General features: G+C 44.9%; 51 protein-coding genes and 1 pseudogene (2 of these 52 only partly in view). 26 read left to right on the top strand and 26 right to left on the bottom strand.

Annotated elements, in window-relative coordinates; genetic code table 11:
* On the bottom strand, positions 1-1,104 hold the beginning of the coding sequence (gene malT / locus LNL84_RS09080; protein WP_244356905.1) for an HTH-type transcriptional regulator MalT. The gene continues 1,605 nt to the left of window position 1, outside the view; only the first 1,104 of its 2,709 coding nucleotides appear in the window; it begins with the start codon at positions 1,102-1,104; its stop codon lies off the left edge, out of view.
* Between the two features lie 538 nt (positions 1,105-1,642).
* Between malT and LNL84_RS09075 the strand changes: the two genes are divergently transcribed.
* The 5 genes from LNL84_RS09075 (at position 1,643) to LNL84_RS09055 (ending at position 9,995) form a co-directional block, all read left to right on the top strand.
* The gene (locus LNL84_RS09075; protein WP_244356904.1) at positions 1,643-4,096 is read left to right on the top strand and encodes a glycogen/starch/alpha-glucan phosphorylase; all 2,454 of its coding nucleotides are present in this window, start codon (positions 1,643-1,645) and stop codon (positions 4,094-4,096) included.
* A gap of 216 nt (positions 4,097-4,312) precedes the next feature.
* A complete protein-coding gene (gene malQ, locus LNL84_RS09070; protein WP_244356903.1) occupies positions 4,313-6,493 on the top strand; it encodes a 4-alpha-glucanotransferase in 2,181 nt (726 codons plus the stop codon).
* A gap of 259 nt (positions 6,494-6,752) precedes the next feature.
* Positions 6,753-8,936 carry a 1,4-alpha-glucan branching protein GlgB gene (gene glgB, locus LNL84_RS09065; protein ID WP_244356902.1) on the top strand — a complete coding sequence of 728 codons (2,184 nt, stop codon included), beginning with the start codon at positions 6,753-6,755 and terminating at the stop codon, positions 8,934-8,936.
* Between the two features lie 142 nt (positions 8,937-9,078).
* The gene (locus LNL84_RS09060; RefSeq protein ID WP_244356901.1) at positions 9,079-9,465 is read left to right on the top strand and encodes an MAPEG family protein; all 387 of its coding nucleotides are present in this window, start codon (positions 9,079-9,081) and stop codon (positions 9,463-9,465) included.
* A gap of 11 nt (positions 9,466-9,476) precedes the next feature.
* Positions 9,477-9,995 carry a DNA mismatch repair protein gene (locus tag LNL84_RS09055; protein ID WP_244356900.1) on the top strand — a complete coding sequence of 173 codons (519 nt, stop codon included), beginning with the start codon at positions 9,477-9,479 and terminating at the stop codon, positions 9,993-9,995.
* Between the two features lie 67 nt (positions 9,996-10,062).
* Here the strand turns inward: LNL84_RS09055 and LNL84_RS09050 are convergent, their stop codons facing one another.
* From LNL84_RS09050 to LNL84_RS09035, 4 genes are all read right to left on the bottom strand, one after another.
* Complete coding sequence (locus tag LNL84_RS09050) at positions 10,063-10,788, bottom strand: nitroreductase family protein (protein ID WP_244356899.1); 726 nt, start codon at positions 10,786-10,788, stop codon at positions 10,063-10,065.
* Between the two features lie 240 nt (positions 10,789-11,028).
* Positions 11,029-11,409 carry a thiol-disulfide oxidoreductase DCC family protein gene (locus tag LNL84_RS09045; RefSeq protein WP_279610982.1) on the bottom strand — a complete coding sequence of 127 codons (381 nt, stop codon included), beginning with the start codon at positions 11,407-11,409 and terminating at the stop codon, positions 11,029-11,031.
* Between the two features lie 47 nt (positions 11,410-11,456).
* Positions 11,457-12,485: an acyltransferase gene (locus LNL84_RS09040; RefSeq protein WP_244356897.1), complete on the bottom strand. Its 1,029-nt coding sequence runs from the start codon at positions 12,483-12,485 to the stop codon at positions 11,457-11,459.
* A gap of 169 nt (positions 12,486-12,654) precedes the next feature.
* The gene (locus tag LNL84_RS09035) at positions 12,655-13,611 is read right to left on the bottom strand and encodes an AEC family transporter (RefSeq protein WP_244356896.1); all 957 of its coding nucleotides are present in this window, start codon (positions 13,609-13,611) and stop codon (positions 12,655-12,657) included.
* A gap of 141 nt (positions 13,612-13,752) precedes the next feature.
* Between LNL84_RS09035 and LNL84_RS09030 the strand changes: the two genes are divergently transcribed.
* Positions 13,753-14,346, top strand: coding sequence for a TetR/AcrR family transcriptional regulator (locus LNL84_RS09030; RefSeq protein WP_244356942.1), 594 nt, complete (start codon positions 13,753-13,755; stop codon positions 14,344-14,346).
* 87 nt (positions 14,347-14,433) lie between these two features.
* Positions 14,434-15,300 carry an alpha/beta fold hydrolase gene (locus tag LNL84_RS09025; protein ID WP_244356895.1) on the top strand — a complete coding sequence of 289 codons (867 nt, stop codon included), beginning with the start codon at positions 14,434-14,436 and terminating at the stop codon, positions 15,298-15,300.
* Positions 15,301-15,367: 67 nt separating this feature from the next.
* Here the strand turns inward: LNL84_RS09025 and ggt are convergent, their stop codons facing one another.
* Together ggt and LNL84_RS09015 are read right to left on the bottom strand one after the other, a co-directional pair.
* Entirely contained in the window at positions 15,368-17,128 is a 1,761-nt protein-coding gene (ggt, locus tag LNL84_RS09020; RefSeq protein WP_244356894.1) for a gamma-glutamyltransferase, read from the bottom strand.
* 112 nt (positions 17,129-17,240) lie between these two features.
* Positions 17,241-18,170: a LysR family transcriptional regulator gene (locus LNL84_RS09015; protein WP_244356893.1), complete on the bottom strand. Its 930-nt coding sequence runs from the start codon at positions 18,168-18,170 to the stop codon at positions 17,241-17,243.
* Positions 18,171-18,270: 100 nt separating this feature from the next.
* Between LNL84_RS09015 and LNL84_RS09010 the strand changes: the two genes are divergently transcribed.
* A complete protein-coding gene (locus LNL84_RS09010; RefSeq protein WP_244356892.1) occupies positions 18,271-18,954 on the top strand; it encodes a type 1 glutamine amidotransferase domain-containing protein in 684 nt (227 codons plus the stop codon).
* 282 nt (positions 18,955-19,236) lie between these two features.
* Entirely contained in the window at positions 19,237-20,625 is a 1,389-nt protein-coding gene (locus tag LNL84_RS09005; protein WP_244356891.1) for an SLC13 family permease, read from the top strand.
* A 49-nt stretch (positions 20,626-20,674) separates the two neighbouring features.
* Here the strand turns inward: LNL84_RS09005 and LNL84_RS09000 are convergent, their stop codons facing one another.
* Entirely contained in the window at positions 20,675-21,283 is a 609-nt protein-coding gene (locus tag LNL84_RS09000; RefSeq protein WP_244356890.1) for a GDSL-type esterase/lipase family protein, read from the bottom strand.
* A gap of 80 nt (positions 21,284-21,363) precedes the next feature.
* Positions 21,364-22,032, bottom strand: a complete 669-nt coding sequence (locus tag LNL84_RS08995) for a DUF2057 family protein (RefSeq protein WP_244356889.1) — start codon at positions 22,030-22,032, stop codon at positions 21,364-21,366.
* Between the two features lie 423 nt (positions 22,033-22,455).
* Here LNL84_RS08995 and LNL84_RS08990 point away from each other — a divergent pair, with 423 nt between their 5' ends.
* Together LNL84_RS08990 and LNL84_RS08985 are read left to right on the top strand one after the other, a co-directional pair.
* Positions 22,456-23,616, top strand: coding sequence for a BamA/TamA family outer membrane protein (locus tag LNL84_RS08990; protein WP_244356888.1), 1,161 nt, complete (start codon positions 22,456-22,458; stop codon positions 23,614-23,616).
* 142 nt (positions 23,617-23,758) lie between these two features.
* Positions 23,759-24,634: a LysR family transcriptional regulator gene (locus LNL84_RS08985; protein ID WP_244356887.1), complete on the top strand. Its 876-nt coding sequence runs from the start codon at positions 23,759-23,761 to the stop codon at positions 24,632-24,634.
* Positions 24,635-24,726: 92 nt separating this feature from the next.
* Here the strand turns inward: LNL84_RS08985 and ohr are convergent, their stop codons facing one another.
* Positions 24,727-25,149 carry an organic hydroperoxide reductase Ohr gene (gene ohr, locus LNL84_RS08980; protein ID WP_244356886.1) on the bottom strand — a complete coding sequence of 141 codons (423 nt, stop codon included), beginning with the start codon at positions 25,147-25,149 and terminating at the stop codon, positions 24,727-24,729.
* Between the two features lie 121 nt (positions 25,150-25,270).
* Here ohr and ohrR point away from each other — a divergent pair, with 121 nt between their 5' ends.
* The 3 genes from ohrR to LNL84_RS08965 are packed head-to-tail and all read left to right on the top strand — an operon-like array spanning position 25,271 to position 27,215.
* Positions 25,271-25,711 carry a transcriptional regulator OhrR gene (gene ohrR, locus LNL84_RS08975; RefSeq protein ID WP_244356885.1) on the top strand — a complete coding sequence of 147 codons (441 nt, stop codon included), beginning with the start codon at positions 25,271-25,273 and terminating at the stop codon, positions 25,709-25,711.
* Positions 25,712-25,719: 8 nt separating this feature from the next.
* Complete coding sequence (locus LNL84_RS08970; protein ID WP_244356884.1) at positions 25,720-26,634, top strand: LysR family transcriptional regulator; 915 nt, start codon at positions 25,720-25,722, stop codon at positions 26,632-26,634.
* A gap of 47 nt (positions 26,635-26,681) precedes the next feature.
* Positions 26,682-27,215, top strand: a complete 534-nt coding sequence (locus LNL84_RS08965; RefSeq protein WP_244356883.1) for a dihydrofolate reductase family protein — start codon at positions 26,682-26,684, stop codon at positions 27,213-27,215.
* A gap of 46 nt (positions 27,216-27,261) precedes the next feature.
* Here LNL84_RS08965 and LNL84_RS08960 read toward each other — a convergent pair whose 3' ends face one another.
* The gene (locus LNL84_RS08960) at positions 27,262-27,882 is read right to left on the bottom strand and encodes a DsbA family protein (protein ID WP_244356882.1); all 621 of its coding nucleotides are present in this window, start codon (positions 27,880-27,882) and stop codon (positions 27,262-27,264) included.
* 196 nt (positions 27,883-28,078) lie between these two features.
* On the opposite strand from LNL84_RS08960, the gene LNL84_RS08955 reads away from it, so the two are divergent.
* Together LNL84_RS08955 and LNL84_RS08950 are read left to right on the top strand one after the other, a co-directional pair.
* Complete coding sequence (locus tag LNL84_RS08955) at positions 28,079-29,203, top strand: M14 family metallopeptidase (RefSeq protein WP_244356881.1); 1,125 nt, start codon at positions 28,079-28,081, stop codon at positions 29,201-29,203.
* Between the two features lie 210 nt (positions 29,204-29,413).
* Positions 29,414-30,358 carry a universal stress protein gene (locus LNL84_RS08950; protein WP_244356880.1) on the top strand — a complete coding sequence of 315 codons (945 nt, stop codon included), beginning with the start codon at positions 29,414-29,416 and terminating at the stop codon, positions 30,356-30,358.
* A 264-nt stretch (positions 30,359-30,622) separates the two neighbouring features.
* Here the strand turns inward: LNL84_RS08950 and LNL84_RS08945 are convergent, their stop codons facing one another.
* Positions 30,623-31,384, bottom strand: a complete 762-nt coding sequence (locus LNL84_RS08945; protein WP_244356879.1) for a DeoR/GlpR family DNA-binding transcription regulator — start codon at positions 31,382-31,384, stop codon at positions 30,623-30,625.
* Positions 31,385-31,662: 278 nt separating this feature from the next.
* Here LNL84_RS08945 and ltnD point away from each other — a divergent pair, with 278 nt between their 5' ends.
* From ltnD to LNL84_RS08910, 7 genes are all read left to right on the top strand, one after another.
* On the top strand, positions 31,663-32,562 hold the full coding sequence (gene ltnD, locus LNL84_RS08940) for an L-threonate dehydrogenase (protein WP_244356878.1): 900 nt from the start codon (positions 31,663-31,665) through the stop codon (positions 32,560-32,562).
* Between the two features lie 2 nt (positions 32,563-32,564).
* On the top strand, positions 32,565-33,821 hold the full coding sequence (gene otnK / locus LNL84_RS08935; protein ID WP_244356877.1) for a 3-oxo-tetronate kinase: 1,257 nt from the start codon (positions 32,565-32,567) through the stop codon (positions 33,819-33,821).
* Positions 33,822-33,832: 11 nt separating this feature from the next.
* The gene (gene otnC / locus LNL84_RS08930) at positions 33,833-34,480 is read left to right on the top strand and encodes a 3-oxo-tetronate 4-phosphate decarboxylase (protein WP_244356876.1); all 648 of its coding nucleotides are present in this window, start codon (positions 33,833-33,835) and stop codon (positions 34,478-34,480) included.
* Positions 34,480-35,256: a 2-oxo-tetronate isomerase gene (otnI, locus tag LNL84_RS08925; RefSeq protein ID WP_244356875.1), complete on the top strand. Its 777-nt coding sequence runs from the start codon at positions 34,480-34,482 to the stop codon at positions 35,254-35,256. Before otnC ends, otnI begins: the two co-directional genes overlap by 1 nt.
* Before the next feature lie 150 nt (positions 35,257-35,406).
* The gene (locus LNL84_RS08920) at positions 35,407-36,861 is read left to right on the top strand and encodes a GntP family permease (protein WP_244356874.1); all 1,455 of its coding nucleotides are present in this window, start codon (positions 35,407-35,409) and stop codon (positions 36,859-36,861) included.
* A gap of 301 nt (positions 36,862-37,162) precedes the next feature.
* The gene (gene thpR / locus LNL84_RS08915; protein ID WP_244356873.1) at positions 37,163-37,684 is read left to right on the top strand and encodes an RNA 2',3'-cyclic phosphodiesterase; all 522 of its coding nucleotides are present in this window, start codon (positions 37,163-37,165) and stop codon (positions 37,682-37,684) included.
* A 113-nt stretch (positions 37,685-37,797) separates the two neighbouring features.
* The gene (locus LNL84_RS08910) at positions 37,798-38,154 is read left to right on the top strand and encodes a rhodanese-like domain-containing protein (RefSeq protein ID WP_244356872.1); all 357 of its coding nucleotides are present in this window, start codon (positions 37,798-37,800) and stop codon (positions 38,152-38,154) included.
* Positions 38,155-38,294: 140 nt separating this feature from the next.
* On the opposite strand, the gene LNL84_RS08905 is transcribed toward LNL84_RS08910, so the two are convergent.
* The 3 genes and pseudogenes from LNL84_RS08905 to LNL84_RS08895 all read right to left on the bottom strand — a co-directional run.
* On the bottom strand, positions 38,295-38,921 hold the full coding sequence (locus LNL84_RS08905) for a bifunctional 4-hydroxy-2-oxoglutarate aldolase/2-dehydro-3-deoxy-phosphogluconate aldolase (protein WP_244356871.1): 627 nt from the start codon (positions 38,919-38,921) through the stop codon (positions 38,295-38,297).
* Positions 38,922-38,928: 7 nt separating this feature from the next.
* Positions 38,929-39,891, bottom strand: a complete 963-nt coding sequence (locus tag LNL84_RS08900) for a sugar kinase (protein ID WP_244356870.1) — start codon at positions 39,889-39,891, stop codon at positions 38,929-38,931.
* A 111-nt stretch (positions 39,892-40,002) separates the two neighbouring features.
* A pseudogene (locus LNL84_RS08895) lies at positions 40,003-41,109 on the bottom strand (PTS sugar transporter subunit IIC); the annotation flags it as partial.
* A 123-nt stretch (positions 41,110-41,232) separates the two neighbouring features.
* On the opposite strand from LNL84_RS08895, the gene tnpC reads away from it, so the two are divergent.
* A complete protein-coding gene (gene tnpC / locus LNL84_RS08890) occupies positions 41,233-42,639 on the top strand; it encodes an IS66 family transposase (protein ID WP_244356869.1) in 1,407 nt (468 codons plus the stop codon).
* A 560-nt stretch (positions 42,640-43,199) separates the two neighbouring features.
* Here tnpC and LNL84_RS08885 read toward each other — a convergent pair.
* The 3 genes from LNL84_RS08885 to LNL84_RS08875 form a co-directional block, all read right to left on the bottom strand.
* Entirely contained in the window at positions 43,200-44,090 is an 891-nt protein-coding gene (locus tag LNL84_RS08885; RefSeq protein WP_244356868.1) for a YjjW family glycine radical enzyme activase, read from the bottom strand.
* A gap of 3 nt (positions 44,091-44,093) precedes the next feature.
* Positions 44,094-45,641 carry a YjjI family glycine radical enzyme gene (locus tag LNL84_RS08880; RefSeq protein WP_244356867.1) on the bottom strand — a complete coding sequence of 516 codons (1,548 nt, stop codon included), beginning with the start codon at positions 45,639-45,641 and terminating at the stop codon, positions 44,094-44,096.
* A gap of 163 nt (positions 45,642-45,804) precedes the next feature.
* Positions 45,805-46,632 (bottom strand): MaoC/PaaZ C-terminal domain-containing protein, encoded by an 828-nt coding sequence (locus LNL84_RS08875; RefSeq protein ID WP_244356866.1) that lies wholly within the window; start codon positions 46,630-46,632, stop codon positions 45,805-45,807.
* A gap of 199 nt (positions 46,633-46,831) precedes the next feature.
* On the opposite strand from LNL84_RS08875, the gene LNL84_RS08870 reads away from it, so the two are divergent.
* On the top strand, positions 46,832-47,059 hold the full coding sequence (locus tag LNL84_RS08870) for a hypothetical protein (protein WP_244356865.1): 228 nt from the start codon (positions 46,832-46,834) through the stop codon (positions 47,057-47,059).
* Between the two features lie 84 nt (positions 47,060-47,143).
* Here the strand turns inward: LNL84_RS08870 and LNL84_RS08865 are convergent, their stop codons facing one another.
* The gene (locus LNL84_RS08865) at positions 47,144-47,821 is read right to left on the bottom strand and encodes a hypothetical protein (protein WP_244356864.1); all 678 of its coding nucleotides are present in this window, start codon (positions 47,819-47,821) and stop codon (positions 47,144-47,146) included.
* A gap of 457 nt (positions 47,822-48,278) precedes the next feature.
* Between LNL84_RS08865 and LNL84_RS08860 the strand changes: the two genes are divergently transcribed.
* The gene (locus LNL84_RS08860; RefSeq protein WP_244356863.1) at positions 48,279-49,205 is read left to right on the top strand and encodes a LysR family transcriptional regulator; all 927 of its coding nucleotides are present in this window, start codon (positions 48,279-48,281) and stop codon (positions 49,203-49,205) included.
* 125 nt (positions 49,206-49,330) lie between these two features.
* Here LNL84_RS08860 and LNL84_RS08855 read toward each other — a convergent pair whose 3' ends face one another.
* The 7 genes from LNL84_RS08855 to napH all read right to left on the bottom strand — a co-directional run.
* Positions 49,331-51,112: a mechanosensitive ion channel family protein gene (locus tag LNL84_RS08855; protein ID WP_244356862.1), complete on the bottom strand. Its 1,782-nt coding sequence runs from the start codon at positions 51,110-51,112 to the stop codon at positions 49,331-49,333.
* 78 nt (positions 51,113-51,190) lie between these two features.
* Positions 51,191-52,234 (bottom strand): alpha/beta hydrolase, encoded by a 1,044-nt coding sequence (locus tag LNL84_RS08850; RefSeq protein WP_244356861.1) that lies wholly within the window; start codon positions 52,232-52,234, stop codon positions 51,191-51,193.
* 302 nt (positions 52,235-52,536) lie between these two features.
* The gene (locus LNL84_RS08845; protein ID WP_244356860.1) at positions 52,537-52,956 is read right to left on the bottom strand and encodes a DUF6515 family protein; all 420 of its coding nucleotides are present in this window, start codon (positions 52,954-52,956) and stop codon (positions 52,537-52,539) included.
* A 205-nt stretch (positions 52,957-53,161) separates the two neighbouring features.
* Positions 53,162-53,995, bottom strand: a complete 834-nt coding sequence (locus tag LNL84_RS08840) for a helix-turn-helix transcriptional regulator (protein ID WP_244356859.1) — start codon at positions 53,993-53,995, stop codon at positions 53,162-53,164.
* Positions 53,996-54,005: 10 nt separating this feature from the next.
* Positions 54,006-54,833, bottom strand: a complete 828-nt coding sequence (locus LNL84_RS08835; RefSeq protein ID WP_244356858.1) for an EAL domain-containing protein — start codon at positions 54,831-54,833, stop codon at positions 54,006-54,008.
* Between the two features lie 237 nt (positions 54,834-55,070).
* A complete protein-coding gene (locus LNL84_RS08830) occupies positions 55,071-56,465 on the bottom strand; it encodes a DUF3943 domain-containing protein (RefSeq protein WP_244356857.1) in 1,395 nt (464 codons plus the stop codon).
* 401 nt (positions 56,466-56,866) lie between these two features.
* A protein-coding gene (gene napH, locus LNL84_RS08825; protein ID WP_244356856.1) for a quinol dehydrogenase ferredoxin subunit NapH crosses the window boundary here: on the bottom strand, positions 56,867-57,671 show its 3' portion. 32 nt of this gene lie beyond the right edge of the window; only the last 805 of its 837 coding nucleotides appear in the window; its start codon lies off the right edge, out of view; the stop codon is at positions 56,867-56,869.

Below are 57,671 nucleotides of genomic sequence, written 5' to 3'. Positions count from 1 at the left end.
ATTGGCCAGTTGCGCATGTCGCAAAGCCTGATGAGGAACGCTTTGTTCAAGCCATGCTTCAGCGGCGGCGAGGTGTAGTTCGTGTTCTTGCTGTGGAATGCGTGCTTTACGCTCATGCGCCAGAAATTCCGCAAATAGGTTGTGGAATCTAAACCAGTGGTTTTCGCCTTCAAGGGGATAAATAAACAGACCGAAACGGTTGAGCGATTCAATCATACTGAGTGCATCGTCACGGTTTGTGAGGGCGCTGACCAATCTCTCATTGAAGTGATCGAGTACCGAGCACTGCATTAAAAACTGACGAGTCTCTTGATCGAGCAGATCAAACACTTCCTCGACTAAATAATCCCAAAGGTGTGCATGGTTAAATTGCGAGATAGTCTCTACCGATTGTGCCAGTGTGCGCTTTTGGTGTTGAGCCTGAAGAGCAAACAGCTGTAGGGCAGAGGGCCAGCCTTCAACATAACTGCGCAATGAGTCGGCAGTTTCGTCATCAATCCCATCGGTGACGCGTTGATTGAAAAATCGTGTGGTTTCTTCTGAATCAAAGGCAAGCAGTTCATTGCCAATTTCAATCATAAGATCGCGAACCCGGAGATTGGCTGTTCCAAGCGGTGGGTTTGCACGGCTTGTGACCACAAGGGTAAGGTTGTCGGGCATGTGTTTTAAGAAAAAACGCATGGCCTCATGGATTTCTTCGTCACTGATCAGGTGGTAGTCATCAAGAACGACAAAACACTCGTTGTGATAATTAGACATTTCGGTGAAAACTTCGCCGAAAAGGCTATGAATGGATGAGAATTGACGCCTTTCTGCTAGTTTTTGAGCGTTGGGGCAGGCGTTATGGGTCGCCTTGTTAATCGCTTGCAGTAGGTAGTTGATAAAGCGAAATGGCTCGTTGTCGCTGTCATCAATACTGTACCAGCCAACATTAGGTTTGTCGGATAGCCATTGAGCCGCCATCGTCGTCTTGCCGTAGCCGGCAGGAGAGCGAAAAAGCACCAACTTGTAAAAAGGGGCTTGTTGCAAAAGGTCTAAAACGCGTGGTCTGACGATAGCGTTATGCAATCGGCCTGGCCGGGTTAGCTTAGAAGGAATCCACATGGTCACTTCCCATCAGTGTGTAGTCATTATTGAGTGTTCTTAAAAAGTTGTAAGAACAATCATCGCAGAATGTGCGATGGTAAAAGATATTTGCCACTACATTTATTGATCTATCGCCAATATTCAAATTTTTAGCCCTGATGTAACAATCTACGCCTCGAAAGTGTGAGCAGCATCACGCCCAATGGTGCTTTTTGCTGCCTTTTTCTTTTGATTTGTACGAAAAAGTCGTGTGTTTACATTTTTTTTGCAAAGCGATTGTGATCTAAGTTGCAAACTTTTGCTTTGATGATGAGTTTTGTCACCCAAAGTTATTATTGACGAAGTAGAGTGGAGATGACTGGGCCGTGATCGTTGTCACCTGTTTTTCTTGGTGGCTTCTACTTAGTGAGATTGTGATCACTAACTGAGGGGGAAGTACGCCCCCTACGCCCTAGTAACTCATCCTCACAGCAGTTGGGATTAGGAGGATGTTTATCAGCGCGTCACCATGCACGATATGTGACAGATGGATAAAACTTATAGTGAGATTTCTGCAATGAAACCTACAAAACAAAAAGCATTTGATAAAGCTTCTTTCCAAGAAAGTGTCAAAAAGCACCTTTCTGCGACATACGCAACGACTGTCGAGACGGCTTCTGAACGTCAGTGGTATTTGGCTATGGGCCGAGCGTTAGCAGAGCTTACTACGTTCGATCTTCTTGCAACAGAAGCGGACGAGCGCATCAAAAAAGCGAAAAGCGTTAACTACTTATCTCTAGAATTCTTGATTGGCCGCTTAACAGGTAACAACCTGATTAGCATGGGCCTGTACGAGCAAATTACTGAGGCAATGGCAGAACTTGGCCACAACCTAACCGATCTTCTTGAAGAAGAGCGCGATCCATCACTAGGTAATGGTGGTCTAGGTCGTCTAGCAGCATGTTTCATGGATTCATGTGCCGCTCAAGAGTACCCAACCGTGGGTTACGGCCTGCATTACGAGTACGGCCTATTTAAGCAATCATTTAAAGATGGTCGTCAACAAGAAGCTCCAGATGCATGGCGCGGTGTTGAAGGCTATCCGTGGGAAGTGGCTCGTCCAGAGCTAGCACAAGAGATCGGTTTCTTCGGTCACGTTGAAGCTGTGAACGACAACGGCAAAGAAGTTCGTAAATGGGTTCCTGGCATGACGGTTAAAGCAATGCCTTGGGATTTACCGATCGTTGGTTATGAATCAGACACGGTTTACCCACTGCGTCTTTGGGAATGCCAAGCAATTGCACCATTCTCTCTAGAAAGCTTTAACAATGGTGACTACTTCGAAGCACAGCACGCGCTAATTGACGCGGGCAACATCACTAAAGTTCTTTACCCGAACGACAACCACGAGAAAGGCAAGACACTGCGTCTAATGCAGCAGTACTTCCACTCAGCAGCTTCTGTACGCGATATTCTACGTCGTCACGAAGCAGCAGGTTACTCGCTAGCGGATCTTCCTAAACAAGAAACGATTCAGCTTAACGATACGCACCCAACAATTGCTATTCCAGAACTTATGCGCATCCTTCTTGATGAGAAAGGTTTGAGCTGGGATGACGCGTGGGCGATTTCTTCTAAGACTTTCGCATACACAAACCACACGCTACTTCCAGAAGCATTAGAGACTTGGTCTGAGTCGCTGATTCAGCGTCTACTTCCACGTCACATGGAAATCATTTTTGAAATCAACCACCGCTTCCTACAAGAAGTTCGTGCAATGTGGCCTGGTGATGGTGAGAAGCAAGCGAAGCTTTCTATCATCCAAGAAGGTTTCCACCGCATGGTTCGCATGGCCAACCTGTCTGTGATCGGCTCTTACGCGGTGAACGGTGTAGCAGCGCTTCACTCTGAGCTAGTTAAGAAAGACTTGTTCCCAGAGTTCCACGCTATGTACCCAACGCGTCTACATAACGTGACAAACGGCATTACGCCACGTCGTTGGTTGAAGTTCTGTAACCCAGGTCTATCTTCACTGATCACAGAGAAGATTGGTGCCGAGTGGCCAGCGAAACTTGAGCAGCTAGAAGGCATCGCGAAGTACGCAACAGATGCTAAGTTCCAAGAAGCGTTTATGGCTGTGAAGAAAGAAAACAAACAGCGTCTGGCCGATTGGGTTTCTGCAAACATGGGCATCGAACTAGATACTAACGCTATCTTCGACGTCCAAATCAAGCGTCTGCACGAGTACAAGCGTCAGCACTTAGATCTGCTACACATCTTGTCAATGTACCACCGCATCATCAACGAACCTGGTTTCGACTGTGTTCCACGTGTTTGTTTCTTCGCAGCGAAAGCAGCACCGGGTTACCACCTAGCGAAAGAGATCATCTTCGCGGTGAACAAGATTGCTGACAAGATCAACAATGACCCACGCGTAGGCAACAAGCTTAAAGTGGTCTTCATCCCTGACTACCGTGTCAGCATGGCTGAGATCATCATCCCAGCAGCAGACGTTTCTCAACAAATCTCGCTAGCGGGTAAAGAAGCATCTGGTACTGGCAACATGAAGATGGCTCTAAACGGTGCGTTAACTATTGGTACCATGGATGGTGCGAACGTTGAAATCCGTGAAGAAGTGGGTGATGAGAATATCTATATCTTCGGTCTAGACGTTGAAGGCGTTAAGCGTGTTAAAGCTGCAGGCTACAACCCATACGATTACTACAACGCAGATCCACTATTGAAGGCATCTCTAGATCTACTTCTAAGTGATGAGTTCACACCAGGTCAACCAGGCCTTCTTCGTGCAACGTACGACAGCCTGCTTGACGGTGGCGACCCATATCTATGTCTAGCAGACTTCGCATCGTATGTGAAAGCGCATGAAGACATGGGCAAACAATACCAAGACCAAACAGGTTGGGCGAAGAAAGCGATTCTTAACACAGCATTGGTTGGTAAGTTCACATCAGACCGCTCTATTCGCGACTACGTGAACAACATTTGGAAACTCGAAGCAGTTTCGCGTTAATCACAATGACCAAGGTACTTGCTAATTACCTTGGTCAATTATTGCGTCATCCCTGCGCAAGCAGGGATCTTATTGCAGCGAAGGCAATAGGTTAATCAGATTCCTGTCTTCACAGGAATGGCGTGAATAGATCATCGAGTGATTGCATGAAACTCGATCACAAAAATGAACAATAACCCTACACGTTTTGAAGGAAAAAGTCCTTCGGAGAGAGCGATGACAGAACAAACAGCATTAAAGCAAGTTGCTGAAATGGCAAGAATAGCCGACAGCTACGTAAGTGCGTGGGGTAGCGAAGCGAAAGTTGAAGACGAAACGATTATTCGTCTGCTTGCGTCTTTGGGCTACGATACATCCAACGATACTGCTCTGCTAAAGTCAGCAGAAAAGAAACATAAATTAGACGTGCTAGATCCAGTTCTTGTTGTGCGAGACGGTGAAACAGTCGAAGTTGCTTTGAATTTGGGCGCAAGTGCGCGTGAAAGCGATTTCAGCTGGCGACTAGAAACAGAACAAGGAGAAACACTCGAAGGCTATCTTCAATCACAGGTCATTCGTGATGAACGCTCCGAGGGTGGCCCTTTAGTGTTTGCATTACCCAATGATTTGCCATGGGGTTATCACAAACTCATTCTTCAGAGAAAACGTCGCAAAGCGCCGTATGAAATGACGCTGATCCGCACGCCAAAAGCATGCTACAAACAGCGTCAAATTGAGAACGGTAAGAAAATGTGGGGGCCGAGTGTTCAGCTTTATACACTGCGCACTCAGCACAACTGGGGTATCGGTGATTTTGGTGATCTCAAGCAGTTAGTGAGTGATATCGCGGCGCGTGGTGGTGACTTTGTTGGCCTAAACCCGATCCACTCTTTGTTCCCGGCGAACCCCGAAGGGGCTAGCCCTTACAGCCCGTCTTCTCGTCGTTGGTTAAACGTTCTTTATATTGACGTCAGCTCAGTTCCAGAATTTGCCTTAAGCGCTGATGCTCAGCAGAAAGTGGGTAGTTCGGAGTTTCAGCTACGCCTACAAAAAGCACGTGATGCCCATTGGGTGAATTACACTGAAGTTGCTGATCTTAAAATGAGGGTTTTGCCACTGTTGTTTAACGAGTTTAAAAAGCGCCACCTTGATAGTGAAAGTGAGCGAGCTCGTTTATTCTTAGACTTTGTTGAGCAAGGCGGTGAAAGTCTATTGCATCAAGCGGCGTTTGATGCGATTCATGCCGAGCTGCACCAGCAAGATTCAAACGTTTGGGGATGGCCAGTATTCCCTGACGAGTATCGTTGTTTCGAAAACGCGGCTGTTCAAAAGTTCATTGTAGAGAAAAACGAGCAAGTTCAACTGTATATGTACTTACAGTGGCTCGCGGATACGCAAATCAATGAAGCGCAGGCATTGGCTGAAGAAAAAGGTATGTCCGTTGGGCTTTATCGCGATTTAGCGGTAGGCGTAGCCGATTCAGGCTCAGAAACCTGGGCTGATGATGGTAGCTTGGTTCTGGATGCGAGTATTGGTGCTCCACCTGATATTTTAGGGCCCTTAGGTCAGAACTGGGGGTTGCCACCACTTAACCCGCAAACCTTAAGAGCCAATTCTTATGATGCCTATATTAAGCTGTTAAGAGCGAACATGAAGCATTGTGGTTCGCTCCGTATTGACCACGTACTGGGTCTATTACGTTTGTGGTGGATCCCGAAAGGTGAAGACGCCACAAAAGGGGCGTACATCTACTACCCAGTAGAAGACATGCTTGCGATCTTGGCACTAGAATCTCATCGTCATCAATGTTCTGTCATTGGTGAAGACTTGGGTACCGTACCTGATGAAATCGTCGCTATTTTACGCGACGCTGGCGTGCATTCATACAAAGTGTTCTTCTTTGAAACGGCTGAAGACGGCGGATTTATTTCGCCAAAACACTATGCTGAGCAGTCGATGTCGGCATTGTGTACGCATGATATGCCAACGCTACGTGGCTTCTGGCACTGTGACGACTTAAAAATGGGTCAAGACATCGGTCTTTATCCAGATGCTGCCCAGTTAGAGCAGTTGTTTAACGATCGACTTGAATGTAAGCAAGGTATCTTAGATAGCGTAGCCTGGCATGGTTACTTGCCTGAAGGTGTTGGGCGAGACGCAAGTCAGGTTCCAATGGACTCTTTCTTGAGTGAAGCGCTGCAATTACACGTAGGTGCTGGTGCTTCGACGTTATTGAGTGTTCAACTTGAAGATTGGCTCGAAATGGATAAGCCCGTCAATATTCCGGGTACGGTTGATGAGTATCCGAACTGGCGTCGTAAACTGTCGATGAACCTTGATGAATTATTTGCACAAGAGAGCGTAAACCGGATCGCAACTCGATTGACAGAGGTTCGTGCTAAGGCAAGTGACAGCTAACAAAACGCTTTTTACACTGTAAAGACTATGGCAGCCACTTGGCTGTCATATTTTTTTGCTAAAGGTAATAACTTGATGTGCATAAACGCTATATTTCCATTGGATTGCATAAGAAAATTTCGGTTTGGTCACTCATTGATGCGATTCTTTTGAGTACAATGAATTGTCGCTAGCAAACCCGCTTTCATCGCGGGTTTTTTTATAAATGTCCCCGTGAAGATATTTTGGGGACGACTCGTTTGGTTAAGGGAGATGGACGTTGAATAAGAAAGGGCTTAAAAAACAACAATACACTTACGAACAACTCTCTAGTGCGTCATTTCCGGATCCGTTTTCGTTTCTTGGACCTTATGTGACGGAAGAGAACAAAGCACTAAGAATTTGGATGCCGGGAGCCGACAGCGTTGAGGTTGTTTTTGATAATGGAGAACGACAAGCGCTAACACGTGAAGGTGACTCAGGGTTCGTATTGATTTCTGAGAGTGATTTGAGATTTACCCACTATAAATTGGCGGTCAACTGGTCGGGTTCTGAACAAATTATAGATGACCCTTATCAATACCATGCACTTTACGCGGAATATGATGATCTGCATTCACCCAAAGAAATGTATCACCATATGGGCGCACAGTTCATTGAATTAGAACGTGATGGGCGACAAGTGAAAGGGACTCGCTTTCTTGTCTACGCCCCACATGCAACCGCAGTGAGTTTGATTGGTAGTTTTAATACGTGGGATGGACGTCGCAACCCGATGCAGCGCCTTGATTACGGTATTTGGGGGATTTTCATTCCCGAACTTCCAGAAGGTAGCCAATACAAATTTGAGCTCAAAGGGCCCAACGGTGAAGGTTTACCACACAAAGCGGACCCTTGGGGAGCATACGCAGAGCAATACCCGTCGTTTTCTTCGGTCACTTATAACCACGATCGCTATCAGTGGCAGGACAGTGAGTGGCAAAACCGCCCGGTTACAGAAAAGCGTAAAGAGGCGCTTTCTTTCTATGAATTACACGCCGGTTCATGGCGTCGTGATGCGGATGGCAACTTCTTAAATTATCGCCAGTTGGCCGAACAGCTTATTCCGTATCTTGTGGACCTAGGTTATAGCCACGTTGAGCTGATGCCGGTGTCTGAGCATCCATTCTATGGCTCATGGGGTTATCAACCTGTGGGATTATTTGCACCTACCAGTCGCTTTGGTACACCTGATGACTTTAAGTATTTTGTCGATGAATGCCACAAAGCAGGTCTTGGCGTTGTCCTTGACTGGGTGCCAGCGCACTTCCCATCTGATGATCACGGCTTAGCGAACTTTGATGGTACACCGTTGTTTCACGATCCCGATCCTCGTCGAGGTTGGCACCAAGACTGGAACTCGTACATTTACGATATGGGGCGTGAACATGTTCGTCGCTTCTTGGTATCGAACGCTTTGTATTGGTTTGAACAATTCCACATAGATGGTATTCGTGTCGATGCGGTTGCTTCTATGCTGTATCTCGATTATTCCCGTAGCCATGATCAGTGGATCCCAAATGTGGATGGTGGTCGCGAGAACTACGACGCGATAGCGACACTTAAGTGGATGAATGAAGAAGTCTACAAGTACTTCCCGAATGCAATGACGATTGCAGAAGAATCTACCGCGTTTCCTGGGGTGTCAGCACCAACGTTTGCTGGTGGTCTAGGTTTTGGCTTCAAATGGAATATGGGTTGGATGCATGACAGCTTGTCATACATCCAAGAAGATCCGGTCAATCGTAAATATCACCACGATACGCTCACCTTCCCATTGGTCTATGCCCACAGCGAAAACTACGTATTGTCTCTGTCTCATGATGAGGTGGTGTATGGCAAACGATCAATTCACAACAAAATGCCCGGTGATGAGTGGCAACAAACAGCAAACTTGCGCGCCTACATGGGATACATGTACGGCCAGCCGGGTAAGAAGCTCAACTTTATGGGGGCTGAATTTGGTCAAACTGGAGAGTGGAATCACGATGACCAATTGCAATGGTTCTTGCTTGAGTATTCCCGCCATAGTGGTGCATTTGCATTGACACGCGATCTCAATAAACTTTATAGAGATGAGAAGGCGCTTCATGAATGGGATTATGAGCCGCGTGGTTTTGAATGGCGTTTACAAGATGCTGCAGAACCAAGTGTATTGGCACATGAACGTATTAGTGAAAATGGTGAACGCATACTGGTGATTTCAAACTTTACACCGGTCCCTCATGAGTTTTTCCGTTTAGGAATGCCGCTTGCAGGGCAATACGAGTTATTGTTGAACACCGATGATAGCCAATATGACGGTAGTGGTTTCGAGGTTCATCAATGGGTTTCTACGCAGTCAGTGGAAAGCGAATCTCAACCTCAATCACTGGAGCTACGGTTACCACCATTGTCAACGGTGTTCTATAAATACAAAGGATAGCGTCTTAGCAAATAGCTAAATGAATTCATTAGTGAGACATAAGCCCAGCAACGCTGGGCTTTCTTTATGCGGTAGCCAAGAGCGTGAACTACACTGACTAACATCCCGATCATTAATGAAAGTAAATAGTTAAGGAAAATAAATGGTTACTGCACTCTACGCGTCTTTACTAACGCTCATTTTGATTTGGCTGTCTTACAATGTGATTAAACAGCGCAGAGCGGCTCAAATCTCTTATTCGGATGGGGGCGTAGAAGCATTGCAAATTGCTCGCAGCGCCCAAGGAAATGCAGTGGATTATATTCCTATCACTCTGATTTTAATGGCACTGACGGAACTCAACGGCACTCCCTTGTTCTGGGTCCACATTATGGGAATTCTCTTTGTACTTGGTCGGATATTTCACGCAAAAGCGATTCTTAATAGAACCATGAAAGGCCGCGTGATTGGTATGCAGTTTACCTTGTTTACCATGTTGGGGTTGGTGGCTTCTAACTTACTCTATCTGCCTTACGAGAATTTTTTTTGAAGTGCTTCACGATGAAAGTGCCTCCCGCTTGGGTCATGGTGAGTATCGGGCTACTGCTTAATATCATGGCGATCGTGATATCGGGCCAAGTGTTAGACAAAATGATGCAAGAAACCAGTGCGCTGCATGATGAAAAAGGCGGCAACTTGTACTCTATTCAGTTGGCCTGGAACCAGGTGGAAACCATAGAGCGAAAACGAGAGGCGATACTGACTCACCTTCAATTGAAGGCATTAACTTCTAATTCATCTTCAGATATTGACCAGGTGTGGGTAGCACAGCTCAAAACATGGGGGGTAGATGGGATCAGTCACGTTGATGTAATGAATGTCGACACGCTTATGGTAGCGATGGATAAAGCGCAGCAAGGCCAGCGAAACGTCATCGATGATTTGTACTTGAAAAACCTGACTATTACAGAGTCAATCACTCAGATCGATGAACAGATGGCTTTATACAAAAACATCGCCTTGTTCTTGCAAATCTTTGGGCTTGCCCTCATTCTGGCAAGAGATTTGTCACGGCGCTAGGCGATGTTTTTTTTTTGACTTCCCGGGTGAAGGTTGGCAAGTCAGGCCAAAGAATATACTTACTTTCTTAATGTGTGAATACGACATCGTCCATAGGGACGCGGTGCCTATCGCCGTATACGCCTTCTTCAGTACGTACGCCACAGCTAATGATCATGGTAATTTGCTCTGAGCCAGTCAAGCCCAGCAGTTTTTTTGCACGCTTAGAGTCAAAGCCTTCCATTGGGCAAGTATCATAGCCTTTGTCGCGCATCGCGAGCATAAAGGTCATCGAAGCTAGCGCAGCACTCTTGTGCAAGCACACGCGTACATCTTCTTTAGCCACTTCACGCACCATCGGCTTTTTACGGCCAATCCACGCACTAAGCAGCTTTCTACCCAAGCCAAACAGACCCAGCTTGTCGTTGTTGTAGACCATAGGGATCAGCTTTTCATAGTATTTTAGTGCACGCTTAGAAGTGGCGTCTTCTCTTCCTTGAAAGGCATCTCTTACTTTCTGTGCGTTCATTTCGGCTCTCTGTTTCCAGTTATCTGGAGTGACAACGACCACCAGTAACTCATTCGCTGTCTTCGCGGCATTTTGTCCCATACAGATGTCGGCAAGTTGGGCTTTTTTGTTGGCGTCAATCACGCGGTGGAATTGCCACATCTGCATATTGCTGCTATTTGGGCTAAGAGTTGCTAGTTGCAACGCGTGAGCAACAGCATCGTGGTCGAAATGAGCCTCGGCATCGTATTTACGAACCGAACGGCGAGTGTGTAATAGTTGCTCTAAAGAAGATGGAGAATTCATAAGGTCATCTGTTAGCGAATTTTGACGCTCGTTTTATCAGCATTTGTGCTTGTCGGCAAGTCACAAATCCAAATAGGAACCTTTGGAAGGCTTGAATATGTATGTAAGCTCTTATCGGTGTCCAAATTGCCTATTGCAAATATTGTCTTTGAAAAAGCGTCAAATTATCTATCAAAAAACGGCTCAGTTCTGTCTCGAGAGCAAAGCAATCGGTTTCGAACGTCGCTTAGAAAAGGCGTGTCATTTTCGGTGGCAATCTCTATTCATGCAGCGTGATGTCCCAGTCAGCCAAAATGAAATCCGATAGCGGTTTCGTGCAAATAACAGGTAGAACCAATCGGCGAACGGTTTGACAAGTGGCCAGCGAAGTGGGGCATACATCCAACCTTTTCCAACGAGCTGCCAGGCTCGATAAGTCACATCTAAGCCAAGTAGTAATTGTTTGTTTTCATCCAATGCATGTAAAACATTGTTAGCTGCGCTCTTGTCGATGTCCGGATAATCCACAAAGTCATTACTGTAAATGTCGATAATCTGAATAACGTTTCGGTGATCATGTCTTTTCAACGCTGCCATTTCTTGTTCACAATACAAATACGTTACAGTTGAAGCAGCATTCAAGGAGGATGTTCAACCCGTCCTTGAATGACGATGTGCGAGGAAGGCGGTTAACTGCGCTGTACGCTAAAAGACAGTGGCGTTTTTGCTAGCGCTCTTGCAAACAAGTACGAAAGTGTCAGGGAGCCAAAGAATGCCAGGCAGTCTTTGGCAAGGCCTTGCCATTCAAGAATACCAGCAACATTAAACATGACTATCATCAAAATAAGGTGAATGGCATAAATAGGAAGCACCCACTGAGCCAAGTGATGTACCCATGGCTTGTCACCCATCGTTGGGTTATTGAGTAGCCAGAAAAAGATCCCGGTCCCCCAAAGAGCGGTGCCAATCAGGAAATCGTTATTATGGAAGGTTTGCCCATACTCATGCAGCACTGCTGCTTCAACAAAATGCAGTACCATCCCGCCGAGAGCCAATAAGATGGCATGTTTACTGCTCACTTGGTAAGAGTGACGTTTGATCTCAAAACCTATCACCACCATTAACAGGCTAAAAAACGGCCCGTTTCGAGTGAAAAATGGAGGATTAAGTTCGGTCACGACCTGATAGCTACCAGCCAGCACGCCGTAAAGATAAAGTACGATAGCAACAGGGACCAACATTGTCATCGCTCGAGTCGCAATCAGTGCCGCTATCAGGTAAACAGCAATCACCAGAGAGGGAATAAACCATAAATGCACTAAGCCGCCTTCCAAAAAGCTATTAAGCGGCGTCGACAATAGAAAATCCCAGTAGCCTTGGCGTTCAGCAAGGTAGCCATGCTCGATAACAACGCCAAGGTTAAATGGCATCGCGAGTGAAACTATGCTCCACACAACCCATATTTTAATCAGTGGTACAGAATAGGACTTGGCTGTTTCCCAAGGGGATTTTATTAGTTTGGGTTGGATTAAGTACCCAGAAATTATAAAAAATATCGGAACAGCAAAGCGAGCTAATTGATTAGAAATAAAGTTCAACCAAGGTTCATCGCTAATTAGCGCATAATCCATGAAGGGTTTAACGTGGATGAAAACGATCGCCAAAAGTGCAATAACGCGGGCCAGTTCTAAACTGGCAATCTTACGGGGTAGGTTCATAAAACAAAAAAAAGAATAAGATAAAGTTGTACGTTACGTTATCACATCAAACACTTGAGTAAATGCTTTAAATCAATGCTAAGAAGGTTACTAATTACAGAGTCATGTCTATTTGAACCTGCTCCCAAAATGGTTCGATGAAACATTGTGCAAAATCGACATTAGAGACCTACATCAAACTTAAGTTAGTCAATACAAATATGCCCAAGGTGCAGCTAAAGACGGACAAAACCGTCGTGAGGGCGATAATATTGGCAGCGAGACGTGCGTTGCCTCCCATTGAACGCGCCATTACGTAGCTCGCAGCTGCGGTAGGTGCAGCGTTCATAAAAAAAAGAATGCCAAGTTCGATGCCTCTAAAGCCGAATAGGTAGGCTCCAAGTGTAATCAATATGGGGCCAATCATTAACTTATAACTGGTGGCAAACCATGAAGGGCCTTGTTCATGGCGCAATGCTCTCACGTCGAGCGATCCTCCTGTGCACAAAAGGGCGAGTGGCAGCGTCATGTTTGCAAAGTATTGTCCGGCATCGACGACCATATCGGGGATAGGAAGTGACAGCCAATAGACGGCGACTCCAAGTAAGATCGCAATGATCAGTGGATTTTTCGTCAGGGTTTTTACAATTACTTTCGTCGCCTGGCTTTTGGAGTCCTGACCTTTGGGAGATAAGGCAATCACAGCCTGAATATTATACAGAACAGTTGTTGCAGCCACGTATACTGCCGCTAATGCAACGCCTTCATCCCCGTAAGCGTTGGCCACATAGGCCAGTGCGATAATGGCGGTATTGGCTCGAAAGCCGCCTTGAATGATGACGCCTTTATCATTGGAGTGTTTAAAGAATAAGCGGGCACTCAGGGTGGTAAAGAAGAAAAAGAGGATATTGGCAATCAGCCCGTAGCCAACAAAAGCGCTTCCTGCGGCAAAGTTATGTTCAGATCCTACGATGCTAAGAAACAACATAGCGGGCAAAGTCACCTGAAATACAAGCTTGGATGCAACCTCAATGAAATTCTCGTTGATAAGACCCACTCTTTTCAAAATTACGCCAAGAGCCAACATCAGGAAAATAGGTCCTGTAATGGATGCTGAAAACAATAATTGGTCCATCATAGAAATCATATAGGGCTCTCAAGCGACTGATTAAGTGTCTGACGAATAAAGGGAGATTCTTTCACAGTTTGACTATTCAATAAATGACAATTGAATAATAGAACGATCGTGCTATTGTTAACTCTTAGTTGCGCAATGAATAGGCTGTTTGTGGGTAAGGGACGAATTACGAAAGAACACATCTTGGATCAGGCATTTGAGTTTGCCAGCCAGTTTGGTTTGGAAAGTCTGACGGTAGGAGAGCTGGCCAAGCTCTGTGGTATGTCAAAAAGTGGGCTTTTTGCTCACTTCAACTCTAAAATCAACTTACAAATTGCCGTTGTAGAGCAAGCTAACCGCGTGTTTTTACAACGCGTCATTGCCCCTGTACGCGTCGAGAACTCTCTAAGTTATCAGGAAAAAATCCACCACCTTCTGGATAACTGGATGACCTGGAATCACTCATTTCAAGGGAGCTGTATGTTTCTTGATGCCTGGAAAGATAGCCAGGACGATGAACTGCAGATTGCGCTAAAGCAAGCGGTGAAACAGTGGATTACTTACCTTACTATTCAAATACAAAAAGGAATAGAAATAGGGGAGTTTCACTGTGACCTAGACGCTAAGCAGGCGGCCTTTGAGCTGTACGGTCACTATTTGAGTGCGCATCTGTTTTACTCTTTGGTTGGTAAAGAAGAAAGCAGTGCAAGATTTTGGAAAAGCGTCGAGACCTTATTGTCTGGTTGGCACGTCAGTAACAAATAGCAACGCGACCTTATGGTTGGGTTCGATTTATTATAAAAAAGCACGCTCGTTCTAAAAGCGTGAAAAAGAGAAAGTGAGGATAACAGAATGAGTGACAAGATTTACTTCAATACATCGAAGAAGTTTAATTTTAAACGAAGCATGATTAACGTAACGACCCGCTTACACCATCGCATAGCCCCAAATCACGCTAAGCGAACCGCTCGAAATTTACTGCTGACGCCTGTGCGCTCTAAACCGAAGAATACTCAGCCAGACGGACTAACTATCGGCAGCATTGCGACGGCAGAAGGTGAGTTAAAAACCTATCGCCTGGGCACCGGACCGGTGTGGATCTTGACGCATGGCTGGTCCGGTACATCGAGTCAGTTCTTTCCTTTGATGGAGCATATCGCCAGTATGGGTTATACCGCATTGGCTTATGATCACCCGGCACACGGTGCCAGTGAGGGCAATCATGGCCATGTTCCGGCATTTGTGGCTGGGCTGGAGGGAATATTAGACAATGAAGATAATGTCGCAGGATTGATCGGACACAGTATGGGGACAGCCGCTGCGCTTGAGTGTCGTCATGCGAAATTAGAATCAGTACCTATGCTATTGATTGCCCCGGTATTAGATTATGTTGATAACCTATTTGGCAGCGTGGCTAAGTCGGGCTACTCAATGCGCTTATTCGAAGCGGTGGTTGGTGAAATAGAAGACACCTACAAGTACCCAATCCAGTCGATTGACCCGTATGGCAAACTGAAACAGCGCGCAGCTTCGACAATTATTGTTCATGATGAGAAAGACCGTTTCACCAAGCACAGTGTTTCGCTTAAAGCGTCAGATGAAATGCCAAGGGTTGAGCTTGTGACAACTCAAGGTCAAGGGCATGGTAGGGTTATGCATTGTGAACAGGCCAAACAGAGTTTTGATCGCTTAATATCGACCCATCAAAATCAAAAATAACACCAGAAAAGGCAATTGCGCAGATAAGTCATGCTACAGACTGATTTCTGCGCAAATAATGCACGCCTTAACGCCCAATGGCAACACCCTCTCGGCGTGGATCCGCAGCGCCTTCCAATCCCTCGTCTGTAATTCGAATCGCATGTAACCCTGAGTTAAGGTCGCGGATCTTGACCCGATAGCCCATGCTTTCAAATTGTGTGGCGTAGTTCGCAAGTGGGGTGTTGATCTCAATATCCATTTCACCGAATCGATTGATCATTTTCGGTTGGTTTATCGCCTTCTGAATATCCAAATTCCAATCAAGGTGGGCGACAAGACTTTGCGCAACGTAGCCAATGATGCGACTGCCGCCGGGTGAACCAATGGCGAGGTAGGGGTTATCGTTTTTCATGACAATAGTGGGTGACATGGATGAGCGTGGTCGTTTACCTGCTTCGATACGGTTTGCGACAGGCAGGCCATTTTTCGTCGCCACAAATGAAAAGTCGGTGAGCTCATTATTGAGTAAAAATCCACTCGCCATTAGGCGAGAACCAAAGACATTCTCGATTGAAGAGGTCATAGAAACTACGTTGCCATTAGCATCCACAATATTGAAATGCGACGTGGATGGCAATTCTAGAGTGCTCCCTACACTCGCCTGATTAACTAAGGTGTCGGGAGGGGTGCCAGGAGATACCTTTTTCAGGGCTTTATTAGGCTTGATGAGTTCGCTGCGTGATCGCACGTAGTTTTGGTCAAGTAGCCCGGTGACGGGGACTGGGTAGAAGTCACTATCAGCAGCATGCAATCCACGATCAGCGAATGCCAAACGAGATGCTTCTGCGAGAATTTGCCAGCTGGTTAGGTTGTCCGCATTGGATTTATCCAGTTCAAATGGGGCAATGGTCATCATGATTTGCCCGATGGCAATAGCGCCACTGCTCGGTGGCCCCATGCCACAGACCTGATATTGCTTATAGGGTGCACAAACAGGCTCTCTTTCAATGACCTGATATTGCATAAGATCTTGCTTGTTTAGTAGGCCAGGATTGTCTTGTGCATGAGTGACCGCGTTGACAATAGACTGAGCCACTTCACCGCGATAAAAGCCTGAGATGCCGTTTTTTGAAAGTAAGGCCAGGGTATTGGCATAGGCCGAATTTTTTAACACGATCCCCTGTGATTTGGGCTGCCCATCCGAGTGAAAGAAGTATTGTCTGGTATCGGGGTAGCGAGATAGAAATGCTTTGTCTTTTTCAATTAGAGTGGCCAATCGCGCGCTAATAGGAAAACCATTTTGGGCTGTAGTGATCACGGGTTCGATCAGCGATGACCAGTCTAACTTGCCATATTTTTGATGGGTATGCCAAAGCAGAGCTACAGTACCCGGCGTGGCGACTGAGCGGCCTCCGACCACCGCGTCATAGAATTCCATTGGTTTGCCTTGCTCATTCAGAAACAGGTTTCCGTGAGCTTGCAAAGGCGCAGTTTCACGACCATCAAATGTAGTAAGTCGCTGACTTTTCTCATCCCAATAGACCAGAAAAGAGCCACCACCAATACCGCTCGATTGGGGTTCGACCAATCCAAGCATGAGCTGTACAGCCACCATTGCATCAATGGCATTACCACCACGCGCTAAAACGTCGGCCCCCGTCTTGGCTGCAATTGGGTTGGCCGCAGTTACCATCCAATGTTTCGCAATGACCAATTTCTGATCCGTGATACCCGTTGATGACTCGGGTGCGAATGCGTCTGCAGCCTGTTCAGCGGCGTACGTTAAGGTGCTGAACAACCACGTTGTCATCAGCATCGTTAATATCGAGGGTATTTTGCCAAACATGGAATACCTAGCAAGAGTGGGTGAGTATTCTCACAGTGTCGTCAACGTCTGGGTATATCGCAAGAATCACCACGTAATGAAGTGCAAAAGGAGTGGATTGCAAACAGAGTCATTATAGTGGCGAACGCAGAGCTTCTTTCAGGTAGTCGAGTAACAAACGCAGTTTTTTTGCTGAAGAAGTACCCGGCGGAAATACACCATAAACATTGATATTGGGAGCGGTGTAGTCAGTGAGTACTTGTTCTAACTTACCTTGGGAAATTTTGGGCATTGCGTCGTATTCTGGAATACGTCCTAATCCTTGTCCACCTTCAACAAAAGCTGTTCTTGCGGCGGCATTATTGGTGGAAACCGCCCCTTTTGCTTGGATACTGAACGAACGGTTGCCTTGCTTAAGCTCGATGGTACTGCTACTCAGCTGATAGAGCACCCAATGATGAGATGAGAGGTCAGTAGGGTGTTGTGGTCGTCCATGCTTTCTCAAGTACTCCGGTGATGCGCACAAACAGGTTGCCATCGTTGCAAGATGGGTAGCTTGCATACCCGAGTCTTTCAAAGGCGCTCCACGGATGGCGAGATCAATTCCATCTTGAATAATATTGACGACCTCGTCGGTGAGTTTTACGTCGAGTTCAATATTAGGGTAGAGTCGCCTAAATTGATTTAATGCTGGAACAATCAGTTGCAGACCAACATTCACAGGGCAAGTGATTTTTAGTAAGCCTTGAGGCTCATTTTTGAAGTTTTCGATGGTATGTTGAGCCGCTATTGCTTGTTGAGAAATGACCTGACAGTTATCAAAATATACCTTACCGGCCTCAGTTAACGAAATCGAGCGCGTCGTTCGATTGAGTAGCTTCATCCCTAGTTGACTTTCGAGTTTTTTTACATGATAGCTGACAACTGCGCGAGTCAAATTCAGTTTTTTGGCAGCGGCCGTAAAGCTGCCTTGATTGGCCACTTCAGCAAACACCACCATGCTCTTAAGCTGTTCGAACGAAACATCCATCTCTGCTATCGAATCCCGTATCAATTGTTTCAATAATTGATACATAATAGCAAAAATATACTGCATTGTTCATTTTGATTTTCCTAACTAAGCTGGTAGTCAATCGATCGGAGATTAGATAAAGGAACAGCAGATGACTAAAAAGAAAATACTCGTGGTTTTAACGTCACATTCTGAGCTTGGCAATACAGGGCATAAGACAGGTTTTTGGGTAGAAGAGTTTGCCGCTCCCTACTACGTATTTTTGGATGCAGGAGCTGAAGTCACGTTGGCCTCTCCAGCAGGCGGACAGCCTCCAATTGATCCCAACAGTGAATTACCGGATTTTCAAACCGACGCAACTCGACGTTTTGATGCTGATGAGGCTGGTCAAAAGCAGTTGGCCACAACGCTAAAACTAAGTGATGTGTCAGTAAAAGACTATGATGCTGTGTTCTATCCGGGTGGGCACGGACCGCTTTGGGATTTGGTTGATGACAAAGATTCGATACAACTTATCGAAACCGCGTTACAGCAAGAAAAACCTGTTGGCGCAGTATGTCATGCGAGCGCAGCGTTACTAAATGCAAAAGATTTACAGGGAGAGCCAATTGTGAAAGGTCGCGCGGTGACGGGGTTTAGTAATTCGGAAGAGGAAGCTGTAGCGTTGACCGAGGTGGTTCCGTTCTTACTTGAAGACGAGCTTAAAAAACTTGGTGGTGAATACCAAAAAGTGGATGACTGGAATGTCCTCGCAATCCAAGATGGCCTATTGATTACTGGGCAAAACCCTGCCAGTTCTGAATCCGTTGCGGAAAAGATTATGGCAAACTTGTAACACCGTATACAGGGCATCATTACCACTGTGCCATGGCTCATTATAAAAGTGATGGCTACGATATACCCATAATTTTGATGTGGTTAACAAAATGGTAATGCCTTGTTATGGGGTTAGTTGATTATGTGGGATCATGACGGTGATCCCACAAGGTTCAATTGCGAATATCTAGCCCTCAGCCTGACAACACTTTGGTTTGCTTTCTTTCGTAAGCCGCTTTCGTGAATTGGTTCCACTTGTGGTAACGGGAAAACTTCCCCTTTGCAAAAGGAAGCCATTACAATGAATCGAAACGATAGTGTCCCACTTCCATCCAATACGCGAGAATGGTTCTTTAACCGTAATAGCATCATTATTCTCGCCGACTTAGCCCTGTTTTGTGTCCTTTACTATACATTACCGTTTGAACCGAATGTGGTGTTAGGGATCAGCATTCTCGCTTTTATTGCCGTACTATGGTTAACCGAAGCATTACACGTTACCGTAACAGCCGTATTGGTGCCCATCGTCGCTGTGTTGACGGGGGTTTTTAGTACCCAAACCGCCCTCAACAACTTCGCAAATTCAATCATTTTCTTGTTTCTTGGCGGTTTTGCTCTTGCAGCAGCGATGCACCGTCAGGGACTCGATAAGGTGATTGCCGATAAAGTATTGGTTTTGGCTAAAGGCAAAATGAGTGTCGCTGTGTTTATGCTTTTTGGTGTGACGGCAGGACTATCCATGTGGATCAGCAACACCGCCACAACTGCAATGATGTTGCCTCTAGTGCTTGGCGTGCTGAGCAAGGTCAATGAAGAGAGCGGGCATAATACTTATGTGTTTGTGTTATTGGGCATTGCTTATTCGGCTAGTATCGGCGGTATCGCCACTATGGTGGGTAGCCCACCGAATGCCATTGCTGCCGCTGAAGTTGGCTTAACATTCACAGATTGGATGGCGTTTGGGGTGCCTGCCGCTATCCTTTTAATGCCGATTGCGTTGTCGTTACTGTATTTCGTCTTAAAGCCAAAATTGGATGGTGAATTTGAGATAAGCCACGAACCTGTAAATTGGGATAAAGGGAAAGTGGTGACATTGCTGATCTTTGCATTGACGGTTTTGTTTTGGGTCTTCAGTAAACCTATCAATGCTATGTTAGGTGGCTACGCCAAGTTCGACACGATTGTCGCTTTGTGCGCGATAGTTGCCGTAAACTTTGCTCGAGTTGTGCATTGGAAAGACATTGAGAAGACAGCCGATTGGGGGGTATTGCTACTGTTCGGAGGTGGTATTTGTTTGAGTAATATTCTCAAAGCAACGGGAACCAGCGTGTTTTTGGCGAACGAATTGAGTGCGCTGATTTCGCATCTAGGATTGTTTATCACCGTGTTGGTCATCGCAGCCTTTGTGGTCTTTTTAACTGAGTTTGCCAGTAATACTGCCAGTGCGGCTTTGCTTATTCCTGTATTTGCGAGTGTTGCCGAGGCTTTGGGTATGTCACCAGTGATCTTATCTGTGCTCATTGCAGTGGCTGCGTCGTGCGCGTTTATGTTACCAGTTGCGACACCACCCAATGCGATTGTGTTTGCTTCAGGACATATAGAACAGAAAGAAATGATGAAGATTGGTATTTTGGTGAATATGGCCTGTATTGGAGCCTTAACACTGATAGCCTTTACATTCTGGGCTTAGTACATTTTGACATGATAAAGACAGCCAGCTTATGCTGGCTGTTTTTAATTTAGATGATTGGGAATTCACTAATGACTTTATCTGCGATTAAGCTCGCACCAAGCTGAGAAAGATGGATGCCATCAGGTTGGTAAAGGGGTGAATAGCCATTTTGCGCAGCATATTGCTCAAATAAGGCATAGGCATCAATGATTTTTAGAGCGGTTGGCCCGTGTCCGTACATCAGCTTGATCTTTGGTGCGTGCTGCTCACTGAGTTTTTTTACCGAGTTGCGAAGCGTTTCTACTGCTTGTTGGTTGTGACCAAACATCGCTAATGAGCCCACCGGGTCAATGGCGCTAGTAATGACCAAAACGGGTTTGATTCCTGCAAATTGAGCCTGAGCGATCATGGCGTTAAGGTTTGAAGCAACAACACTGATATCAGTATTCCAATGGAGATCATTGAGACCACCGAAGATCACGACGGCGTCAGGTTTTACAACGAGTACCTGTTGTTGAAAACGGGATAACATACCAGAGGTGGTGTCACCAGGTATACCGCAGTTAACTACTGATGTGTCTGCCAATGAGTGGGTGAGAGTATCGCTCCAGTTTACCCCACTTTCTAACCCATAACCGTAGGTTAGGCTATCACCAAGCAAGACGACTTTTTTCATTAGTTGTTCCTTGTAATTAAAAAAGCCGCATCAACAGCGGCTTCTCAAGACAAAACTGCTCTGGCGAGCAAGTGCGAAAATTATTGTTTGTTTACATACTCTTTAAAGCGAGCTTTGGTGTCAGCATCGGCCTTATTATACCAAAACATCAGCATCTCTTCTGCGGTGCTGTCGGTGGATGCGTTTGCTGCGCCACTAAAATCATTGGTGCTAGCTGGAAGGGTCACGGGTGTTGCTGCAACCACGCCAGCGGCAGCAATTGCAGCGACACCGCCTTTGCGGTTGTAGTCTTCTGCTTCTCGGCTGTAGTCGCGACCAATCTGCATACCTTCTTTTATAAGTTTGTCTTGCTGTGTGGCAATTTCTTGTCCATTTTCATCTTTCAATGTCCAGGTAAAGCTGTCGATGTTTTTCTTAGCCTGGCGCTCGTTCAGGTATTTAGGGACTTCTAATGTGAGATTGACGTCTTTAGCATCAAACCTAGCGATGATAGTTTTGCTTGGCACACTAACGCGTTCATCTCGGCTAACATCGAAATAAGGTTCAAAACGAAAGACTATTTGGTTTGTCCCGTCAGGCAAAATTGTTGTTTTTCCAGATGAAAAAAAACCGCCTGATTCAAACTCAGGTTCTTGAGCGTTGACGGACAAAATATCGACGGTATCAGGAGTCTTAATCGTGACTTGTGCCATCGAGATGCTACTCGTACTGGCTAATATCGCGAGTGAAATTATCTTTAGAGCTTTCATAATTTGTTTCCCTTATGGAATCAACCTCAAAACTTTATGCACCTTAGCCTGCCTATTTTATTGGCCAATTGCAACTGACAATACAGACTTTGCGTGGCTTTACTCCAACATTGATTGTTTGCTCATTATGTGATGTGGGATCGGTAATAATTGTCAGGGCAATACGCCTTTACTATCGGATTTGTATATACTAAATAGGAGTGGTTTATCGATAAGGCTGTTAAAGAAAATCGATGTTTTATTTGCCAATGAGAGTGTTAGCTGAGGTTTCTCTGTAATTACTTCGTCATGAGTCTATCTTCCTTTAAATGTCAGAGTTCTGTCAATCTATAGGTTTGTTTGATACTAAGTTATTCATTAGTGGGCTTGAGTCATCTATGATCAGCAACCATTTTCAACTCACTTTTATCGAGTATTAGATCAATGACAAGCATCGCTTTCTGGAGTCGCAGGACTGCATTCATTATCGCCTGTTGTCTCGGCACTCAAGCTGTTAATGCTGACAACCTAATAAATGAGCAGTCTGAAAAGCAGCATGGAATAGCGGCGCAACAAGATGAGCCAACAGAGCAAGAAGAAGCTCGCGACCCGATACCAGATAGCCAATTTGCAGCGTTTCCTGTACCGATTACAGACGATGCGTTAGGTATCGGTTTAGGTGTGAATGCTATGTACTTACATGATCGGGAGGAAGGTGCAAGCAACCCTTCGACGAGTATGTTCTATGGGCAATATACCGACTCTGGTAGTGGTATGGCGATTGTGGGTCATGAACATATCTTTGCTCATGATGCATGGCGAGCTGGATTTTACGCAGGTCACTTTAGTTTAAATTTGAAATACACCGGTCGAATTGGTATGCAACTACCTAAAGCTGCGCAGTATTCATCGTATTCTAATTTTGTCTATGCAGAAGCACGAAAACAGATCGTCCAAGACCTGTATCTTGGTGTGCAAGGATTGTGGAGCGGAGGGGATGCGAAGCTCAATGATAAAACTGATCCTGCAATTAAAAAGGCGTTTGAAGATCATATGAGTGGTAGTAACCATGCGGTAGGTCTACTCATGACTTACGACACTCGTGACAGTATGATGGGAGCCACTCAAGGCTTGAATGTAGATTTAAGCACCCTGCATTACTCAACAGATAACAAAACGGGTAAGAGTTTTGATCGATTTGATGCCGAGGTGAGTCAGTATTTTCCTATTGGTGACGACGTGTTGGCCTATCGTGTGATTGGTAAAGAAATGCTTGGTGAAACACCTGAATATGAGTTCGTAACGCCAAACTTGCGCGGAGCAGACTGGAATAAATACCGTGGTAGTGCTTTGTACCAGGCTGAAATTGAGTATCGTCACCGCTTTACGTCGTTGTGGAGTGGCGTTGCGTTTGCCGGAGCCGCGGTCATTAGTAACGACCAAAATCAACCGCACCACAGTGTTCAATCCGAGGTGATTCCGAGTGCGGGGATCGGTGTTCGGTACCTACTAAATGCAAAAGAAAGGTTCACAGTAGGTGTGGATGCTGCGGTATCAAAAATGGGCAATACGAGCTTTTATATTAGATTCGGTGAAGCTTTCTAAAATGTAACCAAAATGTGGTAGTGCATGTTCGAGATGGATGTGGCGTTATCTTAGGGTTGGTTTTGTGTATTAATCAGTGCAATTTTTGGGCTATTGGACTACGATAGTTACAGTTATTGATAAGTTATTCAAAGGGTTGGGTATGCTAAATATTGAGCAACTTGTGGCGTTTGTTGCTGCTGCTGAGCAAGGGTCTTTTTCTGCTGCCGCTAGACACTTAGGTAAGAGTCAAAGCTCTGTCAGTATCGGCGTAAATAACCTAGAAGTCGACTTGGGTGTCACTCTGTTTGATCGAAGCACCAAATATCCGAAGTTAACACCGCAAGGAGTAAGGATGTTGTCCCAGGCCAAGGTGCTTTTACGCCAGGCCGAGCGCATTCGTAATTACTCTCAATCAAGTGTCGATAATGTCGAAGATATACTCACGATCGGTATTGATCCTTTACTGCCTTTCTCCATCATTGAATCAGCCATCGAAAAAATGTCGCAACGCTTTCCTTTCACGCAACTTAATGTACTGCGCTTGAGTGCGGATAGTTTAACATCGGCTGTATCGAACAATGACGTTGATCTTGGCTTCAATATAGCCTCTGATGCAGTACCCGAAGGCTTAGATTTTGTTTCGGTCGGAAATGTTGAGTGGGTGTGTATTTGCAGCCCTGATTCCATGTTTGCAGATATGCCTCAAGTCAGCAACGAAACCTTAATCGGTGAGCGGCAGATCGCTTGCCGAAGTATGGTTGAAAATGCAGTACTGAGGGCTCAGGGTCTATTCTCACAAGAAGTTTGGCGTGCGGATGATCAGGAAGATGTGGTGAAATTGGTCGAGCAAGGCATCGGTTGGGCTGTTGTGCCTAAAGATCTGATGCTCGAGAAAAAATCCATGGGTACTTTAATTGATTTTCGACCCGAGTTCCAACGCCATGAGATGTTGATGTCAGCGGACGTTTTGTGGAAGTCGAATGCACAACTTGGCCCGGCGGCGAAGTACCTGTGTGAGATCTTGGGCGCTCTCTGATCTCAATGACATTTCGTTAAAAAGCCACAATTCTGTGGCTTTTTTTGTGAGATTTCTAAATAAGAGTCAGTGTCTTTACACAGAGATACGCCTTATATTGCTTGCCCGTTGGCTGTCACTGCGACGTCAACATTGCCTCTAATCGCGTTAGAGTAAGGGCAAACCTGATGCGCTACGCGTACCAATGCTAATGCCGCTTCGTCATCCATTTCCAGATTCACATCTAAGGCCACTTCCAATACAAAACCACCTTCTGCGTTCGGCTTAAGGGCAACCGTTGCTTTGGTTGGCGCTTGCTTGAGTCCTAACTTTTGTTGACTAGCAACATGCAAAATCGCATTTGAAAAACACGCTGAATAACCGGCCGCAAACAGTTGCTCTGGGTTTGTCGCTTCACCCGTACCACCAAGTGCTTTTGGATAAGAAAGTGCCACATCCAGTAAACCATCGTCTGTCGCCACATTTCCGTTTCGTCCGGCGCTTGCTGTTGCTGATGTTTTGTAAAGTACAGTCATGTTAGTGTCCTTGTTGTTGGTTATTTTTGATTGTTAGCAATTAGGTTGTGCGCTAACTATATTGCTATTTTTGTGTGTTTGCAAGTATATTGTGTGCAATTTAATTATTCTGAGTGTGATTATGATTGAGCCAAAGAGTGAACTTTTAGATCTCGACAAGCAAGTATGCTTTGCTTTGTACAGTGCGAGCAATGCACTAACTCGTGCGTATCGTCCGATACTTGATGAACTGGACTTAACCTACTTGCAGTACTTATCGATGATGGTGCTTTGGAAGAAGTCACCCATGAATGTGAAAGAGATTGGTCATGATCTTCGTATCGACTCAGGGACTCTCACGCCATTATTAAAGAGGTTAGAGCAGAAGGGATTAGTGATGCGTAAGCGCTGCGAACAAGATGAACGCGCACGATTGATCAGCTTAACTGAGCAAGGTTTAGCGTTAAAAGAAAAAGCGATGGGGGTTCCCAGTGCCATCGCCTGTAAAGCCAATATGACCATGGACGATGCGATGGAGCTCAAACGATTGTGCGAGCAACTCACGGCAACATTAACTAAGTAGTGACATAGATGGATTTATTGGGTCTTTCACGGATAAGCTTCAAACACCTAACAGTGCTGCACGTTATGCTGACTAGCCATAGTGTGACTAAGACGGCAGAAAGTCTGTGTGTGACGCCCTCTAGTGTGAGTAAAACACTGAATCAACTCAGAATCATTCTCGGTGATGAGCTGTTTTTTAGAGATGGCACTAAGCTTGTCCCAACACCGTACGCACTAACCATCGCCCCAACGTTGCATTCAATGTTAGCGAGCATGAATAGCGTGATGCACCAAGCGAGCTTTGATCCGTTGGAATACCAGGGCAGTTTTTCGTTGTCGATGCGAGAGAGTACTTTTGAGATTTTTGCAAAACCAATTGCTGCATTGATCAGCGATCTTGCCCCCCATGCGACACTCACGGTGCACTCCAAAGACCGACATGGCTTCGATTCTCTGCTAGGGGGGAGCATTGATTTTATTTTACTTCCTCACGATGCCAGTCAACCACCCACGAATAGTAAGGGATTAGTTTGGGAGTCTCTCTACCATGATGAAATGGTGTGTTTGATGTCGGCACACCATCCGTTAATCGATAATGAGCTAACCATCGAAAACTATCTCTCTTATCGTCATGTAGGGATCGCAGACACAGAGTTGAACCAGCCGTATTTTGAACAGAACCTGACACAAAACCATAGCGCCCGAGATGTCGCAATGTCGGTTGCAGACTTTGGATCCGCTGCACTAATGTGCCAACAGACGAACCTGTTATTTACCTGCTCAAAGCGTTGGGCTGATGTAGCGATACAAGCGAAGTCTTTGGTAAGCAAGCCGTTACCTTTTGATTATGGCCATGTAGCCTATAGTTTAGTTTGGAATAAACCAAGCATGAACGACCACTCTATTGCTTGGTTATGCGATTATCTGAAAGGGTTCAGCTAGGACGAACATTGCCAAGCTGGATGTTATAAGCAGAATTGGAGTAAGACATGAGCAACATTGTATTTATAGCGACAAGTTTAGATGGTTACATTGCTGATAAAAACGGTGGCTTAGATTGGCTACATGCAATCCCAAATCCCGAGGGAAATGATATGGGATTTTCTGAGCATTTCGCTCGAATTGACGCTTTGGTGATGGGCCGAAATACGCTCGATATGGTGTTAAGCTTTGATATTGAATGGCCGTACAGTAAGCCCGTTTTTGTGTTAAGCAATTCCATGAGCGAGGTGCCAACTGGCTATGAGGGCAAAGTCTTTTTGCTTAATGGCCCTCTAGATGAGGTTTTGGCGCATATTCATAAAAAAGGCTTTAACAAACTCTATATCGATGGTGGTGTTACCATTCAAAACTTCCTTAAGGAAGACTTGATTGATGAGATGATTATTACCACGATTCCGGTTCTACTTGGTGGTGGCGCCTCTCTCTTTGGGGAATTGGAAGCCCCCTTAGATTTTAAATGCGTTAAAAGCACACGCTTCTTAGACACGATTGTACAAAATCACTTTATTCGCAGCCGTTAGTGATATCAGTCTATGAGCGCGCGCCTTGGAGCCTAGGATGCGTCAACTAATTGGCTAGCGCTTTTATTTGTTGCAAGGTTGTCTGTGCCTGTTGGTAGTCGATTGGTAGCTCATGAATATCCGAGCCCTTTTGGACAAACAGAGAGGGAAAGCTGTTTCCACCAATTGAGCGCGCAAATTCTATTTCTGTGAGCAACGCCTGATGTGCACCTGCAGACAAAAAATCCTTTTTAAACACCTCGCCATTCATACCACAGCTTGCCGCTAAGTCGATAAGTACATCGTCATCACTCGGGTTTCTTGCATTGAGGTAGTAGGCATGTTGAATGGCCTCGAGTAATGCCAATTCTGCTTGCTGAGCACGAGCGGCTATCAGCGCGCGACAAGCTGGGTAGGTGGAGCGGCGTGGAGCGTTATTTTTCCAAAAGTCATGGTTAAATTGAGTGCCAAGGTAGTCTTCAATTTTATGCCAATATGAGGCAATTTGTTGCTGCATAGCCATAGGCATTTCTTCGTTCGAGTCTGGGGCTAACCCCCCTAAAACGTATACAACATCAACATTGTCAGGCAGCGCACTTACAATGTTTTCCCAAATTGGCTTATATCCCCAACACCACGAGCACATAGGGTCATAAACGTAATACAGTGTGGTTTTCTCTAGCGGCATAGTGGCCTTTCCTTGAGTGAGTTAATCATCACCTTAGCAAAGTTAACGATAAAGAAAAGCAGCAATGCTGATGAAAATTTCAACATAGAGAGGGCAACGCTGCTGCTTAATTCGACAGGTGGTCAGAGCAAGGTCGACTACACTATTAATTGTGCTAGTCTAGCTTCCATACTCAACATGTAAAGATAACGATAATATGAAAATTTTCAGCAATTTCGAAAGTGGCAATATCAATGTCGTCAAGGCCGATACGCCAAATGATATTCAGCTAACCATTCCTGCCGATAACCAAACCGAGATCTCACAGTGGTTCCATTTTCGACTGGAAGGCGTTGCCGGTCAGCAATATAGTTTTAGTTTACTTGAATTGGCCAAGTCGGCTTACCCTGAAGGCTGGCAAGATTATGATGTAGTGGCGTCATATGATCGTGAAGAGTGGTTCCGCATTCCTTCACAATTTAATGGTGACACATTGACGTTTGATGTGATCCCAGAGCATAGCTCAATGTTCTTTGCCTATTTTGCACCTTACTCCTACGATCGTCATCAGGATCTATTGCACAGTGCGCAAACGCATCATTGTTGTCAGTTAGAAACCCTAGGTACAACGCTCGACAATAACGACATCAGCTTACTTACTATTGGAGAGCCAGCAGAAGGTAAGAAAAACATATGGGTGATTGGCAGGCAACACCCGGGTGAAACCATGGCTGAGTGGTTTATTGAAGGGCTACTACAACGTTTGTTGGATGAAACTGATACGGTAGGGCGCGCGTTACTTGATAACGCGGTATTTAGAGTCGTACCCAATATGAATCCTGATGGTAGCATTCGCGGTCACCTGCGCACCAATGCTATTGGTGTCAATCTCAACCGTGAGTGGCAGAGCCCTTCGATGGTGAAAAGCCCTGAAGTTTTTTTGGTTCGTGAGCGAATGTTAGCGACGGGCGTGGATATGTTCCTTGATATTCATGGTGATGAGGCGATCCCGTATAACTTCGTTGCGGGTAGCGAAGGCGTTCCGTCGTATGATGAGCGTATGGCCACGCTCGAGTCTGCATTTAAACAAGCGTTGTTGACCATTACACCGGAATTTCAGGATGAGCATGGCTATGACAAAGACGAGCCGGGCAAAGCGAACTTGACCGTTGGCTCAAATTGGGTAGCAGAGCAGTTTAAGTGTTTGTCTTACACGGTAGAAATGCCTTTTAAAGATCACATCAGTCATGCTGACGAGCTGTATGGTTGGTCGCCAGATCGTAGCTTCACATTTGGCCAAGATGTGCTAGCAGCTGTGTATTCCACCCTGAATAAGCTTTAGTCATACTTCGTAAACGGCTCATTAAAGAGCCGTTTTTTTATGCCTCTATACCACCGCATGGCGAAGGAATTTGGTCTTTGAACCAACGTTTTGTTATTGAAAGGTTCGATGAGGTTAGTGAACAACAACATCAATGTGTATTCTCCAAAGTACGTTCTATAGTTAATATAATGACATGACAATAACTACTGTGTGACGATCGGAGGCATTATGCTGTTTACTCGGCTGTTAGTTCCTATTGCGCCTGAGCAACCCATTAATGACGCGTTGCATCAGGTATTTTCGTTCGCAAATACGTGTTCATCCCATGTGACCTTACTACTAGTCATAAAAGAGCTAGCTGAATACAAAGATATTTATCATCTGTCCGGGACTACACTGGATATTCTGGAGCACGCGACGAGGTTTTATCAAGATTCGCTGAAAAATCATGTGCAAGCGCTCGAAAAACGTTACCCCAATATCAAATTTAATACCAAAGTTCGCGTTGGTATTCCGTTCATAGAGATCATCAAAGAGTCGGATGAATTGAAGTCGTCGATGATTGTTATCGATTGTCACCGTGAAGATAAACAAGAGCCGTGTCAAAGAGGCTGCAACACGTTTGATTTGATGCGTAAATCACAGGTGCCAATTTGGTCCATTAGCACTCACTTCGATAGTCTAAGCCAGGTGGTCGCTGCTGTGGATGTCACCAATCACGATTATCAGGACTTCAATATCAAGCTGGTTGATCTTGCGGTTGGTTTTTGCTCTGCGGTAGGTGCTAGGCTTGTACTATGCCATGCTTGGCGTTTGGAGTCTGAAGGCTACCTCAGAAACCGGGGTGGTTACACAGACATCGATATCGCGTTACTGTCACAAAAAATGCGAGATGAGAGGATCGCTCGCTTGAACGCTTTATTGGCAAAGCATGACAATAGCTCTTTGACCATTCAAACTCAGGTGTTAGAAGGTGAAACACGTGACGTTCTTCCCCAGTTTATTAGTGATAGTCAGGCCAACTTAGTGATTCTAGGGTCAATGTCGCGAAGTGGCATTGCTGGATTTGTGATGGGAAACACAGCAGAGTCGATGATCAATAAACTGGAGTGTTCGGTGATCACTATAAAGCCGGATACTTTTGAGTCGCCGATTTTGATGAACAAAGTGTAATTTATAGCTCAATAAGCGGGAAAGTATCTGTTGTGTGCCAACCTCCTACCACTTTCTCATAGAGGTTTAGCAAGAAAAAACCTTTTTTGTCAGTGGTTTATCAAGTGCATGTGGGGGCTTTAAGATTGTCTTACCACTGGTTTGTAATGCTATCTTATCTACCTCGATGCTCAGCATCGCTGTGTTTATCTAGTCAAGAGGGTCAGTTATAGCCGGCGTCTATTTCGTCGGGTACCTTTAGGGAAGGGGCGACCCTCTATTGCGTTAAGCTCGGATTAAGACACTGAGCCCCTTGTCTTCAAGCTCCTTAACTACATTATCGGGTAAGTTAGAATCAGAAATGACGCCATCGACCTTTTCAATATCCAGTGCATGAAAACTGGCGATGCGGCCATATTTACTGGAGTCCGAAATAAGATAACTGGTTTGTGCAGCGTTTATGATCGCTTGTTTAACCATGACTTTATTTTCATTCGGTGTGGATAAACCTTTTAGGCTCCAGGACGACGTTGAGATGAAAGCAACATCAATATTGATGCCAGCAAGAAAATCAGCAACTTTGCTACCAACCGTCGACTGGTTTTCTCTATCAACCTTACCGCCGGTATGGTACAGGTCGCATTGGCTGTGATGCATTAGAAAAGAAGCAACAGTAAAGTCATTGGTGACAATAAGCAGATCATCTCTTGCAACTAACTGATGGGCTATCTCAAGAGCGGTAGTACCTGCGTCTAGATATATAGTGGCATTCTCTTCGAGTAGATCCGCGGCTATTTTTCCAATAATTACTTTTTCACTTGCTTGCTGTTCGACTTTTGCGTCATGTGAAAGTTCGCTGTGCAAAGCTTGTGCTAATTGAACGCCTCCGGAGACGGATACGACTTTGCTTAAAGACTCAAGTTTTACGATATCTCGGCGTATGGTCATATGGGAAACGCCAAGATGTTCTGTTAATTCAGCAATACTGATCACTTTATGATGTGATAACAATGACAGTATTGTTCTTTGCCGCTCTGCTGGGATCATAATGTCTCTTCTATCTTATATCTTTTCAGTATCTTATCAGCATTTATTGGCCATGTGAATATATGTGAATATATGTTGTCAAAATGACGATTCTACAGTGACTAGCTAAATTAATTGCTGTTATTTGCACCACATTAGTGCATAATGGCACTGAAGTGTTAATTATTGTGAAAAGTGTGATTTAGGACGGAGTATTACGCAATTGCCTCACATATAATCACAACAGATAAACAATAATTAACATTTAAATTTTAACTTTCCAAGAAGGCATTGTCGTTATGAGTGAAGTTCAATCTGTCGGTGTTATCGGTTTGGGTTCCATGGGGATGGGAGCCGCGAAGTCTTGTGTACGTGCTGGGCTTGATGTTTATGGTTTTGACTTAAACCCTGAGGCGTTAGAGGAGCTAGGTTCCTATGGTGCGAAAGCTGTTTCGACTAATGCCGTTGAGTACGCTAAAGAGTTAGACGCTGTGCTGGTACTCGTTGTTAATGCGCGTCAAGTTAATACGGTGTTGTTTGAGACAGGTCTTGCAGCAGCTTTAAAGCCAAATACACCAGTGATGGTATCTGCCACTATTTCGGCTGAAGATGCTAAGCAAATCGAAAATAAACTGGCAGAGCATCGTTTGGTAATGCTTGATGCGCCAGTATCTGGTGGTTCAGCAAAAGCAGAGTCTGGTGAAATGACCGTCATGGCCTCTGGTGCTACGAGCACCTTTGAAGCCTTGCAACCTGTTTTGGATGCGACTGCCGCTAAAGTTTACAACATTGGTGAAGCGATCGGCCTTGGTGCGACCGTGAAAGTTATCCATCAGTTGTTAGCAGGCGTGCATATTGCGGCTGGCGCAGAAGCGATGGCATTAGCAGCTCGAGCCGGCATTCCTCTAGATCTAATGTACGATGTTGTTACCAATGCAGCGGGCAATTCTTGGATGTTTGAGAATCGAATGAAGCATGTCGTTGATGGTGACTACACGCCAAACTCGATGGTGGATATCTTTGTAAAAGATCTCAACCTAGTCTCTGATACGGCGCAAGATCTAAAATTCCCGACACCACTCTCTAGTGCAGCTCTAAACATGTTTGTTAGCGCAAGCAACGCAGGTTTTGGACAAGAAGATGACAGCGCTGTCATTAAGATCTTTGATGGTATTGAACTGCCAGGAGTGGAGAAGTAATTATGTTATTAGGTGTGATTGCCGATGACTTCACTGGCGCAACAGATATCGCTGGTTTTTTGGTCGAAAATGGAATGCGAACGATTCAGTTAACTGGGACGCCAACACATGACGTCGATCTGGATGCTGATGCGGTTGTCATTAGTCTCAAATCTCGTTCTTGCCCGGTAGACGAAGCTATTAATGATTCCGTTGCCGCGTTGAAATGGCTTCAAAAACAAGGTTGCCAGCAATTCTACTTTAAGTATTGCTCGACGTTTGATAGTACAAAACATGGCAATATTGGCCCGGTCACTGACGCTCTTTTGGCTGAATTAGGTGAGTCTTTCACTATGGTTTGTCCTGCACTTCCGGTTAATGGTCGAACTGTTTACAACGGGCATCTATTTGTATTCGAAGAACTTTTGAGTGATTCGGGTATGCGTAATCATCCAGTAACACCAATGACTGATTCAAGCGTCGTTCGTATGATGAATGCACAGTCAGAAGGCACATCGGGTCTGGTTAACTTTCAAACAGTTGAGCAAGGCCCGTCGGCCATCATCCAGCGTTTTGCTGAACTAAAAGCTCAAGGTAACAAATATGTTGTTGTCGATGCTTTTAAAACTGAACACCTTGTTGCCTTAGGTCAAGCAGCAAAGTCTCTCAAACTTGTGACCGGTGGGTCTGGTTTGGCCGCTGGTATCGCCAAGAACTGGACAGAGCATTTAACAGATCAGAGCGGCGCAAAACAGGCCGGTAACCCAGAAAAAGCGCCGACAGTCGTCTTTTCCGGTTCATGTTCGGTCATGACCAATCAACAAGTCGCGACATATAAGTCCAAGGCTCCTCACTTTTCTATTGATGTCAAAGCATGCCTTGCTAGTGAGCAGTACGCCAATGAAGTCTTTGATTGGGTTATGACAAACTTACGAGGCGAATTTGCACCAATAGTATATGCCACAGCCGATGCCGCATCTCTAAAAGTTATTCAGACTGAGTACGGTGCACAGGCTTCTAGCCAAGCAGTCGAGCAACTCTTTAGTAAGTTAACCGTCATGCTGAATCAAGCAGGTGTCAAGAATTTCATCGTTGCTGGTGGCGAAACATCGGGTGTCGTAACCCAAAGTCTCGATGTTCAAGGTTTTCATATAGGCCCTCAAATTTCACCGGGTGTACCTTGGGTGAAGTCGTTAGACGGTGATCTTTCTTTGGCTCTCAAATCCGGTAATTTCGGCGATGAGAACTTTTTTGCCCGAGCACAGACATTTTTTTCATAGGTGAAGTATAGATGAATAACGTTTTGCTAAAAGAGCGGGAACTAAGAGAACAGATGGTCACGCTCGCTCGGTCCATGTTTGATAGAGGCTATGCCACTGGTGGCGCCGGTAACCTGTCTCTAAAATTGCCTGATGGACACTTTTTAGCCACACCGACGGGGTCTTCGTTTGGCCGGTTGGTCGCTGAAGAACTGTCAGTCGTGGATATCGATGGTCATCATATTTCGGGAAAGAAACCGTCCAAGGAAGTGGCGTTTCACCTGGCTATTTATCGCAATAACCCGCAGTGCAATGCGATCGTGCATTTGCATTCCACATACCTAACAGCGCTTTCTTGTCTTGAAGGTATTGATAATCGCAATGCGATAAAAGCATTTACGCCGTACTTTGTGATGCGTATTGGTGAACTGCCCGTGATTCCATATTTGCGTCCAGGTGATCCGCAAATCGCGAATGAGTTGGCTAAGCGTGCGGGTGACTATAGAGCATTCTTGTTAGCCAACCATGGTCCAGTGGTGACGGGGACTGATCTTCTTGATGCTGTGGACAATGCTGAAGAGCTAGAAGAGACAGCAAAACTTGAGTTTTTGTTAAAAGATAGAGAAATCCGTTATCTGACCGATGAAGAAATCATTGATTTGAAAGGGAGAGGAAAGTAATGGCGAAATTCGCAGCAAATCTCACCATGTTGTTTACCGAGGTGCCGTTTTTGGAGCGCTTTGAAAAAGCCCATCAGGCTGGCTTTAAAGCAGTCGAGTTTCTCTTTCCTTACTCATTCGAACCTCAGGAATTGGCAGACAAACTGAAGCAGTTCGAATTCGAGCAAGCACTGTTCAACATGCCACCGGGTGATTGGGACGCAGGAGAGCGTGGCTTCGCCGCTATCCCGGGCCGAGAAGACGAGTTCAGAGCCAGTGTTGAAACAGCGTTGGTATACGCAAACATGTTGAATTGCAAAAAGGTTCATGCGATGTCGGGTTTAATTGATGATCGCTTTGATCGTGACCAGCACGTTGAAACATTTGTCTCAAATATTCGCTATGCCGCGGACAAATTTTCTGAGCAGGGTATTGAATTGATGATTGAGCCTCTGAACAGTCGAGATATACCAAATTATTTTATCTCTCACCAACGTGAAGCGGTTGAGCTGATTAAAAAGGTCGATCGTCCAAACGTGAAACTTCAGCTTGATCTATATCATGCCCAGATCATGGACGGAGACTTAAGCACGTTAATTCGGGATGTCGCGCCATTTACCGGACACATTCAGATTGCTTCGGTACCTGAAAGACACGAACCGTCAGAAGGAGAGCTGAATTACCCCCACTTGTTCAACGTATTGGATAGCTCTGGTTACCAAGGTTGGATCGGCTGTGAGTATAACCCAAGAAATACAACAGAAGAGGGATTAAGTTGGGTTACGCCTTACCTATGAACCTTAATCGATAGCCAAAAGCGTGAGAGCTGGGCTTAGGTCTACCGTATAACAAAAGCTTGCTGGATAAGTTACTAGCATAAAGTGCAATGGGTTTCCCCCCTATATAACCCATTGCAACCCTACATAGAAAAATAAAAGGAAATCAAAATGGATGGAGCATTGATAGGCATTGTGATTGGTATTATTGCCATGATGGGAATGATTGTGAAAACAAGAATTCCAGTCGCACTCGCAATGGTTATTTCAAGCATCATTATGGGCCTGTTCGCCGGAATGGCTCCAACAGAACTAATCGATGCGATTAAAGCGGGTTTTGGAGGCGTACTGGGCAGTATCGGCCTTATTATAGCGTTTGGTGTGATCATGGGCGCATGTTTCGAGCGCTCAGGTGCTGCTGTGCGCATGGCGAAAACGTTTGTGAAAATCTGTGGCAAAGGTCGTGAAGATCTAGCTTTGGGTTTCACAGGGGTGATCGTGGCCATTCCGGTCTTCTGTGACTCTGCGTATGTCATTCTACATTCCTTAGTACGTGCGATTTCTCGTGATACGGGTAAATCAGCCGTTGGCCTTGGCGTTACATTGGCGCTTGGCCTGCTAATCACTCACGCTCTAGTGCCGCCAACACCAGGACCTGTCGCTGTGGCGGGGATCCTAGGCGTGGATCTGGGCGAGTATATGCTTTGGGGTCTGATGGTATCGATTCCTATGATGCTGTTGTCTATGATTTATATCCGCCGTATTGGTAACGAATACTACCGTGTGCCAAATGGTGAAACGTGGATCACTAACCAAGCAGACTGGGCGAACCTAGAAAAAGTTGAAGCTGCGAACGAAAAAGAATTGCCAAGTAACTTCTTATCTTTCGGCCCAATTCTTATCCCTATCGCACTTATCCTGATTAATACTCTGGTTGGTAAAGGCGACAGTGCAATGCATACTGTGCTATCTCTGCTTGGTAATCCTGTGGTTGCTGTGGGTATTGGCGTGCTAATGGCACTTTACGGGCTAACTCTAAAAATCGAACGTAAAGATATGGTTGGCTCTATGGATGACGCGCTGTCGACAACAGGTCTAATCCTTGTGGTTACTGGCTGTGGTGGTGCAATGGGCGCTGTGCTTAAAGCTTCTGGTGCTGGTCCACAAGTCGCTGACGCGATTGCAAGTAGTGGTATTCCACCACTGCTAGTTCCTCTAGCAATTGCTTCTATGCTTCGTGTGATTCAAGGCTCTGCTACAGCGTCAATGATGGTTGCAGCAACAATGACTCTACCTCTTGTTGAAACATTAGGTTTGGACCCGGTATTTGTCGCATTAGCGTGTGCAGTGGGCCCAGTAGGCTTCTCGCACCTTAATGATTCATACTTCCATATCATCAACCGTACGTTGGGCATTACAGAGCTTACTGACCAATTGAAAATTTGGTCTGTATCTTCAACGATTGCCTGGGCAATTGGCGCAAGTATCATCATGATACTTAACCTGGTATTCGGTAAAGGTGGCACTATGATTGACCCATTGGTTCCTCTTGCCGTTCTTGCAGCAGTTATCGTTTGGGTGAAATCAAAAGACAGCAGTGTTCAAAAGACCGTTGTAGCTAACTAAAAAACTTAAAGCCTCTTTCTTGCAAAAGAAAAGAGGCTTTTTTATCCTCATTTATATATCCGTTTTCATCTTGCTAATTCACCGACCCTTTCTTTGACTACTGCTTGGCAAACTTACTGTCATTAAAGTAATTTGGCCAACGATACGCTGTGGTAATACGGCAACATAACTACCGTGAGTCATGCCATAGCAAAAGCGTATGTTACTCAAACCTGCCCTGTTGTGTAACATTTCAATCGCGGATGAACTAAAATACTTCGCAATCTCGTATTCCTAATATAAGAATGGTAGGTCGTAAAGCATGAGACTTTTTTTCGCACTCACATTTGATGATTTGTCCAAGAAAAAGCTGGCGATTTATCAGCAGGTGTTACACAAACATGACATTAAAGGTCGCGATACACGCACTGAAAATTTCCATATCACTCTGGCGTTCATTGGGGAATCATCGTCAGCACAACAAGTCGCGCTGCGTGATATTTTGCAGCAACTAACCGCCAAATGTGAGCCAATATTGATCGATCACTTAGGCTCCTTTCGGTTAAAAGCAGGCCGACTGGTGTGGGCGGGTATCGCTGATAACCCAGTTTTGTCTTCCTTGCAGTCACAGTTAAGCTCAAAGCTTGTGGAGGGTGGGTTTCTGAGCGAATCGCGGACTTATATTCCACATATCACTCTGGCCCGGCAGGTAAGAGGTAATGCTAAGCTAGAACAGATTTCAATAGAGCCTTACCTTGTTCAGGCACGCTCTGTAGCGCTGATGAGCAGCCATCATATTGATAATCAGATTGTCTATCAAATCGTGGATGAGTGGCTATGTTGATTTTCCCGCTACGCGATGGCAGGTGCAATACTTAAGGATAATCTTGTTTAGTAATGTCTAATGTAGTATAAATGATAACAACAACACCGTTTGTCCTATTTTGAGGTATGCAGATGAATGAACAATTAATTCTAGTTATCGGGTTACTCGCGCTATTTTTCCTATATAAAAGGTTTAAAGCAAACAAAGTGAAAGCACAGCTTGCGACACTTGATAGTAAAGACATTCAATTGCTTGATGTGCGAAGTGAAGCTGAATTTTCTGGCTTTAATGCACCGGGTAGCTTGAACATTCCGGTCCATTCTCTTGTCGCGGGTAACACAAAGGGGCTGGATAAAAGCAAAACACTCGTGGTGTATTGTGCCTCAGGAATGCGTTCGGGCAGTGCCTGCGTTTGGCTTAAAAAACAGGGCTACAAAGTCATTAATGCCGGAACGGTAGCTTCGGTTGTACAGCATATCAATCATTAGACGTTTGACTTCTGTCAGCTGAGTATTGCCATACATTTGGTATGCATGGCAATTGATTGGTATAAATTGGCGATTTGCTTAGGCTTCATGAAGTCAGTGAGACCATTCTATAAAAATAGTCGATAATGACAGACCACCCCCTAGGAAACCAGTTCAACGGCCTCACGCGTCAATCTAGCTAACTCATCCCAGTTATGATCTTCAATGAGCTTCTTGTCTACCATCCAGGTGCCGCCACATGCCAAAACACGAGGGATCGCCAGATACTCATTGATATTGCCCGGGTTGATTCCACCTGTTGGCATAAATGAGATATCGCCGTATGGAGCAAGCAGAGCTTTAGCCATATTGATGCCGCCAGAAGGTTCAGCAGGGAAGAACTTTAATGTTTTTACTCCTAGTTCGAGCGCGGCTTCTATCGCACTAGGGTTATTGACGCCTGGGACAATTTCAATGCCAATCTCTTGGCATGCTCTGACAGTATTTGGGTTTAACCCAGGTGAAACTACAAACGTTGCTCCAGCCTCTTTGGCTGCAATCGCTTGAGCTTTATTGAGCACGGTACCCGCCCCAATAAGCATATCGGGCTGAGATTGGCGCAATAGACGAATAGCTTCAACCGCCGCTTCCGAGCGAAAGGTTATCTCAGCAGCGGGTAAGCCGTTTTCCACTAGCACTTTCCCCAAAGGAACTATGTCCTCTGCCTTATCGATTGCAATAACGGGAATGACTTTAAGTGTTTTAAGTTGTTCTTTTAAATGAGGCATCGTAAACCTATTTGAATGTTTTTGTGATTTCGTTGGTATGCGCTCTCTGGATGATCGCGCCGGGGTGTTGAATGACTTTTCCTGCCAGTGCATTGCCTCTATGGCACGATCGCTTAATACTTTTTCCTGCGAGATAAGCAGAAAGAAATCCGCCATTAAATGAATCGCCTGCAGAGGTTGTATCAACGACGTTTTTTACCGGCTGGGTCGAAACTAAAATGGGATCAACCGAAGAGGATTCGCTCGTTAAGCAACCTTGAGCTCCGAGCTTAACAACGACCTTTTTCACCCCTGATTGATGTAAACGTTCAATGGTTGCTTGAGGTGTTCTGTCACCCCAAATGAGGTGCTCATCATCAAAGGTAACTAAAGCTAAGTCGGTGGTTTCATAAGTTGCTGAATAGATATTTTTAACCGTTGATAATTGGTCGTCAGGCCACAGTGCGGGACGGTAATTACTATCAAACGCAATTTCGACTCCTTTCGCACGCAGCTTGTGAAGTAACGCTACCAGTTTGTTGCGATCATCATCAGGGAGAATTGCCAGACTAATTCCGCTAATAAATACCATCTGCGCTGAATAAAGGCGGCTTTCTATTTTTTTAAAATCAGGGTGCTCTAGCAGGTATTTTGCTGCTGATTGATCGCGCCAGTACAAAAACGTACGTTCACCGACCTCATCGAGTTGTATTAGATAAAGCCCAGGTGTGCGTTTGTCATCAATCAGAACAAGATCGGTGTTTACACCCTCTTCATTCCAATGCGCTTTCAGGCCGTTACTTAACGGATCTGAGCCCAAAGCTGACACGTAACAGACTTTAATAGGGTGCTCTATTGCTGCTGTCTCGCAGCTTCGACTGAGGTAGACCGCTGCATTGAGAGTGTCTCCCCCATAGGTTTGCTGCATAGCACCAAACGGCTTACCGTTTAGCTCAATCATGCACTCACCAATTATGGCAATGGTTTTCATTATTCTTCTTAACCCGTGTAGTGACACACCAAAATAGGTGTGCGTCGGATAAAATTAACAAAGGCCTATCAATCTAAACTGATAGGCCTGTATGTAGTGTTTTGCCGTCTGTTAGTCGTCTAGTTTTACAAACATAGTTGTTAAGATGAACGACAGGGTGAACACACCAACAACACCTAGAACAGCCTGAATAAAGTTCTGTGTTCCACTTGCAAGGTAAGCTGGTAAGCTAAATACCGAAGACAGGATGTAACTTGTTAGGTGAGTGTCGATGGTGACAGAAATAGCGCCGACAATACCTGCAGCGATACTTGCTGTGAACATGGCTTTAGTGTATTTCGTTAGAACACCAAATAGAGCCGGTTCGGTGATACCTAAGATAGCAGTGACACCAGAGCCAACAGTCACTGAAGATTGCTCTTTCGATACGCTATTACGCTGCTTGTACCAAATCGCCATAGTCGCACCAGCAATAGCAAGGTTGCCAAGACACATGATAGGCATCAGCAGATCTTTGCCATACAAAGCGAAGTTATTGAGACTAATTGGGGTCATGCTGTGGTGAATGCCAAATACAATAGTAATTGGGCGAGTCAAGCCAAAGATAAATCCGGTAAGAGTAGGCGACACTTCTAATAGAGAGCTTACAACCCAGCCCGCACCGTCACTGAGCCACATACCTGCAGGTGCAACGAATGAAAGAACGAGTGTCGAGGTGATAGTAAAAGCCAGTAGTGGAGTGAACACAGGCTTTGCTGATGCTGGGACCAGTTTGTCAACCATCGGAGTGACTTTTGATAGTACCCAAACAGCAAGGATCGCAGGAACAATCGCTCCGCCGTAGTTCATCAGTTCGATAGGGATAACACCGAACACGTTAAGCTCCGCCGCAGCACCAATCTCTTTAAGTTGGCTCGCCTTGTCTATCAGTTTGGGAGACATCATCGCCGCCGCAACAGCCAGTGCAATGTATTCATTTACTTTGAAGACTTTTGCTGCAGAGAAAGAAACCAGCATTGGTAAGAAGAAGAATACCGCGACTGAGATAGATCTAAAGAAGAAGACAGTATCTGATGTTTCAGAGATAACATTGGTAGCAATTAGACCAGATAGTAGTCCCATTAACATACCAGCACCGGCAATTGCGGGAACCACTGGTCCGAAGATACTTGCAACCACACGCATGGCGTTTTGGAACCATTTACCTTTGTCTTGTTCCGCAATTAGGTTATCGGTAGGTAACTGTTCACCCACGAGGCCTTGACACCAAAGTTCTGTGACCTAGTTAACTTGATCCCATATTCAACTTGAGTGATCTTTTCGTGGTGGCAATCTGGAGGTATGAATAAGAAAACATTACCTCCACCGCCTGATTTCGATTCGCCTGAAGAGGCGAAAGATATCATCCACTTTTTGTGGAATAAGCTGGCAGAGCTTGAAGACCGGCTAAATCAAAATAGTCGAAACTCTTCTGTGCCATCATCACAGCAGTCTTTGCACAACAAAGCCAAGAATACTTCACCTAATCGGAAGAAATCTGGAAAAAAGCAAGGAGCTCAACCCGGACATAAAGGCCATCGCCGACTACTTCATCCCGTAGAAGATAGTGCCTCGGTTGAGCAATACTTACTAAATAAAACATGCCACTGCGGTGGTTGTGTTATTCCAAATCGAAAACCTTATAAACGACACCAAATCTTTGACTTGCCTGATATCTCATACACACTTGTTGAACATCAGGTATTCAAAGGCGAATGCTCTTGGTGTGGTGAGAAACATCAAGCAGAGCTTCCAGATTATGTGCCTGATGTTCAAATGGGCCCAAATCTGCATAGCTTCATCTCAATCCAAGCAACGCAGCATCATCAAAGTATAGGTAAAATACAGTCTATGCTGAGAGATGTTTTTCAGCTGAACTTCTCTACTGGGGCGATATCAGCAGCACAGGGGCGAGTGACTGAATATCTAGCTGATACTCATGTACAAATTCATGAAACCGTCAAAGCCTCTCAACTGATTATGGCTGATGAAACCTCACATCAACGTAATAATGATAAACGTTGGATGTGGGCTGCACTGAGCAATGACGTAGCCTTTTTCCAGATTAATAGCGGTAGAAATCAACATGCTGCCAAACGACTGCTCGGTGAGGCGGTCTCACACCTTTTAGTGACTGACCAATACTCAGCCTATAAATATATTGATGACTCCAAACGACAGTTATGCTGGGCACACATCTTGAGAAACGTTATAGCTATCGAGGAAAGTGTTTGCCCTGAAAATCAAAAAATAGGAGAAAAACTCGCATTAATCGCTCATAGCGTATTCAGGTGCCACCATCGATATATTGAGAGAAAAATTAGCGAAAACCAATATTATCATCGACTCAGGCGATTAAGAAAAAGCTGGCTTCATTGGCTTAAACTGGGCAGTTATCAATGCTCTAAACGATATCGAGGTCGGTGCCGTAATCTCATCGCTGACGATGCTATGGTCTGGCGTTTTATGGATGACTCCGAATGTCCGTTAACAAATAACGCTGCCGAGCGAGTTCTCCGAAATTACATATTGATGAGAAAGTGCTGTTATGTAACTCGTTCATATCGCGGAGACCTGTTCCGTGAGCGGATGTTCTCGCTTATCGAGACCGCTAAACTTCAACAGATCTCCGCTTATAAATGGCTGCGTGAAATCGTCGAACATCATATGCTCAAAGTGGCTTATCAAACGCCCCCGTTTTTATCGTAAACCGTCGTCAATAGCTCGCGGGTGAATAGTTACCTTGAAGATACCTTGGGGTGTTTTCTTACTGTTGTCATCCATCGTATGTTCCTTTATCTAGTCAACGTCGGAATACCTCTACATCATATAAATTCCAGAAAGTTCGTAATAATGGCAATCTCATTACAATTAAGATGCGAATAGATTTATCCCAATAACAGTAGTCGATTATTGGCAATTCTAACAATATGAATTTTATAAATTATACGAAAAGCGCTGGCCACTTTTAATCGTATTGCATCCCTTGTCAGCGAGAAGCAGTGTTTGCTGATAGGCACTACATCTTGGCAAGGGTGAGATGACTGCAGAGCTGTTAGGAAGAAAGCCTCGATACGAGGGCAAAAAAGAATACCAAGTAGAGGGCAAAAACTACAATTGCTGGCGAGTATTTTTTCATGTTGAGTTCGTCTTTTAGAGAGGATCTAAGCGTATTTTTCACTAACGATTGAGGCGTGAACAGGAATTAGAGAAATTCAAATTCGCCTAGTTTGAGACCAGCTATATATTTTTGTGACATCAGGTAGGTATCAGCGAAATGCAACGTCACTTGGGGTGAGGATGTGTCTTGTGGTTCGCTCAATAAGGCTTTTCTGAAACGTTTCTATTTCCAGCTTACTGCATTGCGGCCATGATGTTGCCTCACCTACTACCCCGTGATGACGAAAAGCATTGAGACGAATTTGGGTCTCAGTGGGCAATGTGTTTATCAGCGCAGCCAGGGCATCAATTTCTGATAACAAATCTGATTTTGAAGGAATGTGCAGCAGCCTCACCTCATGCAGTTTTTTATGGCGGGCGAGGTAGTCGATAGTGGTGGATACACGATGATTGTCGCGGCCAACTAACCACTGGTGAGTTTCTTGTTGCCAGGCTTTTAGATCTATCATCGCTCCATCAAGTACAGGAAGCAGTCTGTCCCAGCCATTCGTTGATAAAGAGCCATTGCTATCGATAAAACACGTTAAGTGATTTAGTGAAGCGCCATTTTTAATGGCTCGGAAAAGTTCACTTATAAAACGAAGTTGTAAGGTAGCTTCACCGCCAGACACCGTTATACCGCTAAGAAAGGGTGCATGTTGCTCGATCAATGCCAGCATATGTCGCAAACTATAGCTTCGCACTTTAGGGTTAGATTGGTGAGGGCAGACATCAATGCAGCGATCGCATTGCGTGCAGAGCTCTTCGTTCCACTCGACTTGCTTGTGCGTGTTTAACGTAAGAGCACTGCTTGGGCACGTCGCTACGCAGTCACCACAATGATTGCAATGGTTGATGGTGTGCGGGTTGTGACAGTTAAGGCATTGATAATTACACCCTTGCATAAAGATGACCAGACGGTTACCGGGGCCATCGACGCAAGAGAAAGTCAGCACTCGGCTGACCTTCGCTGTAAGGGTGTGGATATTAACAGCTTGCAAGGTTTAGGCCTTTTCACTGCGCTTAAAGGTTGGTGCCATCTCGCCGCTGATCACGCGAGGTTGCCTGTCGAGGATACCGGTATTTTCTGCTGCGCCCGTTCCCAAAAAGGTGGTGTTAGTGCGCGAGCCTTGCGCGTTGTACTTGGCGATATCAGACAGTTTCACCATATAGCCAGTCACTCGCACAAGATCGTTAGAATCGACATTGGCGGTGAACTCGCGATAACCTGATTTGAGTGCGCCTTGGCAGAGGTTATACATGGCTTCAGGGTTCGACTTGACCGTTTCATCGATGGTTAGAATATCGCTGATACCGGATTTATAGTAACTATGATGGCCAGCAGTCGCACGGACGTAACTGACAGGATCCGGCTCTTGTCCATAAGGAATACGAACGCCCGGGGTTACATCGTGATCTAAGTTGATGCCGCCTTGGGCGTGCAGCAGTGCGCGCTGTTCTAGACCGTATCTAACGGGAGTTGCTTCGACGATTTGTGCCAGTTGCTTTGAAATGTCGTGGCCTAGGGCGTTAGCAGTTTCTGAATGGCCATATTGGTCAGTCATTCCTTGCTTTTCCATCAATATGTTCACAGCCTCGGCCATGCCATAGATGCCGAACATTGGAGCAAAACGGCTTTCCTCAATAAGGCCTTCAGCTACGAGAAAGCTCTCTTTGAAAAAGCCAGATTTTTCGTGCAAAAAGCTGCTGCGCTCTTCAATTAACTCGAATTGAGCATCACAGTATTGGGGTAACACGCGGTCAAAAAAGTCATCGAGATTATCAGCGCGTTTGGCGACTTCCTTGAGGTTAATACGAGTGAGGGTATTTGCTCCACCTGCTAGGGGAAGCGAGTTGTAGCAACTCACAATGCCAAATCTTTGCTTGCCAAAGGTATCTGCATGGATTGGATAGTTGGCTATGTGGGGCTTACTGCATTTGCAAATATTGTCGGTCGCGATGCGCAGTAGCTCTGCAGGCGTGACTTCCGGATCGTGCATAAAGGTCAGATTGGGAGCGATCTGTTTTAGCTCAGCATCGACTTTCAAAATGGTGCGGCAAATGATGTTATCACTTGGGCCAATATTAGCATGCATAAAGGCATCAGGTAGGGTGCGATCGAGCATGATCCAAAAGAGTTTTATCTTTTGATAAACCTGAGACTCACTAAGATCGCCAACGTAAGGCAGTAGTACGTCATCCAGCTGACCTAAGTACACAGGGATTGAAGTTACTGAAGGAACATGATGATAGATGATGGTCAGCATGTTGAGCGCTTCATCAAAGCTTGATGCTGGAGAAAGCTCAAGATATTCCGACCCTTGTGATAAAAACTTCGCGTAATCGGGCAACACGTATCTTGGCTTGTAGGGAGCGTTCCCTTCAAACATGTCACAGATAACGCCTTCTTGCATCGCGGTTGAGGTATCGGCAGAAAGAGAAAGGTAAGGCAACGTGGCATCTGCTTCTGCAGCAAGAAAATTACGCTTTTGATTTGGAGATAGGCATGTATCGGTGACAATGTCGTAGATCTTTTGTTGTTGGTCGTTCATCTTTAAACCTCATCATTATTATGGGTATTAGTTTAAAGTGAATTTGTTATTTCTTAAATTGAAATTTAATCAATCAGTATTGTCCATTTTGGAAATAACATTAAAAGTCAGTGCTTGAGCGATATAGTGACCTTATCAGCCAGTGATTATTGAGATTATCGACTCACAATTCGGCTTTAACACAAGGCTTTTTCATGGCTGTTAGTAAACACAATGAATGACGTGAACTGCTGAGATAGGTCGCGCTTGGTAGGAGCAAGGGTCTGCAAAAAGATACATTAAACGTCTTGGGAGGCGAAGTATTTTCCTCAATAGCTTTCGCATAAAGCTTAGCCACCATAAACATGCCGTGCGCAATGGGTTGCTTAAATCCAAATAACGGTGACAACCAGCGACTAAGATGAATGGGGTTGTAATCCCCAGACAGTCTTGCGTACTGCCGTGCATTACCCACATTTATCGTGTCCCACTGGCGGACATTATCAAGCGTGTCTTGTTGCGACTTGTTTGGTTTGCTGGTCGTCGTTTTTCCTTTTGTGCGGTCAGGCATTAGGTACTGACTGCGATATTGAGCAACGATAACATCGTTGTGTTTCAACATTCCTGTTAACTCGAATGTTTGACCTCGTTCGGTCTGCGCCTGAGATGTCAAAGAAAGTTCAAATTGAAATGTTTGCTTTATGTCGATGGCAGTGTAACTCTCAAACTCTATGCCTGTGTGCACAAGTCCAAGAGGCCTAATTGCAACTTCTGGGTGAGTAAATAGATAAAGTTGGGCGGCCTGAGTTGCAACAAACAGATAGGGCAATGGAACCCCTATATCGGGTAGGTCAAAAAAGTCGCGGTACTGTGCCACCTTGCGCGGTTGAAATGAGAATCGATTGATTAATAATGCAAATGGTTTCAACGGGGTATGTGTAGAGCGCTTTAACAATGCTTTGAACAGTAAAGGGCGATACGACGGTAGTTCTGACAAATCTAACTTCAACACATTGCGCCTCGTGCTTTCTATGGCTTCTGAAGTGCAAAAGTATAGCGCGAATCAGTATGCCTCTAAAGTAAGTGCTTACGTTGAAAAAGTGATGATCAGCCACAAAGAATAAAACAGTCGTTGATTAACCCATAAGGGATTGCAAAACGCTATTGTTTTAGTAAGCTCTAATATTATAGCTTTGATTATGGGGGTGACGATGGTTTGGTTAGATAAAATGCAATGGTCAATATTACTGATTGTCGGCAGTTTGTTTTTGCTGGCTCCATTTACTCCGGAACCTCATCTGATTGAAAAGTCGCGCATGCTTTTTCTAGGAACTCTGGTAAAACCAATCGATATTTTTGATTTGTTTTTTCACGGACTTCCACTGTGCATCATCGCTATAAAAGCCTATCGTCAATTCGTATTAAAAGTCGAAAACTGAATGTTCATCTGACGCGAGAAAGCCCAACATTACCGAATGTTAGGATTGCTCGCGGCATGATTCAATCCACCACAACATTAATAACTAAAAGCCCAAGCGATAAGACACCGTAGATTGGTGATTCCCTGCGTCATACTGGTAGCTGTATACCAAACTTTGATCGCGATTGATGCTATACCCTGCATCGGCGATCAGGTCCCAAGAGCGAAAGCTAGAGCGGCGCCCATTATCTTCTTTAAGATCGTTAAAGCTAAAGGTGTATTCGGGGGTCACGCTAAACCATATATTTTTTCGAGTGTCGTAGGTCATGTTAAGCGATAACTGGGTAAAACTGGCATTGTTCGACATACTATTATGCGAGAATGAACCCAGTGCCATTTCAGGTATCAGTCGGACATTTCTACTTATTGGCACGTTGACGTGAACGCCAATCTCCCCTGTTTTGGCTCGTAGACCCTTGTCACCATAATTGCTGTCATAGTCATAGCCAATAAAATAACCGACACCAGTGCGGTGAATAACGTTTAGCCGTAAGTCATGATTGTTAAAGTTTTCGTCGCTATGATAAGTGCCCAGTAAATCCCAATGAGGATCTACTTGACTTGTGAATTGTGCTTTGACATCAATATCATTGCTGCCATAACCCACCGATAAACCATTGTAGAGCGCATAAGGATTTGAAAAGTTGATGTATTTGCTCGCAAGCGCTGACGTTGAAAATACGGTAGTGACTATCACTGCAATGGTTGTTGATTTTATCATTATTACTCTCTTGATTAATTTTGAAGTCATCCTTGAAATAACGGTCACACAGGCGTGTGTGTATGTTCATACCAAATTGATTTTATGATGGGCTGTTATTTCTGACTATGAATTACAGATATTCAAAATTGTCATTATTCGAAGCCGACATATGCGATGTAGAAGTGTGAATGATCAGGAAGGTTGCACTTTTTGAATTGATCCTTACCGAAGAAAAGTGTTTGGTGAACTTTGTTTATGACGGTTGTATTTTTAGAAAATAACCACACCTAAAAGTAAGTCACGGATGTTGTTGCGCTATCTACGTTTTCGTCATATCTGTTCGTCAACTAGCGATAACCTTTAAGCAAGTACTCTGCAATTACGACTTAACTTCACGTCAAACGATTTTGATTGATCCCAGCACGGTTTTCTCCCATAGTTAAGCTATTGAAATATCGTGTTCAATGGGGGGAGAATGCCCAATATTCGAGATTTAGACCTAAATTTATTAAAGTTACTGAAAGCAGTTGTTGAAACCAAAAATACTCACGAGGCTGCGAGTCGACTCGGTATATCACAAACCAGTGTAAGCAGAGGCCTTGCTAAGTTGAGAGAAGTTTTCGGTGATCAGCTTTTTATCCGAAAAGCCCATGGTGTTGAACCATCGGAATTGGCAGAGAAACTCGCTGAAGCATCAGAGGCTATGTACTTTCCCATTGAAGATGTGATTAAGTCTTATAAGAACTTCGACCCGAACGAATTTAGTGGTGAAGTGAAGATTGCAACCCAGATCTATTTTGTTGAGACCTACGGCGTCAAGTTGTTTGAAGCGCTGAGAGTTGCTTTACCGAAAGCTCGTTTTCATTTTATTTATTGGCAAGATAACTCACTGAGTGAAGTGCTCAATGGTAACATCGATTATCTGATTCAGTTTAATGCCTATCCTTTACCCCAAGAAGTTTACCAACACCATCTACATTCAATAAAGCTGAGTCTTATCGCCAGAGAAAATCACCCGATCTTGTCGACCACAAGCGATTGGGAAGCAATACATGAACTGCCTCTTGTGCGATTGGTTATTGATGGCATAAACACAAAGAGATCGCCGGTCGAGGAAGTATTTCGAGCTAAGGGATATCACGCGAATATTTCGTTGACGACCCACAGTGTAAAAGTCATGCTAAACCAGTTAGTAAACTCTGATGCGATATTGTTTGGTAGTAGCTACATGTTGGAGCTGCAAAGTGGATTGGCTTGCTACCCCCTTCCAGCGATTCCTAAAGAACTCGAGCAAGTTCATATTATTGGTGGCTATTTACAAACCAAGCGAGGCGATCCTTTGAACCAGTATTTGCATCAGACAATGCAGTCTTTTTATGACAGTGTGATACAACCGGAATAGGTTGCATGTGGTGAGTATTTAGCGTTGATATTGTACTTTTTACTATTGGCAAAGTCGAAATCACGCGTCTCTTGACGATCAGAGAAGCCCCTGGGATGGGGGCTTAATCTACCCATTGGCGCCAGTTAACCATCTTTGCGAGTCGCCGCGCTTTTAGCAGGAAATACCGTACTGTTTTTTATCTCATACTTGTACTCGTAACTGAAATCCGGGAATGGATAATTGTTTGCCTCGTGCCACTGGCTGACGGTTTGCTCTGCTTTGTCGATAAGCCCGTTGTCTATTGAAGCCAGCTTACCAGCTAATTGGTATTGGTTAGAGAAGGCGAACTGAGCCCCTACGGCTTCAACTTGCTGTGTGATTAAAAACAGAATGTCTTCTTGTATTGATAAGAATTCTTCATTGTCTTTGCAGTGAATGTAGCACATCAAGTTGATGTGCAGTGCAAATTCTCCGATACCCGAAAAACGGACTCTGATCGGGTCTTCTTCAGTCTTAGGATGCTGAAGAAGAGTTCGCCGAAGACTGACGATAAGCACCTTAAGTTGTTGTTGAGTGAGCTCAGAGCGCACTCGCAAGACATGCTCCATGCGTCGTTTATCTCGCCTCTCTAGATTATCAATTTCCATATTGGCAAACTCAGAATTAGGGATGGTAATCAAAGAACGCTCTAAAGTTCGAATTCGCGTTGAGCGAAGCCCAATGCTTTCAATGGTGCCTAGTTTGTCACCGTAACGGCATAGTTCGCCAATCTTAATGCCGCCGTCGGCGTATAGCGTTAGACCGTTAATCACATTTTCTAGTACGGGACGAATGGCTAAGGCGACGGCTAAACCACCGACACCGATACCCGCCAAAAGTGGCGAGATAGAGAAACCCATATACTCAATGACGTAAATACCCAGTATGACAATGGTGAGTCCACCAAAGATACGTGATAAGACGGTAATCAGGGATGAGTCGACATGCTTGCCATTATGTTTGTTGAATGCATAAAGGGCGGCAAAGTATTTAAACAATGCCATGATTAGCCATGAGCTTAAGTAGAACTGGGCTAAAAAGAAACACGTCGTTAGAAACTGGTAGAATCCTCCCGTGAGCCAGATACCCTGATCAATAACTTGACGGGTAACAAACAGAATAAAGCCACAGCTGACCAGTGAAATGAGTTTTCCCACTTTCCACTTAATGTTCTTTTGTTCCCAATGTTGGTTCCATTTTCTGCCAAGAAATATACTTAAATTCAGTGCGGCGAAACATACAATGAGAACGGAAAATACCGCAACCCATTGCCACAAGGGAATCGGGCCGTATAGCTCATGAACAGGACCTGGCAAGCTCTCTATTATCGCTTTTGGAAGCAAAGGGCCTGGTGAATGGATAAAATTTTGATAGTAGTCCGGCCTTTGAGGATCGACATAGCCGATAGGCTGCATGGTTCGATACCAACGAGGAAGTTGTTGCACCGTCACAGAAGAGAAGACAAATTGTCCAGCCCGCTCCCCCGAGGCAATTTTTATCAGCGAGATATCGGTGTTTTCAAAGCGCCAATAATCACTGATGCTTTCGTCAGGTAGAGTGGCGAATACCTCAGTGTCAAATCGGTCGAGCACTTCTCGAAGTAGTAGGATCCTTTCCATGACAACCACTTGTCGTGTTCGATTGGGTACCAATGACAAATCCATGGTTCGAATGACTTGCGCGAGTGCGCGTTCGGCTTCAACAGAGCGTAATTGTTCTTCTTGCCAGTAGTAAATCAGTTTGTCTGATGCGCTGATAAAACTCTTTACTGTGGCTTTGGGTGTCGAGGTATTTGCGAGTTCAGGATACGTGTATGCAAAGACCTGAAAGCTCGATATGAATACCAGTAAGGAAATGACTTTGTGGATTAACGGTGATTTAGACATATTTCGAGCTTGCCATCTGGGTCATATTGAAAACGAACGGTACACAAGGCGCTGTACCGTTCGTTGGGAACATCAAGGTTACTTTAGGTGCCTATTAAAAAAGCGTGAAATCTCCTCGATAGCATCATCTGCTTCAGGAAAATCATGGGTTAGGTCCGGTATGTAATCACCGTGCGATTGGCCGTCGTAAATATGCAGTTCCGCATCCACACGTTGAGCTCTCAATGCACGGTGCATGCGAACAGTGTCACTGAGTAGTAGATCCCTAGTGCCAGAGATTAAGATAGTAGGTGGAAAGTGGCGGACATCGCCATAAACGGGTGAAAGCAGTGGACTACCTAGTGGCTCTTCGCCTGCATAAAGGTTGAATGCCGCATCAATCACGCCATCTCGAGACCCTAATGGGTCCAAACCTTGTAGCGTAATCCAAGTATCCGATGTCTCTTTTAAATCGACTGCCGGTGTTCCCGCGAACAATGCACCTGGCAGAGGAAGTCCTAGATCTTTCAATTTAAGCGTTGTAGCCAAAGTGAGGTTTCCACCTGCACTGCTACCAAAGATCGCTGTTTTCTCAGCTGGTTGAGTTTTAATGAGTTCTTTCCATACAGATACGACGTCATTAATAGCGGCTGGGAAAGGGTGCTCTGGCGGTTGACGGTAGTTTATTGAAATGACGTTAGCCTTTAACCCATCAGCTATCCAAATGGCTTCACGTATTGCGGCATCACCACCCCCGAAAACAAATGCGCCGCCATGAATGTGTACTAACCAGCGGTCCTGATATTGAGGGGACACGGTGTTCGAAGAAACAAAGTACGTATCAACACCCGCAAACTGTTTTCGTTCGTAGCTTACGTCGAGCTTGTTGGCTGCTTCTAACGCCAATGCCGCATGTGGAGCATCAAACAGTGAGCGGGCTGCAAGCCATTCTTCTGTTGTTGCGGGGATCGGCATGCTCATTGGATACACTTTTTGATCAACGATAGCGGCAAAGTTACTTGAGACGCCGACTGGTGTCGGGATTTGGCGCTCTGTCATGGTGACGCTTGCAGCAGCAGAAGTGGCAATTAGTCCAGTCAATGACAATGCAGTAATGGTTCTTGCGACATAGCTTTTCATCATATTTCACTCAACATCGTTTGGGTGGTCGTATTCGTTGAGTGTTATTCTTCACATAAGAAGGCTCGTTGGCGATGAATTAGAGAAATTCAGTTCTGAGTGTGGAAAAATAATTTTTCGGTATGTTTATTGTGAAGCAAGACTGTTGCTCAATAAAAAAGCCAATGCCATCAAAGCACTTGCGTTACCCGTCCATATTGGGTGTGGCGGGCTCATTGGCACGGGCAAATTTGAATGAATAACAAGAGAATGTAGAAGTTAAATTTACAGTGTAAATGCCTTTTAATATCAGTGCCTAGCTATGACTAAGGGGCAACCACTACATATTTTCCATTATCGAGAGGCAAGAACCAATCGCCTCGAGACACAAAGTACTGCTGGCGCTTTTTATGTACGACAGTCGCGCCTTCAGGAAGTCTTTTGACGATTTGACCTGGGCGATAGCGAGAGAGGTTTTCACGCTCAACGTAGATGTAGCGATCTTTGCCTTCTTTGTAGTATTTACCGTCGATCACCGCATAAGTGATGCCTGCAATCGCAAGAAATACCGCAGTCTCGGGCAACATGCTGCGTTTGTAATCATGGTGAATGACGTGAACTTCTTTCTTGTGGCGCTTGTGATTTTTCCAGGGTTTATCAATATGCTTATGCCAAGGCTCAGCGTGCGACGGCAAAGCACACAACGTTACGAGTAGGCCAGTTAATAGAAATGTTGGTTTATTCATTGGGATCCGTCAATGAGTAGTCAATTTGTCTCATTGTTACGGATTGTAGCTTTGCAACGTCAATGTTAAGTCATGATTTAATCATAATTAAATCATGATATTGAGAGTTGAATAGCGCTGGCTATGACTCGGGCTGCTTTGATGTATTTATGTTATGCATACTGGTCAGATGGATTCTTAGCAAATTGAGAACACACGATGTTCTCTAATTTGCATTACCAAACACTAAGTTATCGATGTCGCAGTGATCCTCGCGAATCTTTGGGTGTATCAAGGCGATTTCATTATGTTGCTTTATTTTGCTGGGGTTAATACCGTAGTACTTTTTAAATACCGTACTGTAGTAACTTGAGCAGTCAAAACCACTGAGTTGAGCACTCTGTTTTATTGACTCACCAGCATAAAGAAAGCGTAGCGAATACTTAAGCCGAATAATGTTAAGCAGCTGGTTAAACGTGATGTCCTCTTTGTTTAGAGTTCGATGAAGCTGAGAGAGCGTCATGTCTAACGATTCGGCGAGATTATCGACATTCCATTTGTGAGTGATGTTGGCGCGTATATTATGAACCAAGCGATCGATATCGTTAGGAAATGCGGCAATGGCAATCAGATCTTTTGGTGAAAGAGTATAGAGGTAAGCGAGCATGGCGGAGCAAAAAACCGCGTATATGGCACAGGGATTCTCTCTTATCAAGGCAATATCGTGTGCGGTTTGAAAGTAATGGTCAACAGGAAATGCATCGCTATTATTTGACTTGTGGATCGTGCCGAAATCAAACCGGTTGATAATAGGCCGAAACTGAGCCTCCACAATACTAAATCTGTGAACGGTTATCTTTTTGTTGATATCAAAAGCTCTTAGCGAAATACCAACATTAGAATAAGCGGGAATATACAGCACTTTTGATGAAAAACTTTCGTACATCTGACCGTTGATGCAGATAAATCCTTTTGCATTTTCCAGCATAATAAGGTTGTGTTTAGTGACAAAAATAGAAGACGTCACCTTGGTAGTGTTCAATTGGATAGTACGAAACATATTCTTTAGATTATTCAATAGTAAAATCGATGGCCGATGAGGTTGGCTTTGGCCTTTTAGCAAGGCTTTGTAATGACTCGTTGTAATCTGAGTGGTGCTCTTTAAATAAAGGAATAGCGAGCTTGACATCCATGGGGTAATAGTAGAAATAACCTTGCATTAGCAAGTTTGGACACAGATGGAGTATATGCTGGTAAGCCGTTTCGATACCTTCAACAATAATGAGCGACGCGTAAAGGCCGAGTAACTCGGTGAGCATGCAGATGATTTCGTCGTTATCGTGATAAAGCAAGTAGGTCTTGTCTAGTTTAATGGCGTCCCACCTAAAGTACTGTAAGGCGTGAGTCTTACTTTTGTCTTTGTGATTGTAATCGTCTAACCACATTTGTATCCCATGGCTTCTGAGCTTCTTAACATTTTGCGCAAGGCCGCTGCAGTTTAGAGTTAATTGGGCGCAAGTGACCTCGATAGCAATCGGAAAATCAATGAGTTGTACTAAGGTATTAACGAACTCATCATCGTTCAGGCAGACAAGGGGAATATTGAAAGAGAGTAAAGCGCCATGTTCAATGATATGCGGACGGAGATACTCAATTTGAGTAAGAAATAGTTGTTGTAAAAATTGGTTATCAATTTCCTCAAAAAAGTCTTCACTGTAAAGGTGCTCACCACTTGAATCAGAAACGTGAGAAAGCACCTCATAGGCAAATACAGCGCCACTTTTTGGATGAACTATCGGCTGTACCTTAAATTCGAACTCGGCACACAGTGCGTTATTCGTTGTGGAGTGTGCCAAAAAACTGCCATCGGATTTATGTTGTTGAATACTGATTGGCATTGCGTCTTTCCTTAGAATCCATAGGGACAAATACGTTGCAATTTGTTTAAACATAATCGGCTAAGAGAATGAGTTTCAACAAAAAACGATTAATTCCAGAAAATCCTTTTTATTTGAAAGAATATGCATATAGCGTCAAAGTAATGACGCATATTAATTGCTCTGAGTATTTGTTCAAGTGATATTAACTGCAATACTTAAGTTAAAGATGACGTTGGTCAAGGTTCCTGATGTTAGCTATCCTTCGCCCTGACCGAAACGATAAATTAGCTTACCTGTGGCAAGATGATCCTTAACATTTGAGCGTGGCCCCGCCGCGTAGCGCCAGTCGGTTTGGACAGCCCAATTACTGTTTATTTGATAATGCACACCGGCACCAGCGTTGAGTTGAAATTTCTTTTGCTTGCGATCCATATTCTTCATAGCTTCGCCAAAACCAGCTGTAATAAAGGGCCTAAAGCTAGACTCTGCGTTAAAATAATACAATGCGTTGACACTGTAGTTTTCGTAAGCCGTCGAAGCTTGGCTTGCCGTATCGGTCAGGTAAGCTCTGGTATAAGTGAGGTGACCAGAAAACGCGGGTGTAAAATGCAAACCAAGTGAAAAGGATGCTCCTACGCCAGGCTCAAGCTGCCAGACCTCTGATGGAGAAACGTAACTCGCACCAGCAGAAATGCCTACAATACCGTAAGTGATTGGATCGTTGTTGTTCTGGGCGTAGTAATTGCTTCGGGTTCTCCCAGAATCGGGCGTAGTATCCAGTGCGTATTGAACCTGAAATTTAAACTGGCGCTCAGATACTCCGTTAGGCATGCCGACGTCTTGAACACCCATAAATCCAGTGCCAGCAGTCACCAGTTGCCTGCCAAATAAGTGGTTTACACCATTACCTAAACCATCCACTGGGTCTAGGAAAAAAAGCGTGGTGCTTCCTAATGCGCTAGAGCCCCAAACCGAGCCACCACTGATCCTAATTTCCTGCTCTTTATTGTACGCCCACTCACCATAAACCCAACCAAGAATTGGAGTCACAAACAGATCTTGAATCGATGGGATTTCGGCAAAAGCCTCCACGCCGTACTCCCAATAGAACGTCGACATCATGGCCGAATAAATGAAAGAGTCCCATTGACGATAGCCGGACTTTCTTGCCGATTGATAGTACACACCGCCAAAGTAAGGGTGACCAAGGTAGTTGATATACCAAACGTCCCTATCCCATACAGGGCCCTGGTTGACGTTGTCCCACCACTTTTCAAGCAATGGGTCTCCGTTTTTTTCCCATTGCGTTATTGACTCTGGCATTAAGGCCAGAGCACCAGCGACACCCAGTCCGTAGGCTCCTATCGATTTGGTTTGCGACCATAATCTTTCGCTGTCCTCGCCATTTTGAGGAGAAAATAGAGACACCCGATAAGGGTTATCATAATTCGAATTTTGCGGTTGGATTTCTTCCCAAGCACTGTTGGAAGTTTGAGTGTCTGTGTAAATGGTAAAGGAGAGTGGGTTAGTTTGGTATTCAACAGCGTCAGAAAACGATCCTTGGGTGGCTGAGAAATCAATGTCATCGCCAATTGCGTATGGCGCAATAGCGAATGCGGTAGTCATTAAAGCGGATGGGAGAGCTCGCACAATGGCCTCTAAAGTGGTCTGATTCAAGTAACGGAAATGGATTGTAGGAGAGGAAACAACATGTAACGATGGATTTGAGAAATTCAATAATGCAAGGGTAGCTAAGCGGCAATGATTGATGAATTGACCAAACTCACCACGATGGAGTCGTTGTAATGCCAAGATTGCTTTTATTTGAAAGGAGAGTGTGCTTTATGAAAGGTTGGCGACAAAACTCAATGATCACGCTATACGTGTCGCTGGGCAGTTCAGTCAAAAAACTTAGATCAGTGACATTCGAGAAATCACAAAAGGTCACTCGTTAACCGTAGGTAATAGGAAGTGTTGACTATCAATAAAGTGCATCTCTTTTTAATTAGCGAAATGCACAAGGTTGGCATGGTTTGAATTGAACCATGGGGTTACAGTCTGGATTTAAACTCCAATACTTTTTCCGGACACACATCGATGCAGCGACCGCAGCTAATACAATCCTGACTCATGACTTTTCTATCCCCTTCTTTTAGGGGCTGACGCAGAACGTCAGGCTCTGGGCAAACGTTGTAGCAGTCCATACATTTAGTGCAGGCTTCACGATGTGTTGCTGTGATACGAATGATACTCTTGTTTCCAATAATCCCATAGGTCGCGCCTAGTGGACACAAATGACCACACCAACCGTGTTCGACTAACACTAAGTCGAGCAGAAACACCAAAAAGATCAAAATCCAACCCGCTCCCATTCCGAAGACAAGGCCGCGATGCAACGTGGCGACAGGGTCGATCCACGCCCAAAGTAATGAACCAGAAACCGCGCTGCCAATGAGAATAACGGGTATCAACCAGTAGCGGATTTTAGGTGACCACGAGTAGCTAGTTTTTAAATTGAATTTACGTCTAAGCCACGCGGATAGATCGGTTACAAGGTTAAGTGGGCAAACCCATGCACAAAAGGCTCGGGGTGCGAGAAAGGCATAAAAGGCGATGACTATCGCGACACCAATCAGGGCGTTTGCTTCTGGCCAGTGGCCAGTGGCAATCGTTTGAAACACCAATAAAGGGTCACTGAGTGGGATGGCCTCAAACAGCATGCTTGATGACAGGTTACCGGTCAGTATGCCCCACGTAGGCCCCATCATGAATAAGCCCATAATGGCGAGTTGACACACTCGACGCAGAAGTAAAAATCGATGTGCTTGCCACCATCCCAGCGCGTTTACGGCGTCT

The sequence above is a fragment of the Vibrio gelatinilyticus genome (assembly GCF_022836845.1).
In the GTDB taxonomy this organism is placed as follows: domain Bacteria; phylum Pseudomonadota; class Gammaproteobacteria; order Enterobacterales; family Vibrionaceae; genus Vibrio; species Vibrio gelatinilyticus.
Note: the sequence above shows the minus strand (reverse complement) of the source record. Positions and strands in the feature narration are given on the sequence as shown.

Coding starts and splice junctions, on each gene's coding strand:
- otnC (WP_244356876.1), top strand. CDS start 33,833: ATGAATAACGTTTTGCTAAAAGAGCGGGAACTAAGAGAACAGATGGTC.
- LNL84_RS09055 (WP_244356900.1), top strand. CDS start 9,477: ATGAAAGTGCCTCCCGCTTGGGTCATGGTGAGTATCGGGCTACTGCTT.
- LNL84_RS09000 (WP_244356890.1), bottom strand. CDS start 21,283: ATGAAAAAAGTCGTCTTGCTTGGTGATAGCCTAACCTACGGTTATGGG.
- LNL84_RS09075 (WP_244356904.1), top strand. CDS start 1,643: ATGAAACCTACAAAACAAAAAGCATTTGATAAAGCTTCTTTCCAAGAA.
- LNL84_RS08850 (WP_244356861.1), bottom strand. CDS start 52,234: ATGATGAAAAGCTATGTCGCAAGAACCATTACTGCATTGTCATTGACT.
- LNL84_RS08960 (WP_244356882.1), bottom strand. CDS start 27,882: ATGCCGCTAGAGAAAACCACACTGTATTACGTTTATGACCCTATGTGC.
- otnI (WP_244356875.1), top strand. CDS start 34,480: ATGGCGAAATTCGCAGCAAATCTCACCATGTTGTTTACCGAGGTGCCG.
- LNL84_RS08990 (WP_244356888.1), top strand. CDS start 22,456: ATGACAAGCATCGCTTTCTGGAGTCGCAGGACTGCATTCATTATCGCC.
- LNL84_RS08995 (WP_244356889.1), bottom strand. CDS start 22,032: ATGAAAGCTCTAAAGATAATTTCACTCGCGATATTAGCCAGTACGAGT.
- LNL84_RS08840 (WP_244356859.1), bottom strand. CDS start 53,995: ATGTTTCGTACTATCCAATTGAACACTACCAAGGTGACGTCTTCTATT.
- LNL84_RS08845 (WP_244356860.1), bottom strand. CDS start 52,956: ATGAATAAACCAACATTTCTATTAACTGGCCTACTCGTAACGTTGTGT.
- otnK (WP_244356877.1), top strand. CDS start 32,565: ATGTTATTAGGTGTGATTGCCGATGACTTCACTGGCGCAACAGATATC.
- ggt (WP_244356894.1), bottom strand. CDS start 17,128: ATGTTTGGCAAAATACCCTCGATATTAACGATGCTGATGACAACGTGG.
- LNL84_RS08860 (WP_244356863.1), top strand. CDS start 48,279: ATGCCCAATATTCGAGATTTAGACCTAAATTTATTAAAGTTACTGAAA.
- LNL84_RS08985 (WP_244356887.1), top strand. CDS start 23,759: ATGCTAAATATTGAGCAACTTGTGGCGTTTGTTGCTGCTGCTGAGCAA.
- ohr (WP_244356886.1), bottom strand. CDS start 25,149: ATGACTGTACTTTACAAAACATCAGCAACAGCAAGCGCCGGACGAAAC.
- LNL84_RS08955 (WP_244356881.1), top strand. CDS start 28,079: ATGAAAATTTTCAGCAATTTCGAAAGTGGCAATATCAATGTCGTCAAG.
- LNL84_RS09040 (WP_244356897.1), bottom strand. CDS start 12,485: ATGAACCTACCCCGTAAGATTGCCAGTTTAGAACTGGCCCGCGTTATT.
- LNL84_RS08905 (WP_244356871.1), bottom strand. CDS start 38,921: ATGCCTCATTTAAAAGAACAACTTAAAACACTTAAAGTCATTCCCGTT.
- ltnD (WP_244356878.1), top strand. CDS start 31,663: ATGAGTGAAGTTCAATCTGTCGGTGTTATCGGTTTGGGTTCCATGGGG.
- LNL84_RS08855 (WP_244356862.1), bottom strand. CDS start 51,112: ATGTCTAAATCACCGTTAATCCACAAAGTCATTTCCTTACTGGTATTC.
- LNL84_RS08945 (WP_244356879.1), bottom strand. CDS start 31,384: ATGATCCCAGCAGAGCGGCAAAGAACAATACTGTCATTGTTATCACAT.
- LNL84_RS08835 (WP_244356858.1), bottom strand. CDS start 54,833: ATGCCAATCAGTATTCAACAACATAAATCCGATGGCAGTTTTTTGGCA.
- LNL84_RS08950 (WP_244356880.1), top strand. CDS start 29,414: ATGCTGTTTACTCGGCTGTTAGTTCCTATTGCGCCTGAGCAACCCATT.
- LNL84_RS09050 (WP_244356899.1), bottom strand. CDS start 10,788: ATGAATTCTCCATCTTCTTTAGAGCAACTATTACACACTCGCCGTTCG.
- LNL84_RS09010 (WP_244356892.1), top strand. CDS start 18,271: ATGACTAAAAAGAAAATACTCGTGGTTTTAACGTCACATTCTGAGCTT.
- LNL84_RS09060 (WP_244356901.1), top strand. CDS start 9,079: ATGGTTACTGCACTCTACGCGTCTTTACTAACGCTCATTTTGATTTGG.
- LNL84_RS08970 (WP_244356884.1), top strand. CDS start 25,720: ATGGATTTATTGGGTCTTTCACGGATAAGCTTCAAACACCTAACAGTG.
- LNL84_RS08865 (WP_244356864.1), bottom strand. CDS start 47,821: ATGATAAAATCAACAACCATTGCAGTGATAGTCACTACCGTATTTTCA.
- LNL84_RS08870 (WP_244356865.1), top strand. CDS start 46,832: ATGGTTTGGTTAGATAAAATGCAATGGTCAATATTACTGATTGTCGGC.
- ohrR (WP_244356885.1), top strand. CDS start 25,271: ATGATTGAGCCAAAGAGTGAACTTTTAGATCTCGACAAGCAAGTATGC.
- LNL84_RS08920 (WP_244356874.1), top strand. CDS start 35,407: ATGGATGGAGCATTGATAGGCATTGTGATTGGTATTATTGCCATGATG.
- LNL84_RS08880 (WP_244356867.1), bottom strand. CDS start 45,641: ATGAACGACCAACAACAAAAGATCTACGACATTGTCACCGATACATGC.
- LNL84_RS09035 (WP_244356896.1), bottom strand. CDS start 13,611: ATGATTTCTATGATGGACCAATTATTGTTTTCAGCATCCATTACAGGA.
- tnpC (WP_244356869.1), top strand. CDS start 41,233: ATGAATAAGAAAACATTACCTCCACCGCCTGATTTCGATTCGCCTGAA.
- LNL84_RS09025 (WP_244356895.1), top strand. CDS start 14,434: ATGAGTGACAAGATTTACTTCAATACATCGAAGAAGTTTAATTTTAAA.
- thpR (WP_244356873.1), top strand. CDS start 37,163: ATGAGACTTTTTTTCGCACTCACATTTGATGATTTGTCCAAGAAAAAG.
- LNL84_RS09005 (WP_244356891.1), top strand. CDS start 19,237: ATGAATCGAAACGATAGTGTCCCACTTCCATCCAATACGCGAGAATGG.
- malQ (WP_244356903.1), top strand. CDS start 4,313: ATGACAGAACAAACAGCATTAAAGCAAGTTGCTGAAATGGCAAGAATA.
- LNL84_RS08910 (WP_244356872.1), top strand. CDS start 37,798: ATGAATGAACAATTAATTCTAGTTATCGGGTTACTCGCGCTATTTTTC.
- LNL84_RS08900 (WP_244356870.1), bottom strand. CDS start 39,891: ATGAAAACCATTGCCATAATTGGTGAGTGCATGATTGAGCTAAACGGT.
- LNL84_RS08965 (WP_244356883.1), top strand. CDS start 26,682: ATGAGCAACATTGTATTTATAGCGACAAGTTTAGATGGTTACATTGCT.